Source organism: Streptomyces sp. IBSNAI002, assembly GCF_052244475.1.
GTDB lineage: Bacteria > Actinomycetota > Actinomycetes > Streptomycetales > Streptomycetaceae > Streptomyces.
In genome coordinates this window covers 6,734,408-6,789,787 of sequence record NZ_JBQPXG010000002.1, presented here as the reverse complement: position 1 = coordinate 6,789,787, position 55,380 = coordinate 6,734,408, and the positions used below count along the sequence as shown (strand labels likewise).

At 71.6% G+C, this 55,380-nt stretch carries 54 protein-coding genes (1 of these 54 running past the window's edge); 16 read left to right on the top strand and 38 right to left on the bottom strand.

Features of this window, described 5'->3' with window-relative positions; translation table 11 throughout:
* The 4 genes in view from ACTVZO_RS32055 to ACTVZO_RS32040 are tightly spaced (at most 40 nt apart) and all read right to left on the bottom strand, a layout consistent with a single transcriptional unit that may run on beyond the window.
* Positions 1-250: the 5' portion of an ATP-binding protein gene (locus ACTVZO_RS32055; RefSeq protein ID WP_443301645.1), read on the bottom strand. It extends 1,211 nt beyond the left edge of the window; the window shows 250 of its 1,461 coding nt (coding positions 1-250); it begins with the start codon at positions 248-250; its stop codon lies beyond the left edge, outside the window.
* A gap of 6 nt (positions 251-256) precedes the next feature.
* The gene (locus tag ACTVZO_RS32050) at positions 257-940 is read right to left on the bottom strand and encodes a response regulator (RefSeq protein ID WP_443301644.1); all 684 of its coding nucleotides are present in this window, start codon (positions 938-940) and stop codon (positions 257-259) included.
* Positions 941-980: 40 nt separating this feature from the next.
* Complete coding sequence (murJ, locus tag ACTVZO_RS32045; protein ID WP_443301643.1) at positions 981-2,636, bottom strand: murein biosynthesis integral membrane protein MurJ; 1,656 nt, start codon at positions 2,634-2,636, stop codon at positions 981-983.
* Positions 2,633-3,796, bottom strand: coding sequence for a lipid II:glycine glycyltransferase FemX (locus ACTVZO_RS32040; RefSeq protein ID WP_443301642.1), 1,164 nt, complete (start codon positions 3,794-3,796; stop codon positions 2,633-2,635). The genes murJ and ACTVZO_RS32040 overlap by 4 nt, the downstream gene beginning before the upstream one ends.
* Before the next feature lie 251 nt (positions 3,797-4,047).
* On the opposite strand from ACTVZO_RS32040, the gene ACTVZO_RS32035 reads away from it, so the two are divergent.
* Positions 4,048-5,217, top strand: a complete 1,170-nt coding sequence (locus ACTVZO_RS32035) for an Ig-like domain-containing protein (protein ID WP_443303333.1) — start codon at positions 4,048-4,050, stop codon at positions 5,215-5,217.
* A 146-nt stretch (positions 5,218-5,363) separates the two neighbouring features.
* A complete protein-coding gene (locus ACTVZO_RS32030) occupies positions 5,364-6,947 on the top strand; it encodes a CocE/NonD family hydrolase (RefSeq protein ID WP_443301641.1) in 1,584 nt (527 codons plus the stop codon).
* Between the two features lie 42 nt (positions 6,948-6,989).
* On the opposite strand, the gene ACTVZO_RS32025 is transcribed toward ACTVZO_RS32030, so the two are convergent.
* The 12 genes from ACTVZO_RS32025 to ACTVZO_RS31970 form a co-directional block, all read right to left on the bottom strand.
* Positions 6,990-7,868: an amino acid ABC transporter permease gene (locus ACTVZO_RS32025; RefSeq protein ID WP_443301640.1), complete on the bottom strand. Its 879-nt coding sequence runs from the start codon at positions 7,866-7,868 to the stop codon at positions 6,990-6,992.
* Positions 7,865-8,509, bottom strand: coding sequence for an amino acid ABC transporter permease (locus ACTVZO_RS32020; RefSeq protein WP_384230390.1), 645 nt, complete (start codon positions 8,507-8,509; stop codon positions 7,865-7,867). Before ACTVZO_RS32020 ends, ACTVZO_RS32025 begins: the two co-directional genes overlap by 4 nt.
* Before the next feature lie 16 nt (positions 8,510-8,525).
* Complete coding sequence (locus ACTVZO_RS32015) at positions 8,526-9,428, bottom strand: glutamate ABC transporter substrate-binding protein (RefSeq protein ID WP_443301639.1); 903 nt, start codon at positions 9,426-9,428, stop codon at positions 8,526-8,528.
* A 12-nt stretch (positions 9,429-9,440) separates the two neighbouring features.
* Complete coding sequence (locus tag ACTVZO_RS32010) at positions 9,441-10,184, bottom strand: amino acid ABC transporter ATP-binding protein (protein ID WP_443301638.1); 744 nt, start codon at positions 10,182-10,184, stop codon at positions 9,441-9,443.
* 118 nt (positions 10,185-10,302) lie between these two features.
* Positions 10,303-10,743: a DUF6278 family protein gene (locus ACTVZO_RS32005; protein WP_443301637.1), complete on the bottom strand. Its 441-nt coding sequence runs from the start codon at positions 10,741-10,743 to the stop codon at positions 10,303-10,305.
* 170 nt (positions 10,744-10,913) lie between these two features.
* On the bottom strand, positions 10,914-11,699 hold the full coding sequence (locus ACTVZO_RS32000) for an exodeoxyribonuclease III (RefSeq protein ID WP_443301636.1): 786 nt from the start codon (positions 11,697-11,699) through the stop codon (positions 10,914-10,916).
* Between the two features lie 30 nt (positions 11,700-11,729).
* Positions 11,730-12,362 (bottom strand): MBL fold metallo-hydrolase, encoded by a 633-nt coding sequence (locus ACTVZO_RS31995; protein WP_443301635.1) that lies wholly within the window; start codon positions 12,360-12,362, stop codon positions 11,730-11,732.
* 30 nt (positions 12,363-12,392) lie between these two features.
* Positions 12,393-12,980 (bottom strand): hypothetical protein, encoded by a 588-nt coding sequence (locus tag ACTVZO_RS31990; RefSeq protein ID WP_443301634.1) that lies wholly within the window; start codon positions 12,978-12,980, stop codon positions 12,393-12,395.
* Positions 12,977-14,194: an ROK family glucokinase gene (locus tag ACTVZO_RS31985; RefSeq protein ID WP_443301633.1), complete on the bottom strand. Its 1,218-nt coding sequence runs from the start codon at positions 14,192-14,194 to the stop codon at positions 12,977-12,979. Before ACTVZO_RS31985 ends, ACTVZO_RS31990 begins: the two co-directional genes overlap by 4 nt.
* 16 nt (positions 14,195-14,210) lie before the next feature.
* Complete coding sequence (locus ACTVZO_RS31980) at positions 14,211-15,089, bottom strand: ATP-binding cassette domain-containing protein (protein ID WP_443301632.1); 879 nt, start codon at positions 15,087-15,089, stop codon at positions 14,211-14,213.
* Positions 15,059-16,090, bottom strand: a complete 1,032-nt coding sequence (locus ACTVZO_RS31975) for an ABC transporter permease (protein ID WP_443301631.1) — start codon at positions 16,088-16,090, stop codon at positions 15,059-15,061. Before ACTVZO_RS31975 ends, ACTVZO_RS31980 begins: the two co-directional genes overlap by 31 nt.
* Positions 16,087-17,097 (bottom strand): sugar ABC transporter substrate-binding protein, encoded by a 1,011-nt coding sequence (locus tag ACTVZO_RS31970; RefSeq protein WP_443301630.1) that lies wholly within the window; start codon positions 17,095-17,097, stop codon positions 16,087-16,089. Before ACTVZO_RS31970 ends, ACTVZO_RS31975 begins: the two co-directional genes overlap by 4 nt.
* Positions 17,098-17,236: 139 nt before the next feature.
* Here ACTVZO_RS31970 and ACTVZO_RS31965 point away from each other — a divergent pair, with 139 nt between their 5' ends.
* Positions 17,237-18,241, top strand: coding sequence for a Gfo/Idh/MocA family protein (locus tag ACTVZO_RS31965; protein WP_443301629.1), 1,005 nt, complete (start codon positions 17,237-17,239; stop codon positions 18,239-18,241).
* Positions 18,242-18,305: 64 nt separating this feature from the next.
* Here the strand turns inward: ACTVZO_RS31965 and ACTVZO_RS31960 are convergent, their stop codons facing one another.
* Positions 18,306-19,160 carry a DMT family transporter gene (locus tag ACTVZO_RS31960; RefSeq protein WP_443303332.1) on the bottom strand — a complete coding sequence of 285 codons (855 nt, stop codon included), beginning with the start codon at positions 19,158-19,160 and terminating at the stop codon, positions 18,306-18,308.
* Positions 19,161-19,410: 250 nt separating this feature from the next.
* On the opposite strand from ACTVZO_RS31960, the gene ACTVZO_RS31955 reads away from it, so the two are divergent.
* The gene (locus tag ACTVZO_RS31955) at positions 19,411-19,779 is read left to right on the top strand and encodes a hypothetical protein (protein WP_443301628.1); all 369 of its coding nucleotides are present in this window, start codon (positions 19,411-19,413) and stop codon (positions 19,777-19,779) included.
* Between the two features lie 102 nt (positions 19,780-19,881).
* Here ACTVZO_RS31955 and ACTVZO_RS31950 read toward each other — a convergent pair whose 3' ends face one another.
* The gene (locus ACTVZO_RS31950; RefSeq protein WP_443301627.1) at positions 19,882-20,499 is read right to left on the bottom strand and encodes a dihydrofolate reductase family protein; all 618 of its coding nucleotides are present in this window, start codon (positions 20,497-20,499) and stop codon (positions 19,882-19,884) included.
* Between the two features lie 178 nt (positions 20,500-20,677).
* On the opposite strand from ACTVZO_RS31950, the gene ACTVZO_RS31945 reads away from it, so the two are divergent.
* Positions 20,678-21,436, top strand: a complete 759-nt coding sequence (locus ACTVZO_RS31945) for an SDR family NAD(P)-dependent oxidoreductase (protein WP_443301626.1) — start codon at positions 20,678-20,680, stop codon at positions 21,434-21,436.
* Between the two features lie 140 nt (positions 21,437-21,576).
* Here ACTVZO_RS31945 and alc read toward each other — a convergent pair whose 3' ends face one another.
* Complete coding sequence (gene alc / locus ACTVZO_RS31940) at positions 21,577-22,710, bottom strand: allantoicase (protein ID WP_443301625.1); 1,134 nt, start codon at positions 22,708-22,710, stop codon at positions 21,577-21,579.
* Positions 22,711-22,712: 2 nt separating this feature from the next.
* Positions 22,713-24,047 (bottom strand): allantoinase AllB, encoded by a 1,335-nt coding sequence (gene allB, locus ACTVZO_RS31935; protein ID WP_443303331.1) that lies wholly within the window; start codon positions 24,045-24,047, stop codon positions 22,713-22,715.
* A gap of 336 nt (positions 24,048-24,383) precedes the next feature.
* Between allB and ACTVZO_RS31930 the strand changes: the two genes are divergently transcribed.
* Both ACTVZO_RS31930 and ACTVZO_RS31925 read left to right on the top strand, forming a co-directional pair.
* The gene (locus ACTVZO_RS31930; protein ID WP_443301624.1) at positions 24,384-25,187 is read left to right on the top strand and encodes an IclR family transcriptional regulator; all 804 of its coding nucleotides are present in this window, start codon (positions 24,384-24,386) and stop codon (positions 25,185-25,187) included.
* 133 nt (positions 25,188-25,320) lie between these two features.
* On the top strand, positions 25,321-26,862 hold the full coding sequence (locus ACTVZO_RS31925) for a hypothetical protein (protein ID WP_443301623.1): 1,542 nt from the start codon (positions 25,321-25,323) through the stop codon (positions 26,860-26,862).
* On the opposite strand, the gene ACTVZO_RS31920 is transcribed toward ACTVZO_RS31925, so the two are convergent.
* On the bottom strand, positions 26,840-27,520 hold the full coding sequence (locus tag ACTVZO_RS31920) for an ABC transporter ATP-binding protein (protein WP_443301622.1): 681 nt from the start codon (positions 27,518-27,520) through the stop codon (positions 26,840-26,842). The genes ACTVZO_RS31925 and ACTVZO_RS31920 overlap by 23 nt on opposite strands.
* Positions 27,517-28,602 carry an ABC transporter permease gene (locus ACTVZO_RS31915; protein ID WP_443301621.1) on the bottom strand — a complete coding sequence of 362 codons (1,086 nt, stop codon included), beginning with the start codon at positions 28,600-28,602 and terminating at the stop codon, positions 27,517-27,519. The genes ACTVZO_RS31920 and ACTVZO_RS31915 overlap by 4 nt, the downstream gene beginning before the upstream one ends.
* 134 nt (positions 28,603-28,736) lie before the next feature.
* On the opposite strand from ACTVZO_RS31915, the gene ACTVZO_RS31910 reads away from it, so the two are divergent.
* Together ACTVZO_RS31910 and ACTVZO_RS31905 are read left to right on the top strand one after the other, a co-directional pair.
* Positions 28,737-30,029, top strand: a complete 1,293-nt coding sequence (locus ACTVZO_RS31910; RefSeq protein ID WP_443301620.1) for a sensor histidine kinase — start codon at positions 28,737-28,739, stop codon at positions 30,027-30,029.
* Positions 30,029-30,658: a response regulator gene (locus tag ACTVZO_RS31905; protein ID WP_443301619.1), complete on the top strand. Its 630-nt coding sequence runs from the start codon at positions 30,029-30,031 to the stop codon at positions 30,656-30,658. Before ACTVZO_RS31910 ends, ACTVZO_RS31905 begins: the two co-directional genes overlap by 1 nt.
* Positions 30,659-30,675: 17 nt before the next feature.
* Here ACTVZO_RS31905 and yczR read toward each other — a convergent pair whose 3' ends face one another.
* On the bottom strand, positions 30,676-32,166 hold the full coding sequence (gene yczR / locus ACTVZO_RS31900; protein ID WP_443301618.1) for a MocR-like transcription factor YczR: 1,491 nt from the start codon (positions 32,164-32,166) through the stop codon (positions 30,676-30,678).
* A 338-nt stretch (positions 32,167-32,504) separates the two neighbouring features.
* On the opposite strand from yczR, the gene ACTVZO_RS31895 reads away from it, so the two are divergent.
* The 3 genes from ACTVZO_RS31895 to ACTVZO_RS31885 all read left to right on the top strand — a co-directional run bounded on the left by ACTVZO_RS31895 (position 32,505) and on the right by ACTVZO_RS31885 (position 36,490).
* Entirely contained in the window at positions 32,505-33,092 is a 588-nt protein-coding gene (locus tag ACTVZO_RS31895) for a nucleotidyltransferase family protein (RefSeq protein ID WP_443303330.1), read from the top strand.
* Positions 33,093-33,362: 270 nt separating this feature from the next.
* Complete coding sequence (gene aceB / locus ACTVZO_RS31890) at positions 33,363-34,982, top strand: malate synthase A (protein WP_443301617.1); 1,620 nt, start codon at positions 33,363-33,365, stop codon at positions 34,980-34,982.
* Positions 34,983-35,299: 317 nt separating this feature from the next.
* Positions 35,300-36,490 carry a GDSL-type esterase/lipase family protein gene (locus tag ACTVZO_RS31885; RefSeq protein WP_443301616.1) on the top strand — a complete coding sequence of 397 codons (1,191 nt, stop codon included), beginning with the start codon at positions 35,300-35,302 and terminating at the stop codon, positions 36,488-36,490.
* Between the two features lie 97 nt (positions 36,491-36,587).
* Here the strand turns inward: ACTVZO_RS31885 and ACTVZO_RS31880 are convergent, their stop codons facing one another.
* Positions 36,588-36,974: a VOC family protein gene (locus tag ACTVZO_RS31880; protein ID WP_443301615.1), complete on the bottom strand. Its 387-nt coding sequence runs from the start codon at positions 36,972-36,974 to the stop codon at positions 36,588-36,590.
* 131 nt (positions 36,975-37,105) lie between these two features.
* Between ACTVZO_RS31880 and ACTVZO_RS31875 the strand changes: the two genes are divergently transcribed.
* Positions 37,106-38,086 carry an MTH938/NDUFAF3 family protein gene (locus ACTVZO_RS31875; RefSeq protein ID WP_443301614.1) on the top strand — a complete coding sequence of 327 codons (981 nt, stop codon included), beginning with the start codon at positions 37,106-37,108 and terminating at the stop codon, positions 38,084-38,086.
* Positions 38,087-38,177: 91 nt separating this feature from the next.
* Here ACTVZO_RS31875 and ACTVZO_RS31870 read toward each other — a convergent pair whose 3' ends face one another.
* The 7 genes from ACTVZO_RS31870 to ACTVZO_RS31840 all read right to left on the bottom strand — a co-directional run bounded on the left by ACTVZO_RS31870 (position 38,178) and on the right by ACTVZO_RS31840 (position 44,153).
* Positions 38,178-39,578 (bottom strand): nucleobase:cation symporter-2 family protein, encoded by a 1,401-nt coding sequence (locus ACTVZO_RS31870; RefSeq protein WP_443301613.1) that lies wholly within the window; start codon positions 39,576-39,578, stop codon positions 38,178-38,180.
* A 335-nt stretch (positions 39,579-39,913) separates the two neighbouring features.
* Complete coding sequence (locus tag ACTVZO_RS31865) at positions 39,914-41,317, bottom strand: 8-oxoguanine deaminase (RefSeq protein ID WP_443301612.1); 1,404 nt, start codon at positions 41,315-41,317, stop codon at positions 39,914-39,916.
* Between the two features lie 190 nt (positions 41,318-41,507).
* Entirely contained in the window at positions 41,508-42,431 is a 924-nt protein-coding gene (gene pucL / locus ACTVZO_RS31860) for a factor-independent urate hydroxylase (RefSeq protein WP_443301611.1), read from the bottom strand.
* Position 42,432: 1 nt separating this feature from the next.
* Positions 42,433-42,834 carry a hydroxyisourate hydrolase gene (uraH, locus tag ACTVZO_RS31855; RefSeq protein ID WP_443301610.1) on the bottom strand — a complete coding sequence of 134 codons (402 nt, stop codon included), beginning with the start codon at positions 42,832-42,834 and terminating at the stop codon, positions 42,433-42,435.
* Between the two features lie 2 nt (positions 42,835-42,836).
* Entirely contained in the window at positions 42,837-43,355 is a 519-nt protein-coding gene (uraD, locus tag ACTVZO_RS31850) for a 2-oxo-4-hydroxy-4-carboxy-5-ureidoimidazoline decarboxylase (RefSeq protein WP_443301609.1), read from the bottom strand.
* A 166-nt stretch (positions 43,356-43,521) separates the two neighbouring features.
* Entirely contained in the window at positions 43,522-43,905 is a 384-nt protein-coding gene (locus ACTVZO_RS31845; RefSeq protein WP_443301608.1) for a helix-turn-helix domain-containing protein, read from the bottom strand.
* The gene (locus tag ACTVZO_RS31840) at positions 43,902-44,153 is read right to left on the bottom strand and encodes a thiamine-binding protein (RefSeq protein WP_443301607.1); all 252 of its coding nucleotides are present in this window, start codon (positions 44,151-44,153) and stop codon (positions 43,902-43,904) included. The genes ACTVZO_RS31845 and ACTVZO_RS31840 overlap by 4 nt, the downstream gene beginning before the upstream one ends.
* A gap of 126 nt (positions 44,154-44,279) precedes the next feature.
* On the opposite strand from ACTVZO_RS31840, the gene ACTVZO_RS31835 reads away from it, so the two are divergent.
* The 3 genes from ACTVZO_RS31835 to ACTVZO_RS31825 all read left to right on the top strand — a co-directional run bounded on the left by ACTVZO_RS31835 (position 44,280) and on the right by ACTVZO_RS31825 (position 47,751).
* The gene (locus ACTVZO_RS31835) at positions 44,280-45,113 is read left to right on the top strand and encodes a TIM barrel protein (protein ID WP_443301606.1); all 834 of its coding nucleotides are present in this window, start codon (positions 44,280-44,282) and stop codon (positions 45,111-45,113) included.
* 75 nt (positions 45,114-45,188) lie between these two features.
* On the top strand, positions 45,189-46,079 hold the full coding sequence (locus ACTVZO_RS31830; protein WP_443301605.1) for a 2-hydroxy-3-oxopropionate reductase: 891 nt from the start codon (positions 45,189-45,191) through the stop codon (positions 46,077-46,079).
* A 214-nt stretch (positions 46,080-46,293) separates the two neighbouring features.
* Positions 46,294-47,751 carry a catalase gene (locus tag ACTVZO_RS31825; RefSeq protein WP_443303329.1) on the top strand — a complete coding sequence of 486 codons (1,458 nt, stop codon included), beginning with the start codon at positions 46,294-46,296 and terminating at the stop codon, positions 47,749-47,751.
* Positions 47,752-48,191: 440 nt separating this feature from the next.
* Here ACTVZO_RS31825 and ACTVZO_RS31820 read toward each other — a convergent pair whose 3' ends face one another.
* Genes ACTVZO_RS31820 through ACTVZO_RS31790 form a run of 7 tightly spaced genes read right to left on the bottom strand, consistent with a single transcriptional unit; the run spans position 48,192 to position 55,344 of the window.
* A complete protein-coding gene (locus ACTVZO_RS31820) occupies positions 48,192-48,947 on the bottom strand; it encodes an ABC transporter ATP-binding protein (protein ID WP_443301604.1) in 756 nt (251 codons plus the stop codon).
* A complete protein-coding gene (locus tag ACTVZO_RS31815; protein WP_443301603.1) occupies positions 48,944-49,918 on the bottom strand; it encodes an ABC transporter ATP-binding protein in 975 nt (324 codons plus the stop codon). The genes ACTVZO_RS31820 and ACTVZO_RS31815 overlap by 4 nt, the downstream gene beginning before the upstream one ends.
* On the bottom strand, positions 49,915-50,775 hold the full coding sequence (locus ACTVZO_RS31810) for an ABC transporter permease (protein ID WP_443301602.1): 861 nt from the start codon (positions 50,773-50,775) through the stop codon (positions 49,915-49,917). The genes ACTVZO_RS31815 and ACTVZO_RS31810 overlap by 4 nt, the downstream gene beginning before the upstream one ends.
* Positions 50,772-51,749, bottom strand: a complete 978-nt coding sequence (locus tag ACTVZO_RS31805) for an ABC transporter permease (protein WP_443301601.1) — start codon at positions 51,747-51,749, stop codon at positions 50,772-50,774. Before ACTVZO_RS31805 ends, ACTVZO_RS31810 begins: the two co-directional genes overlap by 4 nt.
* Entirely contained in the window at positions 51,746-53,377 is a 1,632-nt protein-coding gene (locus ACTVZO_RS31800) for an ABC transporter substrate-binding protein (protein ID WP_443301600.1), read from the bottom strand. Before ACTVZO_RS31800 ends, ACTVZO_RS31805 begins: the two co-directional genes overlap by 4 nt.
* A 9-nt stretch (positions 53,378-53,386) precedes the next feature.
* Positions 53,387-54,325: a nitrilase-related carbon-nitrogen hydrolase gene (locus ACTVZO_RS31795; protein WP_443301599.1), complete on the bottom strand. Its 939-nt coding sequence runs from the start codon at positions 54,323-54,325 to the stop codon at positions 53,387-53,389.
* Positions 54,322-55,344 (bottom strand): agmatine deiminase family protein, encoded by a 1,023-nt coding sequence (locus ACTVZO_RS31790; protein WP_443301598.1) that lies wholly within the window; start codon positions 55,342-55,344, stop codon positions 54,322-54,324. Before ACTVZO_RS31790 ends, ACTVZO_RS31795 begins: the two co-directional genes overlap by 4 nt.
* Between the last annotated feature and the right edge of the window lie 36 nt (positions 55,345-55,380).

The window sequence follows — 55,380 nt, the reverse complement described above, 5'->3', positions numbered from 1 at the left end:
GTTTGCCGCGCTTGGCGATGTCGCTGACGCTCAGCTGCAGCTGCTGCTGGTCCACGGGCAGCTCCAGCGGCTGCTGCTGCTCGATCTGGTCGCGCAGGGTGGCGACGGCCGTGTCCTGGGTCTGGGTGAGGATCGCGTTGCGCGCCTTCTGGTAGGTGAGGGCGGCCGTGGTGCCCGCGCAGATCGCCGCGACCAGCAGGAAGGCTGCGATCAGCCGGGTGCGGAGCCCGAGCGGCGCCGTGCGTCTCACGATCGCCTACAGGGGACCGAAGCGGTAGCCGAAGCCGCGCACGGTCTGGATGTAGCGGGGGCCGTGGTCCGGGTCCTCGACCTTGTGGCGCAGGCGGCGTACGCAGGCGTCCACCAGCCGGGCGTCGGCGTGGTAGCTGTGGTCCCAGACGAACTCGAGGAGCTGCTGGCGGGAGAAGACCTGCTCGGGCGAGGCCGACAGGTGCAGCAGGAGCTTGAGCTCGCTGGGGGCGAGGGGGACGCGCTCGCCGTTCTTGGCGACGGTGAGCCCGGCGCGGTCGACGGAGAGCTCACCGTGCTGCTCGACCTCGGTGCGGCTGCCCGCCGGACTGCTGAGCCGGCGCAGTACGGCCTTCACCCGGGCCTCTATGACCTCGGTGCGGGCGGGTTTGACGATGTAGTCGTCGGCGCCGGCCTCCAGACCGATGACTATGTCGAAGTCGTCGCCGCGCGCGGTGAGCATGATGATCGGCACCTGGCTGGTCTCGCGGATCCGGCGGCAGACCTGCACGCCGTTGATCCCGGGCAGCATCAGGTCGAGCAGCACCAGCTCGGGGCGGAAGCTCGCCATGAGCTCGAGCCCGGCCTCCCCGGTCTCGGCGGCGCTCACCTCGTGGCCGCGCCGGCGCAGGCCGAGGCCCACGCCCTCCCGGATGGATGGGTCGTCCTCGATCAGCAGTACGCGTGGCATCCGGTCAGTATCCCAAGCTGGTTCGGCGGCTTGCCTCCGGCTATCGGCCGATCCTGCGCCGCAGGGAGCCGAGCTGGTCGGTGATCTCCGTCAGGCGCAGCGGCCCGGCGAGGAGGACGACGACGAGCAGCAGGGCGACGGTTCCCGCCCCGACCGCGGCGAAGTCGCCGAACGGGCCGGCGGCGCGGGCGGCCGCGTACCCGGCGGCGGCGGCCGGGGCGCAGGCGGCCAGCAGCCGCAGGTGCGTGCGTACGGCGGTGGCGCGCAGCTCGCTGCGGGTGCCGGTGCGCGGGCCGAGCCGCCGGGAGAGGGCGTACGCGGTGACGGCGGCGCCCGCGGTGAAGGCGACCGAGGACGCTCCCGCCATGCCGGTGACGGCCCAGCGCAGGGGCAGCAGGAGGTAGGCGGCGTACGACAGCCCGGCGTTCAGCGCGACGATCACCAGGTTCAGGAAGAACGGGGTGCGGGTGTCGGAGAGGGCGTAGAAGCCGCGCGAGAGCACGTACTGCGCGGAGTAGGCGACGAGGCCTGGGGCGAAGGCGATCAGCATGCCCGCCATGGCCTCGATGTCGGCGGGGCCGGTGCGGCCGTACCCGTAGACGGCGCCGATCACCCAGGGGGCCAGGGCGGCGAAGATCACGGCGGCGGGGACGACGAGCGCGGCGCTGGAGCGCAGCGCGTAGGAGACGTCCTTGCGGACGCCTGCGAGGTCGCCGTCGGTCGCGGCGGAACTCATCCGGGGCATCAGGGCGGTGACGAGGGAGACGGTGATGATGCCCTGGGGGACGACCCACAGCTGGTAGGCGTTGGTGTAGGCGGCGTAGCCGGCGCTGCCGGCGAGGTCTCCGACGGTGGTGGAGAGGCGGGTCACCACCCAGTAGGCGATCTGGTTGGTGAACACGAGCAGGACCAGCCAGCCGGCGTTGCGCAGCGGGCGGGTGAGGCCGCTGCCGCGCCAGTCGAAGCGGGGGCGCCAGCGGAAGCGGGCGGCGCGCAGCGAGGGGACCAGGGCGAGGGCCTGGATGACGATGCCGGCGGTGGTGCCGATGCCCAGCAACCGGGTCTCGGAAGCGGTGAGGCCGTCCGCGGAGCCGTGGGAGACGTACAGGAACAGCCCGAAGACGCCGATGACCACGAAGTTGTTGAGGACCGGGGTCCACATCATCGCGCCGAACCGGCCGCGGGCGTTCAGCACCTGCCCGAGCAGGGTGAAGAGCCCGTAGAACAGGATCTGCGGGAGGCAGAAGCGGGCCAGGGCCACGGTGGTGCTCTGCTGGGCGCCGGTGTACGAGGGGGTGTACGCGCCGACGATCACAGGGGTGGCGAGCACGGCGGCGGCGGTGAGGACCACGAGCGCCACCGTGCAGGCGGTCAGCAGCCGGTCGGTGTAGGCGGCGCCGCCGTCCCGGTGCTCCTTGGCGGCGCGGACCAGCTCGGGGACGAAGACGGCGTTGAGGGCGCCGCCGATGAGCAGCATGTACAGGATGTTGGGGACGGTGTTGGCGACGGCGTAGCTGTCGCCGAGCAGTCCGGCGCCCAGCGCGGCGACGACGACGGCGGAGCGGACGAAGCCGGTGGCGCGGGAGACGACCGAGCCGGCCGCCATGAGGGCGCCGCTGCGCAGCACCGAGGCGCTGCCGCGCGCCGCGCCGCTGCCGGTGTCCTCGGCGGCCGGTCTGGTGTCGGTGGCCGTCACCGGCGGGCCATGTAGGCCTGGAACGCCTTGTAGAGCGCCGTGTTGGCATATCCGTCCATCGGGGTCTCCCATTCGCCCAGCGTCTCGACGACCTGCCCGCCGGTGCCGAGCTTCCAGCGCAGCAGTCCGAAAGAGCGTTCGTCGGGGTCGAGGGTGGAGGGTACCCCGCGCATGTCGTATTCGTCCGCTCCGAGGGTGTGGGCGTCGCGCATCATGCGCCACTGAAGGGCGTTGCTGGGCCGTACTTCGCGCCGGTGGTCGGCGGAGGCGCCGGTCTGGTACCAGACCCGGCTCCCCGCGACGATCATCGTGTGCGCGGCGAGTATCTCGCCCTGGTGGATGCCCAGGTAGAGCCGCATGCGGCCGGGCTGCTCGGCGTTGAGGACCTCGTACTGCCGCTGGTAGTACGCCAGGGAGCGGCCCAGCCGGAAGCCGTCGCGCTCCTCGGTGATCCGCAGCAGCCGGTAGAACTCGGGCAGGTCGGCGGCGCTGCCGAGGACGGTCTCCACTCCGGCCTTCTCCGCCTTGCGCACGTTGCGGCGCCACTCCTGGTTGAGGCCGGACCACAGGTCGTCGAGGGTGCGGCCGGCGAGGGGGACCCTGAAGACGTGGCGGGGCTGGGCGTCCCCGTCGTCCTCGCCGCCGCAGCGCTTCCAGCCGCGGGTGCGCAGCCGGTCGGCGAGGGCGGTGCCGACCGGGTCCACCTCGGTGGCGAGGACGTCGGAGATCTGCCGGCCGGTCCCGGTGGCGGACTTGACGGTGGCCGCGTCCCAGCGCCGGTAGGCGGGGGTGGGGCCGATGCGGACGGCGAAGGCCCCGGCCGCCTTGAGGTGGCGCATGAGGGGGTTCAGCCAGCGGTCGACGTGCGGGTCGGCCCAGTCGGCGACGGGCCCCTCGGGGAGGTAGGCGAAGTATTTCCGGGTGCCGGGGAATTGGCGGTAGAGAACGAGTCCGGCACCGGCGATTTCACCGTCGGGACAGTGCCATCCGACCCTTTCCGAGCGCCAAAGGTCCTTTACCTCGGCCCACGAGGGGTACTGAAGAAAGCTGGCCCGGCCGTGCCGGGAAAGGAACCGCCGGTACTCGGGGACGGACAGGGCGCGCACCCGGAGCTCCTGGTCCTGGTCCTGCTGGGCGGGGGTCACGAGCAGTGCACACACGGCTGACGGCCTTCCTCTACGTCCGGCGGGCGGGGGTGCACAGCACTCTCACAGTTGTCCATGACCGAAGTGCGCGGCGATTGTGACCGGACGATGACCGTTTCGCTGCGGTCCATGTCACAACCGAAAGCACGATCTTTTCGGCGGTTTTCGCAACCTAGAGTCGTTCCGTTCGCATCTACGTTTGCGAACGATCACTCTTTCCCGCTACTCGAAGGGACCCTTCGTTGAGCCGCATACGCCGTACCGCCATGGCGAGCACCGCACTCCTGGCCGCCGCGCTGACCGCCTGCTCGGGCGGGAGCGGGAACGGGGACGGCGCGGCCGGCAAGGCCGACATGAAGCCGAAGCCCGACATGGCGGTCTCGGTGAACCTCACGGGCGATCAGGTGAAGGCGGGTCAGCCCGTCACGGTGACCATCGCCGAGGGCAAGCTCTCCCAGGTGACGGTCACCGACGCCAAGCAGGCGGAGCTGCCGGGGAAGATATCCGACGACGGCAGGACCTGGACCTCGGAGCGCAACGCCGCACCCGATTCCGAGTACAAGGTCGAGGCACGGAACATCGAGAGCCAGAGCGCCACGGCCCAGTTCAAGACCTCCGCCGCGGACAAGGTGAACAAGGTCTCGATCAACATCCCCAAGGGCAGCACGATGGGCGTGGCGATGCCCGTCTCGATCGTGTTCGACAACCCGGTGACGAACAAGGCCGAGGTGGAGAAGCAGCTCAAGGTGACGTCCTCGAACAACACCGAGGGCTCCTGGGGCTGGTTCAAGGACTACTCCGGCAAGGACCGGGTCGACTGGCGGCCCAAGGAGTACTGGAAGTCCGGCACGGACGTGAAGGTCGAGATGAAGCTGAACGGCGTGGACTCCGGCAAGGGCGGCGGCCTCTTCGCCAAGGACTACAACACCGAGTTCAAGATCGGCAAGGACCGCCGGATGGAGGTCAGCCTCGACACCAGGAAGATGAAGGTGACCGAGGACGGCCAGGTGGTCGAGACGATCCCGATCTCGGCCGGCACTCCGGGCGGCAAGAAGGCCTCCTGGTCCGGGAAGATGGTGCTGATGTCGAAGGAGGGCACCATCCGGATGGACTCCCAGACGGTGGGCCTGGGCGACGCCTACGACAAGATGGTCGACTACTCGATGCGGCTGACCTGGTCCGGCATGTACGCGCACGCCGCGCCGTGGAACGACTCCAACTTCGGCCGGGCCAACACCAGCTCCGGCTGCGTCGGGATGAGTGACGCCAACGCCAAGGACTTCTACGAGAAGGTCCAGGTCGGCGACCCGTTCGAGGTGGTCGGCGAGGGCTCCAAGGGCAACGCCGACATCGGCAACGGCTACGGCGAGTGGAACCTGTCCTGGGACCAGTGGAAGGGCAAGAGCGCGCTGAGCGGCACCCCGCAGAACGGCTGACCGGCCGGTCCGCCGGCCGGCGCAGCCCCCGGCCGGTCCGCAGCGATCGTTACCACCGCGTAACTTACTGACGGGTTACCTTCGGTAATCCCCTCCCGTTACCGTCGGGTCACTTTGACAACCCCGGCGCACGCGAGGAGCGATCGATGCAACGCACCACTACCGCCGCAGCCGTGGCAGCCCTGCTGGCGGCAGCCGCCCTGGGCCTGGCCCCCCACCAGGCCCAGGCGGCTCCCGCCGCCACCGCGGCGAGCGCCGCCGCCTCCTCGGAACTGCGCTTCCACGACATCCCCGGCTCCGGCGGCATCACCCTCAAGGGCAACGTCTTCGCCCCCTCGGCCGCCGTGGCCGGCCGCACGTACCCGCTGATCGTGCTGCCGACCAGCTGGGGAGTACCGCAGATCGAATACATCGCACAGGCGAAGAAACTCGCCGACTCCGGCTACGTCGTGGTCAGTTACACCTCCCGCGGCTTCTGGCTCTCGGGCGGGCAGATCGAGGTGGCCGGCCCCGCGGACGTCGCCGACGTCTCGGCCGTCATCGACTGGGCGCTGGCCAACACCGCCGCCGACGCGGACCGCATCGGCCTCGGCGGCGTCTCGTACGGAGCGGGCATCAGCCTGCTGGCCTCCGCGAACGACCCCCGCGTCAAGGCCGTGGTCTCGATGAGCGGCTGGGCCGACCTCATCGACTCGATCTACTCGGGGCGCACCCAGCACCTGCAGGCCGCAGCCGTGCTCGGCGCCGCCGGCTCCCTCACCGGCCGCCCGGGGCCCGAACTCCGGCAGATCCTCGGCGACTTCCTCGGCTCCCGCCTGGACAAGGAGGAGCAGATGATCGAGTGGGGGAAGAAGCGCTCGGTCGCCTATCAGGTGGACCGGATCAACGCCAACGGCACGGCCGTCTTCCTCGGCAACGCCTGGGGCGACACCCTCTTCCCGCCGAACCAGTACACGAGGTTCTTCGAGCGGCTGACCGGGCCCAAGCGCCTGGAACTGCGGCCCGGCGACCACGCCACCGCCGAGGGGACCGGGCTGCTCGGCCTGCCCAACGACACCTGGACCAATGCCCGCCGCTGGTTCGACCGCCATCTCAAGGGCGAGCTCAACGGCGTGGACGGCGAGGCCCCGGTCCAGCTGAAGTCCCGCAGCAACGACGGGTACGAGGGCTACGCCGACTGGAAGTCCGTCGGCTCCGGCGGCAGCGAGAGGCTCGCCCTGGGCGACAGCGAGCACCTCTTCGCCAACGTCGACTCCGGCGCCAACGGCGGCGTCCTGCTGCTGTCCAACCTCCTGGACCAGATCGCCAGGACCCCGCCGATGGCCTCGATCCCGCTGCTCCCCCGCTCGTTCGCCGCCGTCTGGCAGTCCGGGCGCTACGCCGAGGAGCGCCGCATCCGGGGCGCCGTGAAACTGCACACCACCGTCACGCCCACCAAGGGCGACGGCACCTTCGTCGCCTACCTCTACGACGTCGGCCCGCTCGGCATCGGCAAACTCGTCAGCAACGCCCCGTACACCTTCCACGGCAAGGCCCCCGGGCAGGCCTTCGGGGTGGATCTGGAGCTGTTCTCCACCGCCTACGACGTGCCCGAGGGCCACCGGCTCGCCCTTGTCATCGACACGGTCGACCCGCTCTACATCGAGCACAACCCCACCGGCGCACAGCTGACCTTCTCCTCGCCCGCCACCGATCCCAGTTACGTCTCGGTGCCGCTGCGCGAGCAGTGATCCACGGCTGCTGCCGGGCGGGAGGCTCCCCCTCCGGGGCTGTTACCGGCCCGGCAGCACCACTCCCGGCTCGGGCGGGCCCAGGTCCACGGCCCTGGTCTTGACGTTGCGCCGCTCCCGCCGGGCCACCCAGGTGGCGAACCACGAGAGCAGCATGCACATCCCGATGTAGATCGGCGAGATGATCATCACGACGGGGATGAACGGCAGGTCGTAGTCGAGGTTCGCGGCGATCAGCTTGCCCGCGTGCAGGAACTCCTCGTAGGTGATCAGGTATCCCAGCGAGGTGTCCTTCAGCGCCACCACCAGCTGGCTGATGATGGTGGGCAGCATGGCCCGGACCGCCTGCGGGGCGAGGACGTAGGTCATCACCTGTGTCTTGCGCATGCCCAGCGCGTACGCCGCTTCGCGCTGCCCCCTCTCCACCGCGTTGACGCCCGTCCGGAAGACCTCGGCGAGCACCGAGCCGTTGTACAGGGTCAGGCCCGCCACCAGCGCCGGCAGCGGCTGGACCTTGAGTGCCACGAAGATGAAGAAGATCATCACCAGCACCGGCATGGCCCGGAAGAACTCCACGCACAGGGTCGACAGCCAGCGCACCGGCCGGTGCACCGACAGCCTGCCGGTGGCGAGCACCGCACCGAGCGCCAGGGAGAGCACCGAGGCGTACGCGAAGGCCTTGAGGGTGTTCCACAGCCCCTTGAGCAGGAGCTCCTGGATGCCCTGGTAGGTGAACGGGGACCATTTGGCGGCGGTGAACTGGTGGGTGTCGAAGAGCAGGTAGACGATCCAGCCTGCCAGGGCGACGATCAGCACCGTCGAGAGGATCCCGTAGAGGAAGTGCCGGCGCTGGGCCAGCGGTCCGGGGATGTCGTAGAGGGCGGTGGACTCGGTGTCCCCGTGCAGCGCGTGCGCGGTCATCGGGCGACTCCGTAGCGCTTCTCGAGCACGTTGAAGAGCGCGCTGATGGACAGGGTGATGATCAGATAGCCGACGGCGATCCAGACGAAGGTCCAGATGATGCTGTAGCCCAGTTCGTTGAGGGTCTTGTACGTACCCAGCAGCTCGGTGACGCTGAACGCGCCGGCGATGGCGGAGTTCTTGGCGAGCGCGATCAGCGTGGAGCCGATGGGCGGGATCACCGAGCGGAAGGCCTGGGGCAGCACCACGGAGCCCAGGGTCTGGCCGAAGGTCATGCCGAGGCTGCGGGACGCCTCCCCCTGGCCCTTGGGCACGGTGTTGATGCCCGAGCGCAGCACCTCGCAGATGAAGGCGGAGGTGTAGCAGCCCAGGGCCAGGACGGCGAACAGCTGGAAGGGCAGCACGATTCCGAAGCGGGGCAGGCCCAGCAGCACGGCGAAGAAGAGCAGGGTGAGCGGGGTGTTGCGCAGCACCGTGACCCAGACCGTCCCGAAGACCCGGAAGGAGCCGACGGGGGCGACCCGGAACGAAGCCATCACGAAGCCCAGGACGAGGGCGAGCAGGGAGGCGTAGACGGTCAGCTCGACGGTTCCGAGGAAACCCTTTCCGTAGAGCGAGAAGTTCTCGGTGAGTACGTCCATGGCGGTGCCCTCTCCTTCAGCTCGCCGGGTAGCGGTCGATGGGGGGCGGCGTCGGGGCCGGCACGCCGGACAGGCCGAGCGTGGCCTCGTAGGCCTTCTTCCAGTTGCCGTTCTTCTCCTGGGCCTCCAGGGCGTCGTCGAGGGCGAAGCGCAGGGCGTTGTCGCTGCGGGGGACGCCGATGCCGTAGGGCTCCTTGGAGAACGGCTCGCCGACCACCTTGAGCTCTTCGGGGACCTTGGCCGCGTAGCCGAGGAGGATGGAGTCGTCGGTGGAGACGGCGTCGACCTGGTAGGTGAGCAGGTTGTCCACGCAGACCGAGTAGGTGTCGTAGGCGACGAGGACCGCCTTCGGGAACTCCTTCAGGAGCCGCTGGTACGGGGTGGAGCCGGCGGCCGAGCAGACCTTCTTGCCCGCGAGGTCCTGGGGGCCGTTGATGTCCTTCTCGTCCCTGCGGACCAGCAGGGACTGCCCGGCCATGAAGTAGGGGCCGGCGAAGCCGACCTGCTTCTTGCGGTTGTCGTTGATCGTGTAGGTGCCGACGTAGTAGTCGATCTGGCCGTTCTGGAGGGCCGTCTCGCGGTTGGCGGAGGCGATCGTCCTGAACTCGATGGTCTTGGGGTCGAAGCCGAGCGAGGCCGACATCATCTTGGCGATCTCGACGTCGAAGCCGGAGTAGCGGCCGCTGGCCGGGTCCTTCTCCCCCAGGTACGGCTGGTCCTCCTTGACGCCGACCACCAGGTGGCCGCGGCGCTTGGCCTTCTCCCAGGTGCGCGAGTCGGGCAGCTGGAATCCGGTGTCGACCTGGTAGACGGGCAGGTCCTCGGGCTGCGGCCCCTTGACCGGCGGGCTGCCGGACTTGCCGCAGCCGGCGGCGGCCACGGCGACGAGGAGGACGGCGAGGGCGCGGAGCGCGATCATCGGCCGGCCCCCTCAGTGCTTCAGGATCTTGGAGAGGAAGTCCTTCGCCCGGGCGCTCTCGGGGGCGGTGAAGAACTCCTCCGGGGTCCGGTTCTCGATGATCCTGCCGTCGGCCATGAACACGACGCTGTTGGCGGCGGAGCGGGCGAAGCCCATCTCGTGGGTGACCACGACCATGGTCATGCCCTCCGCGGCGAGCTGCTGCATGACCTCCAGCACCTCGTTGATCATCTCCGGGTCGAGCGCGGAGGTGGGCTCGTCGAAGAGCAGGGCCTTGGGGTTCATGGCCAGGGCGCGGGCGATGGCCACGCGCTGCTGCTGCCCGCCGGAGAGCTGGGCGGGGAACTTGGCGGCCTGGTCGGCGAGCCCGACGCGCTCCAGCAGCTCCCGGGAGCGCTTGTCCGCCTCATCCCGCTTGCGGCCGCGGACCTTCATCTGGGCGAGCGAGACGTTCGCGAGGACGGTCTTGTGCGCGAAGAGGTTGAAGGACTGGAAGACCATTCCGACCTCGGCCCGCAGCCGGGCCAGCTCCTTGCCCTCGGCGGGCAGGGGCTGCCCGCCGATCAGGATCGTGCCCGATTCGATGGTCTCCAGCCGGTTGATCGCCCGGCACAGGGTCGATTTCCCTGAGCCGGAGGGGCCGATGATCACCACCACCTCCCCGCGGCCGACGGTGAGGTTGATGTCCTGCAGGACGTGGAGCGTCCCGTAGTGCTTGTTGACGTCCCGCAGCTCGATCAACGGATCGACGGCCATGCGCTGCCCTGCCCACTTGTCGGTGTCGAGGTCTGGGCAAACTATCCAGCCCGGGAAGGGCACTTCGCCTCGACACGCCTAAAGGGGCATAAACGTCGCATAAACCTCCACCTCGGGGTCAGCCTTCGGAGGCCTCCGCGTAGGCCTGGCTGAGCTCGGGGGAACCGGTCATCGCCCAGGACACCCCGGACTCGATCACGTTGAGCTCCCGGCCCGAGGCCAGCCGGATCACCGGCTGGCCGTTGGGCCAGACCTGCCAGCCCGCGCCCGGGATGGTGCGGATGATCACGGTCCCGAGGTAGAAGCCCGCGTCGTTGCCGAGCCACGGCACGACCTCGGGGTCCCGCCGCCAGCGGGGCATCAGCTGGTCGAGCTGCTCCAACGAGGCCTGGCTCTCGTCGAGTTCGAGCCCGGCCGCCCTGGCCTGGACGCGCAGCATCTCGCACTCCGAGAACAACTCCGCGATGCCCTCGGGATCATCGGCCAGGGCGGTGGCCAGGCCTGCCGTCCGTTCCGTTTCGTGCCGGTTCAGCCAGTTGTCCAGGAAAGGGATGTTCATACCGCCCAGCGTCGCACCAGGATCCACCGCTGGCCACAGGGCGCGCCTGGATCCGCGGGCCCGGATCGGGTCCCGCGGTCCGCCGCTCCCCACCGGCCCCACCGGCCCTACCGGCCCCACCGGCCCCACCGGCCCTACCGGCCCTACCGGCCCTACCGGCCCTACCGGCCCTACCGGTCGAGGTTCAGGTCGACGACGACCGGCGCGTGGTCGGACGCCCCCTTGCCCTTGCGCTCCTCGCGGTCGACGTAGGCGTCGGTGACGGCCTTGCCGAAGGACTCGTTCCCGTACACCAGGTCGATGCGCATGCCGCGGTTCTTGGGGAAGGCCAGCTGGCGGTAGTCCCAGTACGTGTAGGGCCGGTCGTACTTGAGGGGGCGCGGGAGCACGTCGGAGAGCCCGGCCTCGCGCAGCGCGTCCAGGGCGGCCCGCGCGGCCGGGGTGACGTGGGTGAGGCCCTCGAAGACCGCCGGGTCGTACACGTCCTCGTCGGTCGGGGCCACGTTGAAGTCGCCGAGCACCGCGAAGGGGCGGGGGCCGGCCGCGTCCCCGGCGACGGCGGCGGTGAGGGAGCGGAACCAGCTCAGCTTGTAACCGTAGTGGTCGTGCTCGACCTCGCGGCCGTTGGGCACGTACACCGACCAGAGGCGGACCCCGCCACAGGTGGCCGAGATCGCGCGGGGCTCCTGGACCCCCTCGTAGTCGGGGCCGCCGGGCAGGCCGACGACCACGTCGTCCAGGCCGACCTTGGAGAGCAGGGCGACGCCGTTCCACCGGCCGGTGGCGTTGACGGCCGACGCGTAGCCGAGCTCGCGCAGCGCTTCGTGCGGGAACTGCTCCGCCGAGCACTTGGTCTCCTGGACGCACAGGACGTCCGTGCCGGACTTCTCCAGCCAGGCCAGCAGCCGCGGCAGCCGGGCGGTGATGGAGTTGACGTTGAACGTGGCGATACGCATGCGTCCCAACCTACCGCCCGGCACCGACAGTCACAGGTCGGCGGCGTCCCCGGCGGAGAGCCGGCCGTGATCGGTGCCGCCCAGGGAGCCCAGGGCCATGTCGTAGACGGGCCGGGCGATGTCGGAGAGGTAGGCGTCGTGAATGTCGATGGCCCGCCGCGGCTTGACCTCGCGGAGGTAGTCGATCACCTCGGCGACCTTGTTCCAGGGGGCGTGCACCGGCACCATCAGCGTGTCCACGGGCGCCTCGGGCACGGTCAGCGCGTCCCCGGGGTGGAACAGCGAACCGTCGACGAGGAAACCCACGTTGGTGATCCGCGGGATGTCCGGGTGGATCACGGCGTGCAGCTCGCCGTGCACCTGGACGTCGAATCCGGCGGCGCTGAAGGTGTCCCCGTGGCCCACGGTGTGCACCCGGCCCGGGTAGGCGGGGGCGAGCCGGCCGGCGACGCTGCGCAGGGTCCACAGCGCGGCGGCCGGATTGGCGTCGAGGGCGGCGCGCAGCCGGCCCTCGTCGAAGTGGTCGGGGTGCTCGTGCGTGACCAGCAGGGCTTCGGCCCCGAGGCCCGCGTCCGGTTCGCTGAAGGCGCCCGGGTCGATGACGAGCGTGCGCCCGTCCTTCTCCAGCTGGACGCAGGAGTGCAGCCGCTTGATGAGCTTCATGATCCCAGGCTAACCGGGGACCGGGCCCGGTCAGGGGGTGGTCGTGGAGACCACGTAGACCTTGGAGACCTTGGGGTCGCCGAGGTCGACCGTGATGTCGCGGGTGGGCCGCGGGTCGCCCTGTTCGAGGGTGGTGCCGACCCAGTCGGTGCTCTCCGTCCAGTCCCAGCCCGCGACCGAGGTGTCGTGGGCCGAGATGGACACCCCGGGCTTCAGCTCCTCGCGGCTGGTGCCGACGGAGGCCAGGAACGCGTCCAGCTCGGGCGGGGTCACGGCGAACTGTGTGAACAGCCGGCTCGTGCGCCAGTTGTTGGTCTCCAGGAATCCGACCCGCCAGGCCTTGGGCGGGATGGGCACCTCGTAGATGCTGCGCTGCACCCGGGAGGGCCAGCCCGGGCGCACCGTGGACGCGCCGACCTTCGCCGCCTTGTCGCGGCCGCTCTCGCGGCTCTGCTGGGTGGAGATCGCCAGGTAGCCCGCGGGTACGCCGACCAGCAGCAGGATGATGATCGCGGTGATCCAGCGGCGCTTGACGACGTGCCTGCGGTCCTCGGCGGTGGGCGGCGGGCCGCCCTCCTCGGGGGACGGGGCCTGGCGGGGCAGGGAGGGCGGGGTCACGGCTGCTCGGTGTCCTTGGGGGCCTTGGTGTCCTCGGGGGCCTTGGGGGCCTTGGCGTCCGCGGGGCCGCCGGTGTCGCGCCGGCCCAGCTGCTGCGCGTAGCGCTCGTACCGTTCGTAGCGCTCGACGCGGCGGCGGGTGGCGCGCCGGAAGCGGCGGGCGACGAGCCGGGCCAGGTCGGCCGCACCGACCATACCGGCCTCGGGGCCGAGCTGGGCCTTGGCGATCCGCGCCTCGGGGCGGTAGCCGCGGCCGGTGAGGTGGCGGCGGAAGGCGTCCCGCGCGGGGCCGATCAGCAGGTCGTCGGCCGCGCTGACGCCGCCGCCGATCACGAAGCAGGAGGGGTCGAGGGCGGCGGCCAGGTTGGCGATGCCGACGCCGAGCCACTGGCCGATGTCCTGGAGGAGCTCGACGCACATCGCGTCGCCCTCGCGGGCCAGCTCGGTGATGAGCGGACCGGTGATCTCGGCTACGTTCCCGCCGACCCTGGCGATGATGTTGTGGGCGACCGGCGAGTCGGCGGCGGCCAGCTCGCGGGCCTCGCGGACCAGGGCGTTGCCGGAGCTGTACTGCTCCCAGCAGCCGCGGTTGCCGCAGGGGCAGCGGTGCCCGCCGGGGACGACCTGCATATGGCCGAACTCGCCGGCGACCCCGTACCGGCCGCGCTTGACCTGGCCGCCCTCGAGGATGGCCCCGCCGATGCCGGTGCCGAGGGTGATCATGACGAGGTGGTCCTCGCCGCGGCCGGCTCCGAAGCGCCATTCGGCCCAGGCGGCGGTGTTGGCATCGTTGTCGACCATGACCGGGACCACGAGCCGGGACTGGAGCGCGTCGCGCAGCGGCTCGTCGCGCCAGGCCAGGTGGGGTGCGAACAGCACGCGGGAGCGGTCGGCGTCGACCCAGCCGGCCGCCCCGATGCCGACCGCGTGCACGTCGTGCCGGTCGGAGAGGTCCAGCACCAGTTCGACGATGGTGTCCTCGACGACCTTGGGGCTCTTGGACTTGTCCGGGGTCTCGGTGCGGATCTTCTCCAGGATGACGCCGTCGGCGTCGACCACCCCGGCCATCACCTTGGTGCCGCCGATGTCGATGCCGACGGTCGGGACCCGCGGGGCGGTCAGGTGCGACCGGCGCTCACGGGTCCCGATGGTCCGCAGGACGGTGCCTCGCGCCGACCCCCGGTGGGCGAGCGTGAAGTCCCGGTACGTGCTCATCGAGTCGTGTCGTCCCTCAGGGTGCGGTGGTGCCGGATGCGGTGTCTGCTGCTCCGGACGGCTGGTCCGGTCCCGATTCTGCCACTCGCTCCAGTTCGTGGCTCAGTTCGTCGAGCTCGGAGCCGCCCGCCATCTGCCGGGTGAGCTCGTCCAGGGTGATCGAGTCGCGGGTGTGGCTGCCCGCCATGGTGCCGCGCTTGAGCAGCACGAAGCGGTCGCCGACCAGGTAGGCGTGGTGCGGGTTGTGGGTGATCAGGACCACACCGAGGCCCGCGTCACGGGCCGCGGCGACGTACTTGAGGACCACGCCGGACTGCTTCACGCCGAGCGCGGCGGTGGGCTCGTCCAGGACGAGGACCTTGGCCCCGAAGTGGACGGCCCGGGCGATGGCCACGCACTGCCGCTCGCCGCCCGACAGGGTGCCGATCGGCTGGTCCACGTCGCGCAGGTCGATGCCCATGCGCAGCAGCTCGGCGCGGGTGGTCTCCCGCATGAGCTCCACGTCGAGGCGGCGGAAGGGCCCGCGCCCCTTGGTGGGCTCGGAGCCGAGGAAGAAGTTCCGCCAGACGGGCATGAGCGGGACGACGGCCAGGTCCTGGTAGACCGTGGCGATGCCGTGGTCGAGGGCGGCGCGCGGGTTGGCGAGCACGGTCTCCTCGCCCTCGATCTCGAAGCTGCCGGCGTCGTGCCGGTGCAGACCCGCGATGATCTTGATGAGGGTGGATTTGCCGGCGCCGTTGTCGCCGAGGACACAGGTGATCTCGCCGGCGTGCACCTCCAGGGAGACCCCCTGGAGCGCGCGGATGTTGCCGTAGAACTTGCTGACGCCGGTCAGCTTCACGAGCGCGGGGGTGTCGGTCACGGTCACTTCGCCTCCGCCCGCTTGCGGACCCATGCGTTGAGCAGCGTCGCGAGCAGCAGCATCGCGCCGAGGAAGAATTTGAACCAGTCCGGGTTCCACTGGGCGTAGACGATGCCGTTGCTGGTCATGCCGAAGATGAAGGCGCCGACCGCCGAACCGATGGCGGAACCGTAACCGCCGGTCATCAGGCAGCCGCCGATGACGGCCGCGATGATGTAGAGGAACTCGTTGCCGACGCCCTCGCCCGACTGGACCACGTCGAACGAGAACAGGATGTGCTGCCCGGAGATCCAGGCGCACAGGGCGACGCCCATGTAGAGGCCGATCCGGGTCTTCACGACGGGGACGCCGGTGGCGCGGGCCGCGTCGGCCCCGCCGCCCACCGCGAAGATCCAGTTGCCGGCGCGGGTGCGCAGCAGGATCCAGGTGGCGACGGCGACCAGGGCCAGCCACCACAGGATGGTGACCTTCAGGGTGACCGAGCCGATGTTCCACTGCGAGGCGAACAGGGCGCGCGCTGAGGAGAAGCCCTCCATGTCGGCGATGCTCTTGGTGGAGACCGAACCGCTGATCAGCTTGGTGAAGCCGAGGTTCAGGCCGGTCAGCATCAGGAAGGTGCCGAGCGTGATGATGAAGCTGGGCAGTTTGGTACGGGTCAGCATGAAGCCGTTGAAGAAGCCGACGGCCAGGGTGACCAGCAGCGACACCAGGACGCCGACCCAGACGTTGGCGGTCATCTGGTAGCTGAACATCGAGCTCAGCAGCGCCGAGGTGGTGACCATGACACCGGCGGAGAGGTCGAACTCGCCGCCGATCATCAGCAGCGCCACCGGGACGGCCATGATCCCGATGGTGGAGGCGGAGTACAGGACCGTGCTGAGGCTGGACGCCCGCAGGAAGCTGTCGGCGGCGAAGGAGAAGAAGACGAAGACGGCGGCGGCGCCGACGACGGCGCCGAGCTCCGGGCGGCCCAGCAGCCTGCGGACCAGGGAGGTGGGCGCGAGCCGCTCGTCCACGGTGGCGGACGCGCTCATCGGCTGCCCCGCTTGATGAACTCCTCCAGCTTGGCGGCCTCGGCGCCGGTGACGATCTGCGGTCCGGTGAGCACCGGGCGGCCGCCGCCGAGCGTGTCCGCGTTGTAGCGGTAGAGCCAGAGCAGGTCGACCGCCTCGTAGCCCTGGAGGTAGGGCTGCTGGTCGACGGCGAAGCCGAGGGCGCCGGACTTCAGGTCGCGGGCGACGGCCTCGTTGAGGTCGAAGGTGTCCACCTCGGCCTTGCTGGCGGCCCCCTCCTTGGCCTTGACCGCGGTGGGGGCGAAGGGGGCGCCGAGGGTGAGGATCGCGTCGACGGACGGGTCCGCCTGGAGCTTCGCCTGGATGGACGCCTGGACGGAGGGCATGTTGGTGCCTTCGACGTACAGGTTCTCCATGGTGCCGGAGAAGGTCTTCTTCGCCCCGGCGCAGCGCTGCTCGTGGCCCACGTTGCCCTGCTCGTGCAGGACGCAGACGGCCTTCTTGCGGCCGCGCTTGGTCAGCTCGGTGCCGACCGCCTCGCCGGCGATCTCCTCGTCCTGGCCGATGTGGGTGAGCGCCCCGTACTCGGCGGACTGGGCGGATCCGGAGTTGACCGTGACCACCGGGATGCCGGCCTTGACGGCCTTTGCGATGACGTCCTTGAGCGCCTCCGGCTTGGCCAGGCTCACGATGATCCCGTCGACCTTCTGGTCGATGGCGTTCTGCACGAACTGTGCCTGCTGCTGTGCCTGGTCGTCGTGGGCGTAGACGAAGTTGATGTTGTCCTTCGCCGCGGCCTCCTTGGCGCCCTTCTGGACGATGTCCCAGAAGGTGTCGCCGTCGCCCGCGTGCGTGACCATCGCGAAGGTCCAGCGCGGGGTGGAGACGGCCGGCCGGCCCGCCTCGGCGGCCTTCGCCCGCTCCTCGGCGCGCTTGCCGCCCGTACTGCTGCAGCCCGCGAGCGAGGCTCCCAGTACCGCCGCGAGCACGGCGCCCACGACGCGTACCCCTGTCCGAACCCTAGCCACGTCGCCGCGCCCTTCCCTCGTCACCAATTCGGTCATTCCGGTTCCAGCCGCTCAGTATCCGCCACAGTGGACCATGCAGGCTCATCGGGGCAGGCCCGGGCAGATTGACAGGTCCCCCGTACGGGGTCAGGTTGAGTGCATGCGCATCGGGCTCATCGGGACGGGCCGGATCGGGTCCTTCCACGCGGCGGCGCTCGCCCGCCACCCGGAGGCGGGCTCGCTCCTGCTCGCCGACGCCGATCCCGCGCGGGCGGCGCGGCTGGCCGACCGGCTCGGGGCCACCGCCGCGCCCTCCGTGGAGCAGGTCTTCACCTGGGGCGTGGACGCGGTGGTCGTGGCCTGCGCCACCGAGGGACACGCGGAGCTGGCCGTACGGGCGGTGCGCGGCGGGCTGCCGGTCTTCTGCGAGAAGCCGCTCGCCCCCGACCTGGCCCGGACCCTGGCCGTGCTGCGCGAGGTGGACGCGGCCGGCGGAGTGCTCCAGGTGGGTTTCATGCGCCGCTTCGACGCGGGCTACCGCACGGCCCGGGAGCTGGTCCGCACGGGCGCCCTGGGCCGGCTGCACACCGTACGGACGACGACGGGCGATCCGGCTCCGCCGCCGGCCGCGTACCTGCAGGCCTCGGGCGGGCTGTACCGGGACTGCCTGGTGCACGATTTCGACATGGTCCGCTGGGTCACCGGGCACGAGGTGACCGAGGTGTACGCGACCGGGTCGGACGCGGGACCGGCCCGGTTCCGGGAGGCCGGTGACATCGACACCGCGGCGGCCGTGCTCACCCTGGACGACGGGACCCTGGTCACGGCGACCGGCACGCGGTGCAACGGCGCCGGGTACGACGTGCGGATGGAGCTGGCCGGGGAGCTGGACCAGGTCTCCGTCGGGCTGGACGACCGTACGCCGATCGCCTCGACCGAGCCGCAGGGCCCGCCGCCGGCGAGCAAGCCGTGGCCGGGGTTCCTGGAGCGGTTCGCCCCCGCGTACGAGGCGGAGCTGACGGCCTTCGTGCGCCTGGTGCGCGGCGAGGGCGCCAACCCGTGCGACGGCCGGGAGGCGCTCGCCGCGTTCCGGGTCGCGGAGGCGTGCGTGCTCTCGCGCCGTGAAGGGCGCCGGGTCCGGCTGGCGGAGCTGCCGGATCTGTGAGCGGGTGGCCATCGGGCCACCTTAGGGCCGCTGTTCACCCCGGACGGGGAGCGGATCCGGACAATCAGCCGACGGCGCGACGGCCCCATGCCGTCCCGGCGAGCACGAGGGCGGCGCCCGCGAGACCGAGGGGGCCGAGGTGCTCGCCGCCGATGGCGATGCCGGCGGCGGCCGCCCACAGCGGTTCGGTGCCGAGCAGCAGGCTGACGCGGGAGGGCGAGGTGCGGCGGACGGCCCACATCTGCACGAAGAAGGCGAAGAGCGTGCACAGGACGGAGAGGAAGACCAGCCCGGCCCACTCGGCGGGGCCGAAGGCGGCGGCCACGGCCCAGGGGCTGTCCCCGGTGCCGGGCAGCCCGGCCAGGACCGCGAAGACGAGGACCGCGCCGCCGAGCTGGACGGTGGTCAGGGAGAGCGCGTCGGCCTCCTGGACGGCCTTGATGCGGGCCGTCAGCAGCACGTTCAGGGTCCGGGCGAGGGCGGCGGCGAGCATCAGCAGGTCGCCGAGGCTGGGTGCGGTGAACCCGCCGCCCTGGGTGAGCAGGACCACGCCCGCGACGGAGACCGCGGCGGCGGCGAGGAACGCGCCCGAGGGCATCCGCCTGCGCACGGCCGCCTCGGCGAGCGGCGTGAAGATCATGGTCAGGCTGATGATCAGCCCGGCGTTGGTGGCGGAGGTGTGCACGACCCCGTAGGTCTCCAGCAGGAAGATCCCGCCGAGTACGAGGCCCAGCAGCCCGGCGCCGCGCAGCTGGGCGGGGGTCAGCGCGCGCAGCCGCCGCCACCCGGCGACGACCAGCACGGGCAGGACGAGGCCGAAGCGCAGGACGAGCACGCCGATCACGGTCTGCGTGGTGGTGATGCCCTTGGCCGCGAGGTAGCTGCCGCCCCAGACGACGGCGACGGCCAGGACCGGCAGGTCGGCGAGCCAGGCGGCGCCGCCGGGAGGTCTGCCGGGAGCTCTGCCGGACGTGGGGCGGGGGGCGTCGCCGACAGCGGCGGGTGTGGCTTCGGGGGCGGGCGAGGTCGCGGTCACCGGTGGTCTCCAACGGTCCGGAAGGAGTGGAGACTTCGGCGGCTCTCACGCGTGCGGGCCCACCGTACCGGAGCCGATCATGCCGGTCGAGCCATTTGCGGGCCTGTCAGACCTGCCCCGTAGCATCGGGGACATGGCTGATCTCTACGCCCTGGACCTGGCCTTCAACCTCGTCGAGACCACCCCGGAGGCGCCGCTCGCGGAGCTCCGGCGGCAGCTGGAGCCGGACGGACTCCTCGGCACCCGGGGCCCGGCGTGGCGCGTCGGGGGCATGCTCGTCGGCGACTTCGGGCCGGACGAGCGCGGCGGCTGGGCCCTGACCAGCCGCCAGGAGATCCACGCCGAGCAGCTCCCGGACCTCGAGGACCTCCTGCTGCTCCTGGCACCCCACATCCGCCCGCCCGGCCCGGTCGGCCGGATCCGCCACTACGAGCACGAGTCCCCGGACCTGCTCGTCCTGCGCGAGGGCCGGGTGGTCCAACTGGCCCTGGACCCGCGCTAGGTGTATTGATCTGGACGTACTTTGCTTTCGCCCGGTGCGGCGAGAGCGGGTGCCAGGCGTCGCGGGGCAGACGGGAGTTAGACGACAGGCCCCAGGGGGCGTCTATGCGCCGAAGGTGCCGAAGGCCGCGCGGCCCCTGGTCCGGTACGTGTGGACGGCGATGCCGGTGGACGTCGTACGGGAGCCCGTCAGGTCGAAGGCCGTCGGCAGCCCGCCGGTGGGGAACAGCCGCCGCCCCGCGCCCAGGAACACCGGGAAGACCAGCAGGTTCAGCTCGTCCACGAGGTCCCGCGCCAGGAGCCACTGCGCGAGCTGCCCGCTGCCGTGCACCTGGAGTTCGCCCTCCAGCGCGTCCTTGGCGCGGACGACCTCGCTCTGCAGCTGCTCCCCGTCGATCACGGTGACCGGCCCCCAGGACGGCTCCTCGAGGGTCGTCGAGGCCACGTACTTCGGCAGTCTGTTCAGGTTGGCCGCGACCGGGTCGGCGGGGTCGTCGTGCCGCGGCCAGTACGAGGCGAAGATCTCGTACGTCCTGCGCCCGAGCAGGAAGGCCCCGGCCCGGTCGAAGACCTCGGTGACGAACTCCCCCATCCCCTCGTCGGCGTAGGGCACCACCCAGCCGCCGTACTCGAACCCGCCGCTGGTGTCCTCCTCCGGGCCGCCGGGCGCCTGCATCACGCCGTCGACGGACAGGAAGGTGGTGAGGGTCAGCTTTCCCATGGCTCTGCTCTCCCGGCTCGATCGTCCTTACGCGGACTCAGACTCCCGGGACGGCCGGAACTCATCGGTGCGGCGCGCGCGGAACGCCACGTCCGATTCCCGCCAGCGGACGGCCGCCGACCGCCATTTCATTGAAGTCGCAACCAATTGGGTGCGGACGGCGACGGAGGAGGACGGCATGAACCGCATGAACCGCATGAACGGCATGAACGGCTCGGTGGCACTGGTGACCGGGGGCGGCCGCGGGATCGGGGCGGCGACCGCGCTGCGGCTCGCGGAGGACGGGTTCGACGTCGTGGTCACGTACGTCGCCGACGCGGCGGCGGCCACGGAGGTGGTCGGCAAGGTCGAGGCGCTCGGCCGGCGCGGGCTGGCCGTACGGGCCGACGCGGGCGCGGCGGACGGGGGCGCGGCGGCGGTGGAGGAGGCCGTACGGGCCTTCGGGCGGCTCGACGTCCTGGTCGGCAACGCGGGGGTGGGCGTGCTCGGGCCCCTGGAGGAGCTGGCCCCGGCCGATGTGGACCGGGTGCTCGCGGTCAACGTACGGGGCGTGTTCCTGACGGCGCGGGCGGCGGCCGGGCAGATGGGTCCGGGCGGCCGGATCATCACCATCGGCAGCTGCATGGCCCAGCGGGTCCCCGGCCCGGGCGGCACGCTGTACGCGATGAGCAAGTCGGCGCTGACCGGGCTGACGAAGGCGCTGGCGCGGGAGCTCGGCGGGCGCGGCATCACCGCGAACCTCGTGCATCCGGGGCCGGTGGACACGGACATGAATCCGGCCGACGGGCCGTACGCCGGGCCGCAGGCCGCGCTGACGGCACTCGGCCGGTTCGGCGCCCCGCACGAGGTGGCCGGCCTGGTGTCCTTCCTCGCGGGGCCGGACGCCTCGTACGTGACGGGCGCCGAGTACGCCGTGGACGGCGGCCACGCTGCATGACCCTCACCCCGGGCCCGGAACCCGGGCACGGGCGGTGAACGCGCGTAGGGGCGCACCGGGCAGTGGTGCGCCCCTACGGGGCGTGCGCGGCCCGGGGGTGTCGGCCCCCGGGCCGCGCACGGCGGTGCGGCGGGACGGGACTACGCGCCGAGCTCCTGGGCACGGGCGGCAAGGGCGGCGCCGCCGGACTCCGTCAGGGAGCCGTGCAGGCGCAGGCGGGAGAAGCCGCCGTCCGGGAAGATGTCGATCCGGACGTGCGTGCCGACCGCCGGGGCGTCCAGCACGAAGCGGTGGTTGGTGTCGGGCTGCAGGCGGGTGCGCGGCAGGAACTCCACCCACTCGCCCTCCTCACCGGTCTTGACGGAGAGGGAGGCCCAGCCCGCGGAGTTGCCCTTCAGGTACGCCGTGTCGATCTCCACGGCGCGGATCTCGGACTCGGCGACGAGCTGGTAGCGGATCCAGTCGTTGCCGTCGTCACGGCGGCGGGCGGTCTCCCAGCCGTCGTCCATCTTGCGGGAGCGGCCCGGGTTGATGGTGTTGGTCGGCGGGGAGTAGAAGCGGTTGGACGCGTCCTGGACCGAGCCGCCGTTCTCGAGGGCGACGACGTCGAAGGTGCCGAGCGTGGCCAGCCACGCCGGGTCGGGGAGGACCTCGCCGTACACGCGCAGGCGGGCGATGCCGCCGTCCGGGTGCTGGTTGACGCGCAGGTGCGTGAAGCGCTGCTCCGCGGTCACCTCGAAGCCGTTGGCGGCGTGGCCGCCGACCGGGGTGCGCGGGACGAGCACGGTCCACTTCACGTCGTCGGCGAGGAGCTCCTCCGGGGTCGGCGCGAGCGCGCCGTCCCAGTTGGTGCCCTCGATGGAGACGGCCTGCGGCATGTTGCCGCGGAAGTGGGCGGTGTCGACGACGATGCCGCGGATGACACCGGGGGCGCCCAGGCGGACGAGCGCCCAGTCGTGGTCCTCGGGGGTCGGCCAGGGCTGGGTGGCGGAGACGCCGCGGCGGCGGCGGGTCTCCCAGCCGTCCATGATCTTGCCCTTGTGGCCGAAGTGCTCGGGGTCGAAGTGCGCGGCCTCGGCGATGAGCAGGTTCTCGCGCTGGGCGAAGAACTCGTCGTTGGCGGCGATGACACCGGCACCCAGCTCACGGGCTGCGAGGTTCGCGTACTGGGTGAACGGGAAGTCCGCGGTGCGGTAGTCCGCGTACGGGTCGCCGCCTCCGTACGGGTTCGCGTTACCAGTGAAGGAAGCCAGTCCAGTTGAACGCTGTGCCACTGTCAGTTCTGCCTTTCGAGGAGGAGGCCCGTGGGCTCGGTCGGGGTGCCGTGGTCGGCGATCTGCGTACCGCGCAGCCAGGTGGACTTCACGACGCCGTGCAGGGTCTTGCCCGCGTACGCCGTGATCCGGTTGCGGTGGTGCAGTTCGGCCGGGTCCACAGTGAACGTTTCTTCAGGGGCGACGACGGCGAAGTCGGCGTCGCGGCCCACCTCGATCGCGCCCTTCTGCGCCAGCCCCGCGAGGGCGGCCGGGGCGGTGGACATCCACCGCACGACGTCCTCCAGGCTGCGGCCGCGGCGGCGCGCCTCGGTCCAGATGGCCGGCAGGCCCAGCTGGAGGGAGGAGATGCCGCCCCAGGCGGTCGCGAAGTCGCCGGTCTTGAGGTCCGCCGTGGAGGGCGAGTGGTCCGAGACGATGCAGTCGATGGTGCCGTCGGCTAGCGCGTCCCACAGGAGGTCCTGGTTCACGGCCTCGCGGATCGGCGGGCAGCACTTGAACTCGGTCGCGCCGTCCGGGACTTCCTCGGCGGTGAGGGTGAGGAAGTGCGGGCAGGACTCGACGGTGATCCGGACGCCCTCGGCCTTGGCGGCGGCGATCAGCGGCAGCGCGTCGGAGGAGGACAGGTGCAGGACGTGCACGCGGGCTCCCAGCCGCTTCGCCTGGGCGATCAGGTTCGCGATCGCGGTGTTCTCGGCGTCGCGCGGGCGGGAGGCCAGGAAGTCGGCGTATTTGGGGCCCGGGTTCTGCGGCGCGGAGTCCAGGTGGTGCGGGTCCTCGGCGTGCACGATCATCAGGCCGCCGAAGCCGGTGATCTCGGCGAGGGAGGCGGCGAGCTGCTCCTGGTCGAGCTCGGGGAACTCCTCGACGCCCGAGGGCGACAGGAAGCACTTGAAGCCGTAGACGCCGGCGTCGTGCAGCGGGCGCAGGTCCTTGACGTTGTCCGGCAGGGCGCCGCCCCAGAAGCCGACGTCCACGTGCGCCTTGGCCCGGGCGACCTCCTGCTTGACGCGCAGGTTGCCGGCGGTGGTGGTCGGCGGCAGGGAGTTCAGGGGCATGTCGAGGATCGTGGTGATGCCACCGGCCGCCGCGGCGCGGGTCGCGGTCCAGAAGCCTTCCCACTCGGTGCGGCCCGGGTCGTTGACGTGGACGTGGGTGTCGACCAGACCGGGAAGCAGGACGTCGTCGCCGAAGTCCTCCAGCCGGGCTCCGGCCGGTACCTCGGCCTCGTGCGCCAGCACGGCCGTGATCTTCCCGCCGGCGACGGCCACCGAGGCGGCGCGCGTCCCCTCGGGGGTGATGACGCGCGTCGAGCGCAGTACCAGTTCCACAGCCACGTCGGACACCGGAACCTCCCCATCTACTTCCACAGAGCGAAATTCAACGTTCTGTTGACGGAGTCTTCACGGCGATCGAGAAGCAGTCAAGAGTGCCCGGACGGACCGCCGACACGCCCTCATCGCAATTGGATGTTTCCACAGGATGGAATTAAGATTTCGCTATACAGAATGTAGCTACCACCACCGGGGGGCGGGAAGGTAACTTCCCGAGGACGTCCGCCACCCGGACAAACCACCTCTGACCGGCGGGGACGGCATCGCCCCTGCTCTAGGGCCGACGCCGACCGACCGGTAGGCTGCTTCCTTGCCTGCCAGCACCGAAAGGACCGCGCCGTGCCGACGTCCAGCGCCAGCACCACCGACGCTTCCGCCAAGCCCACCGCCGCGGGCGGTGGCGTCCAGTCCCTTGAGCGCGCCTTCGATCTGCTCGAACGCATGGCCGACGCCGGGGGTGAGGTCGGCCTCAGCGAGCTCTCCGCGGCCAGTGGACTGCCGCTGCCCACGATCCACCGTCTCATGCGCACCCTCGTCGCATGCGGCTACGTCCGCCAGCAGCCCAACCGACGGTACTCCCTCGGACCCCGGCTGATCCGCCTCGGCGAGTCCGCGTCGCGGCTGCTGGGCACCTGGGCCCGCCCCTACCTCGCCCGCCTGGTCGAGGAGACCGGGGAGACGGCGAACATGGCCCTGCTCGACGGGGACGAGATCGTCTACGTCGCCCAGGTGCCCTCCAAGCACTCCATGCGCATGTTCACCGAGGTCGGCCGCCGGGTGCTCCCGCACTCCACCGGCGTGGGCAAGGCGCTCCTCGCCTACACCCCCGCCGACGAGGTACGGGCCCTGCTGGCGCGGACCGGCATGCCCGCGGCGACCGAGAAGACCATCACCACGCCCGAGGGCTTCCTCGACGCGCTGGAGAAGGTCCGCAAGTCGGGCTACGCGGTCGACGACAACGAGCAGGAGATAGGAGTCCGCTGCCTCGCCGTGTCCGTGCCGAACTCGCCGACCGCCGCCGCGATCTCCATCTCGGGCCCGGCCGGCCGCGTCACCGAGGCCGTGGCCGAGTCCTTCGTGCCGATCCTGCAGGGTGTCGCCGCCGAGCTCTCGGTGGCCCTGTCCAACCAGACCCCCGCCTGAGCAGCACGGACACGGGCGGGCACGGCCGTGCCGGCCCGGCACTGGGCCGACTGCCGCCCGTCGATGGCGGGGCGCGCGCCGGCAGGGCAGCGTGGTGGGCAACTGACCCGCCTCCCCGCCCCGAGGTCCGCCCATGGCCCCGCCCCCCCTCACGGCGCCGAGCCCGACCGATGCCCCGCCCGGGTCCGCCGCCGGCGCGGGGCGGCGGCGGGCTCTCGTCCTGCTGACCCCCGTCGCCGCCGCGTACGCCGTCGCCCAGCTGCTCCTCGTCGTGCCGGGCACCGGACTCGGCTGGGACGAGACCGTATACGTCAGCCAGGTCGCGCGCGACGCTCCCGCCGCGTTCTTCAGCGCCCCGCGCGCCCGCGGAATCACCCTCCTCGTCGCCCCCGTCACGCTCGTCACCCCGTCCGTCACGGCCCTGCGGATCTACCTGGCGCTGCTATCGGCGGCGGCGCTCCTGCTCTCCCTCTGGGTGTGGCGGCGGCTGTTCCCCGCGCCCGTGCTCGCCCTGGCCGGTGCCCTCCTCGCCGGCCTGTGGCCGACTCTGTTCTACGGTCCGCAGGCCATGCCCAATCTCTGGGTGGCCTTCGGGGCGCTCCTCGCCGTCGGCTGCTTCCTCCGGGCCGCCCGCGATCCGGGCGACCGCCTCGCGCTCGCCGGGGTCGTCGCCGGGATCGCCCTCGCCGCGCTCATGCGCCCCTCCGACGCGGTCTGGCTCGTCCTGCCGCTAGCGTGCGTCGTGCCGGCCGTGCGCGGCGGGCGGCGGCCCGCGCTGATCGCGGCGCTCGGGGCAGGGGCGCTGCTCGGAGGCGCCGAGTGGGTCATCGAGGCCGAGCTCCGCTACGGCGGCCTCCTCACCCGGCTGCACCGCGCCGGCGAGATCCAGGGCGGCCTCGGCTGGCACCCGGCGTTCGGCCACCACCTGCGCGCCCTCGCCGGCCGTACGCTCTGCCGCCCGTGCGACGTGCCCTGGTCCCAGCCCGTCACCGCGCTCTGGTGGTTCGCGCTGCCGCTGCTGACCGCCGGCGGGCTCGTCACCGCGTACCGGGCCGGGCGGCTGCGCCTGGTCCTCGTACCCACGGCGGCCGCGCTGTCCCTGGCGGCGCCCTACCTGCTGCTGGTCGGATACGCGGCACCCCGCTTCCTGCTGCCCGCGTACGCCCTGCTGGCCCTCCCCGTCGCCCTGTGCCTCACCCGAGTGTTCACCCGGGCCCGTACCCGCCCACTCGCCCTGGGAGTGCTCTGCCTGGCGCTGGCCGCGCATCTCGCGCTCCAGCTCGCGGTCACCGCCACGCTGGGAGCACGCGGCAGGGCCAACCGGACGGCGTTCACCGCCGTGGTCGCCGAACTGCACCGCCAGGGGGTACGGCCGCCCTGCGTGGTCAGCGGCGAGGAGGCCGTCCGGGTGGCCTTCCGCGCCGGATGCGCCTCTCGCCAGGTCTACGGCGGCCACGACGGCAGCATCACCGCGGACGGGCTCGCCGTCCTGGCCCGCACCCGGCCCACGGCCGTGCTGGTGCCGGCCGGGGCGCCACCGCCTCCCTGGGCGCGGGGCTGGCGGCCGCTCCCGCTGCCGGACTTCCCCGGCGTGGGCGGCCGCCTCGCCTACCTGGCGCCTTCGGCACGCCCCGAGGGCGCTTGGGCGTCGCTCAGGCGGGGACCGACACGGTGAGGCGGCCGTCGGCCATCGTCGCCGTACGGTCCATCCGCTCCAGGTGGGCGTGGTCGTGGGTGACCAGGACCGTGGCCGTGGAGCGCTCGCGGGTCAGCGTGACCAGCAGGTCGAGCACGGCCGCGCCGCGCTCGTGGTCGAGGGCGCTGGTCGGCTCGTCCACCAGCAGCACGGCGGGTTCGTTCATCAGGGCGCGGGCTATGTTGATCCGCTGGCGCTGGCCGCCGGACAGCTGGTGGGGCCGCTTGTCGGCCTTGTCCGCCAGCCCCACCGCGTCCAGCAGCTCCAGCGCGCGCCGGCGCAGCAGCCGCGAGGGGCGGCCCGAGAGGTGGGCCATGACCTGGAGCTGTTCGGCGGCGGTCAGCGAGGCCAGCAGGTTGGGCTGCTGGAAGACGATGCCGATCGTCTCCCGGCGCAGGGCGGACTTCTCGGCGGCGCTCAGCCCCGCCGTGTCCCGGCCGGCCACGACCACCCGGCCGGAGTCCGGGGTGACCAGGGTGGCGGCGACGGCGAGCAGGCTGGACTTGCCGGAACCGGAGGGTCCTATCACCGCGGTCAGGGTGCCCGCGGGCACCTCCAGCCCCACCGCGTCGAGGGCGGTCAGCCGGGAGTCTCCGTCGGGGTAGGTGAGCGTGACGTCGTGCACGAGCAGGGTCATCGGGCGCTCCCGAGGGCGGTCAGCGGGTCGACGGCGGTGATCCGCCGGATGGACAGGGCCGCGCCCAGCGCACCGAGCGCGATCATCACGGCGGCCGGTACGAGCACGGTGGCGGTGTCGAGCACGAAGGGCACGTCCCCGCCGCTGATCAGCGCCCCGAAGCCGGCGGCCAGCGCCGTGCCCAGCCCGGTGCCGATCGCGAGCATCACCACGGCCTGGCCGAGGGCGTCCTTGAGCAGGTACGGGGTGGAGGCGCCCAGCGCCTTCAGGACGGCGATGTCCCCGCTGCGCTGGATGGTCCACACCGTGAAGAAGGCGCCTGTCACCAGGGCCGAGATGGCGAAGAGGAAGCCGCGCATCAGCTGGAGCGAGCCGTTCTCGGCCTGGTAGGAGCCGATGGCGCCCAGGGCCTCGTCCACCGTCTGCGCCCTGGTGCCCGCGGCCTCGTCGGCCGCGGCCAGGTCGATGCCGTCACCGGAGACCGCGAGGACGGTGGCCAGGTTCTCCAGGGAGGTGCCCGGGTTGCCGATGCGCTGCCAGTCGTTCAGGTCCATCCACACCACCGGGGTGTGGCTGTAGGCGGCTGTGCCGGAGACCGCGGCCACCACCAGCTCCAGCGGGCCGATCTTGAGCCCGGCCCCCGCGGTGAGACCGCCCAGCTCCTTCGCGGCCTTCTCGGTGAGCACCACCCGGCCCTGGGTGAGGCCCGCGCCGCGCGGGGCCAGCCCCCCGGCCGGCTCCACGCCGAAGACGGACACCGCGGCGGTCCGCTCGCCCGAGGCGGCGTTGGTGGTACGGATCCCGAGCGGCTCGGCGGCGCGCACCCCGGGCCGCTCCCGCCAGGCCCGCCAGGCCTTCTCGGGCACCTGGGAGTTGGTGAAGGACACCTTCTGGTCACCCGCGGGCGCCGCGAACGCGAGGTGGGTGGCGGGCAGCCCGGTGACGGCCGAGACGTTCTCCCGGGCCAGGCCCGCGGTGAGTCCGGACAACAGGCCGACCAGCAGCGTGATCAGCAGGACCACCGAGCCCATGAGGGCGAACCGGCCCTTCGCGAACCGTAGATCTCTCCATGCGACGAACATGTCCCCCACCTTGGTCTTCCGCGTGGGCACAAGGCATCGCGCCACAGTAGTGATCCTCGTATCGAAGGGCCCACCCGGACATCAAACTTTCGGTTGACCGGGGGTGACCCGGGCCGACTTACGCTGGTCCGGCCATGACTGCTCCCGCTCCCGCCCTTCCCGCGGCTCCGTCCGCTCCCCCGGCCCCCGCCGCGTCCCGCCCGCTCACGCCCGTGTCCAGGGTGCTGCGGCTGTGCCTGCACGCCCTGCTGCTGGGGCTGCTCGTGCTGGCCGCCGGGCGGGCGCTGGCCGACGGCGCGCCCCGGGCCGGCTGGGTGGTCGCCGCCTGCGCGGGGCTCGCCGCCGTGTACGCGGCGGGCGCACGGGCCCCCGTGGTGCACCGCTCGCCGCGCGCCGGGGCGGTGTGGCTGGCGGCGCTGGGCGCGGCCTGGGCGGGCCTGCTGGCGATCTCCCCCGACGGGCTGTGGATCGCCTTTCCGCTGTACTTCCTCGAGCTGCACCTGCTGCGGCTGCGCTGGGGGGTCGCGGCCGTCGCGCTGACCGCCTGCGCGGCCATCGGCGGCTTCCTCGCGCACAGCAGCGCGGCGACTCCCGGCGCCTTCCTCGGGCCTCTGCTGGGCGGCGCCGTGGCGGTGGCGACCGTACTGGGCTACCAGGCGCTGTACCGCGAGAGCGAGCGCCGCCGCGAGCTGATCGAGGAGCTCATCGCCACCCGGGCGGAACTGGCCGCCGCCGAGCGGAGCGCCGGGATCCTCGCCGAACGGGAGCGGCTCGCCCGGGAGATCCACGACACCCTGGCCCAGGGACTGTCCTCCATCCAGCTCCTGCTGCGGGCCGCCGAGCGGACCCTCGCAGAGGGTCCGGCGGGCGCGGCGGGTGATGCCGGCACCGCCGGGGCGGGGTCCGCGGCCGGGGCTCACGCGGCGGCACTGGCGCACATCGCGCAGGCGCGCGAAGCCGCCCAGGAGAACCTCGCCGAGGCCCGCCGGTTCGTCCGCGCCCTGACACCGCCCGACCTGGAGCACGGCTCCCTGCCGGCGGCCCTGCGGCGGCTGTGCGCCGGGGCGCCCTGGCCGCGGGTGCGGTTCTCGCTGAGCGGCACCCCGCGGGTGCTGCCGACCCCGTACGAGGTGGCCCTGCTGCGGATCGCGCAGTCGGCGCTGGCCAACGTGGTGCGCCACGCGCGGGCGAAGCGCGCCGAGATCACGCTGACCTTCATGGACGCCTCGGTGACGCTGGACATCGTGGACGACGGGGTGGGCTTCGACCCCCGCTCCGCGGCCGCCGCCTCCGGGGACGGGGGCTTCGGGCTGCCCGCGATGCGCTCGCGCGCCGAGACCCTGGGCGGGCTGTTCACCGTGGAGTCCGACCCCGGTCAGGGCACCGCCGTGGCCGTGACCCTGCCGCTGCCCCTGGAGGCGTCCTGATGACCATCCGGCTGCTGCTCGCGGACGACCACCCGGTGGTCCGGGCGGGACTGCGCGCGGTGCTGGACACCGAACCGGACTTCGCGGTGGTGGCCGAGGCCGCGACCGCCGAGCGGGCGGTGGAGCTGGCCGCCGCCGAGCCGGTGGACGTGGTCCTGATGGACCTCCAGTTCGGGCCCGGCATGCACGGTTCTCAGGCCACGGCCCTGATCACGGCCCGGCCGGACGCGCCCCGGGTGCTGGTGCTGACCACGTACGACACGGACGCGGACATCCTGGCGGCGGTGGAGGCCGGCGCCTCGGGCTACCTGCTGAAGGACGCTCCGCCGGAGGAGCTGGCGGCGGCGGTGCGGACGGCCGCGGCGGGCCAGTCGGCTCTGGCCCCGGCGGTGGCGCTGCGGCTGATGGACCGGATGCGGACCCCGGCGGAGGCGCTGACGAAGCGGGAGCTGGAGGTGCTCCAGCTGGTCGCGGACGGCCTGTCGAACCAGCAGATCTCCAAGCGGCTCTTCCTCAGCCAGGCCACGGTCAAGTCCCACCTGGTGCACGTCTACGCGAAGCTCGGCGTCGACTCCCGCACCTCGGCGGTGGCCGCGGCCGCCACCCGCCGCCTGATCCGTACACCCTAGGTCACCGTCCGTTCCGCCTACGCCACCCAGTAGGGCCGTTCCACCGCCGGGGCGAGCGGAACCCCGTCGTGGAAGGCCTGCGCGAGGAGCCGGACGCCCTCGTCCAGGCGGTCGGCGGGCAGGGTGTACGGGATCCGGAGCCGGTGCTCGAAGGTGCCCGGGTCCACTCCGAAGCGGGCGCCGCGGCCGATGTGCACCCCGGCCGCCGCGGCCCGTTCGGACAGCGCGGAGCTGACGGGCTCGCCGAGGTCGACCCAGAGCGAGAGCCCGCCCGGCGGGAGCTGCCAGGACCACTCCGGGGTGTGCCGCTCCAGGGAGCGGACCAGGGCCTCGCGCTGGATCCGCAGCTGCGCGAGGCGCGCGGGCAGCGAGCGCTCCAGGCCCTCCGTCAGCGGGAGCGCCACCAGCTGGTCGAGCACCGAGCCGGTCATGTCGGCCGAGACCCGTACCGAGGTCAGCTCGGTGATCATCTTCGCGGTGGCGCGGATCCAGCCCACCCGCAGGCCGCCCCAGTGCGTCTTGCTGAGCGAACCGATGGTGATCACGTGCTCGGCGCCGCCGCGCGGGGCGAGCGAGGCCAGCGGCGGGGGCGCGGGCACGTCCAGCGCGATGTCGGCGATGGTCTCGTCGACCACCAGCCAGGTCCCGGTGGCCCGGGTGGCCGCGAGCAGCCGCAGCCGCTGCTCCGGCGGCATCAGCGCGCCGGTCGGGTTGTGGAAGTCGGGGATCGTGTACGCCAGCCGGGGCACGGTCTGGCGCAGCGTGGACTCGGCGATCTCCATGTCCCAGCCCGCGTCGGAGACGGCCACCGACCCGGTGCGCAGCCGGGCGTGGCGCAGGGCGTCGAGGGCGTTGGCGTAGGTCGGGTTCTCGGTGACGACCCGGTCCCCGGGCCGGCAGAGCAGGCTGACGACGAGCGCGAAGGCCTGCTGGGCCCCGGCCGTGACCAGGATCTGCTCGGGGCGGGTGGGCAGCCCGCGCCGGGTGAACCGCTCGGCGACGGCCGTGCGCAGGTCGGGCAGGCCGAAGGGGTGGTAGCCCGGGTGCCGGGCGAGGCCGGGCAGCCGGGCCGCGGCCCAGGCGAAGGCCTCGGTGAGGCTGCCCTCCGGGGCGCCCATGGCGGCGATGGCGAGGTCGATCCCGGGGTCGCCGTCGGGCCGGCCTCCGGTGCCGCCGCCGAGGATGCGCGAGGAGCCGACCGGCAGGTGCCCGTCGGGGAGTTCGGTCCAGGTGCCGGAGCCGCGGCGGCTGCGGACGTAGCCGCTCTCGCGCAGCAGGTCGTAGGCGCCGGTGACGGTGGCCCGGCTGGCGCCGACCGCCTCGGCGAGCTCGCGTTCGGCGGGCAGCCGTACGTGCAGGGCGATGCGGCCGTCGAGGATCAGCGTGCGCACGGCGTCGGCGAGCGCCCGGTAGCCGGGGCGGGCCAGCACCTCGGCGGGGAGCAGGGCCGCGAGCTGGCGGCTGCCGATCGTTCTGTCCGCAGTCCGGACCACTCGCCCGTTCGCCATGCCAACCTCCCCTGATTGGCTCTGACGGTCAGGCCAATCGAGGACCAGACTCGCCGTATTGGCCCCCGATTGGCAAGGAGAAGCGTGATGCTGACCGACCGCGACGAACGGGCCCTGCTGGCCGCCGCCGAGAACCGGATCGCCGAGCCGCTGCGGATGGGGGCCGCGCTGGCCGCCGTACGTCGCTCCCTGAGGCGGCGTGCCGCGCAGTCCGCGCGGGAGCGAGAATCGGTGGCATGCCAGCCGATTCCCACGCCGCAGCCCACCCCGCGTCCCACGCCGGTTCGCGCGCCGCAGCCCGTGTCACCGCCCCTTCCGGCCCCGGCTCCGGCCCCCCGCTGATCGCGGGCCTGCTGCTGGCGGCGGGCGGTGGCCGCCGCCTGGGCGGGCGGCCCAAGGCCCTGCTGCCCTACCGCGGCCGCCCGCTGGTGGAGAACGCCGTACGGGTGCTGCGCGAGGCGGGCTGCGGTCCCGTGCACGTGGTGCTGGGCGCCTCGGCGGCCGAGGTCCGCGAGCGCGCGGACCTGGCGGGCTGCGTGGTCGTGGACAACCCCGACTGGGCACAGGGGATGGGCTCCTCGCTGCGGGCCGGCCTCGCCTCCCTGGCCGGTACCGGCGCCCGCGCGGCCCTGGTCTCGCTGGTGGACCAGCCGGGCATCGGCCCGGCCGCCGTGGCCCGGGTGCGCGAGGCCTACCGCTCCCCCGCGAGCCTGGTGGCCGCGGCGTACGACGGGGAGCGCGGCCATCCGGTGCTGTTCGGCGCGGACCGGTGGGCGGACATCGCGGAAACGGCCACTGATGACAAAGGTGCGCGTGTCCACCTGACACAGCACGCCGCGGAGCTCACTCTGGTGGAGTGCGCGGATGTGGCCGAACCCTTCGACATCGACGTGCCCGCCGATCTGGCGCGGCTCGAGCGGGAATAGAGTGCGTTCGGGCAGCGCAGGGCGTGACCACTGTGGCACTGAGCGCCATCTCGCGGGCAAAATCTGTCGACCAAGAGAATCTCGACATCAACAAACCATTGAACTTCCACCATGAGGAAATTACTATCCACTGGTCAGAAGCGCCCTGAACCCCCAGACGGCGCCCGCGACCGTATTTGGAACTCTCCACACTCGACGGCACTCCGTGCCGTCCGCGCGCGAGCATTCCCCCGCGGCCGCCAGGCACCGCCGCTGCAAGGAGTGACAGATATGTCCGCACCAGCGCCGTCATCGCTGGCCATCGTCGATGCCGAACCCCTGCCCCGACAGGACGAGGTCCTCACGGAAGCGGCGCTGGCCTTCGTCGCCGAGCTCCACGCGCGGTTCGCCCCGCGCCGGGCCGAGCTCCTCGCCCGCCGCGGCGAGCGGCGCGCCGAGATCGCCCGCACCTCCACGCTCGACTTCCTCCCGGAGACCGCACAGATCCGCGAGGGCGACTGGAAGGTCGCGCCGGCCCCGGCCGCGCTGAACGACCGCCGCGTGGAGATCACCGGTCCGACCGACCGGAAGATGACCATCAACGCCCTGAACTCGGGCGCCCGGGTCTGGCTCGCCGACTTCGAGGACGCTTCGGCCCCCACGTGGGAGAACGTCGTCCTCGGCCAGCTCAACCTGATCGACGCCTACGAGCGCCGCATCGACTTCACCGACGCCCGCACCGGCAAGGCGTACGCGCTGAAGCCCGCCGAGCAGCTCGCCACCGTCGTGATGCGGCCGCGCGGCTGGCACCTCGAAGAGCGCCACCTCGAGTTCGAGGGCGGCCCGGCCTCCGGCTCGCTCGTCGACTTCGGCCTGTACTTCTTCCACAACGCGAAGCGGCTGATCGACCTCGGCAAGGGCCCGTACTTCTACCTGCCTAAGACGGAGTCGCACCTGGAGGCGCGCCTCTGGAACGAGATCTTCGTCTTCGCCCAGGACTACGTCGGCATCCCGCAGGGCACCGTCCGCGCGACCGTCCTGATCGAGACGATCACCGCCGCGTACGAGATGGAAGAGATCCTCTTCGAGCTCAAGGACCACGCCGCGGGCCTGAACGCCGGCCGCTGGGACTACCTCTTCTCCATCGTCAAGAACTTCCGTGACGGCGGCGAGAAGTTCGTCCTGCCGGACCGCAACGCGGTGACGATGACCGCCCCGTTCATGCGGGCGTACACCGAACTCCTGGTCCGCACCTGCCACAAGCGCGGCGCGCACGCCATCGGCGGCATGGCCGCCTTCATCCCGTCCCGCAAGGACGCCGAGGCCAACAAGATCGCCTTCGAGAAGGTCAAGGCCGACAAGGACCGCGAGGCCGGCGACGGCTTCGACGGCTCCTGGGTCGCCCACCCCGACCTGGTCCCGATCGCGATGGCCTCCTTCGACGCGGTGCTCGGCGACAAACCGAACCAGAAGGAGCGGCTGCGCGAGGACGTCTCGGTGGCCCCGGGCGAGCTCATCGCGATCGACTCGCTGGACGCCAGGCCCACCTACGACGGCCTGCGCAACGCCGTCCAGGTCGGCATCCGGTACATCGAGGCCTGGCTCCGCGGCCACGGCGCCGTCGGCATCTTCGGCCTGATGGAGGACGCGGCCACCGCCGAGATCTCGCGCTCGCAGATCTGGCAGTGGATCAACGCCGGCGTCGTCTTCGAGAACGGCCTGACGGCCACCGCCGAGCTGACCCGCACCATCGCGGCCGAGGAACTGACCGCGCTGCGCGCCGAGCTCGGCGACGAGGCCTTCGCGGCCGGGAAGTGGCAGCAGGCCCACGACCTCCTGCTCCAGGTCTCCCTGGACGCCGACTACGCGGACTTCCTCACCCTCCCCGCATACGACCAGCTGGTCGGCTGAACGACTGAATTCGGCTGAAACGCACAGCAGCCGAACGCAGCCGCCTCCGCCCCCGTCGCCTCCACGGCGCCGGGGGCGGAGGCGTTCTCCGGGGCGTTCTCCGGGGCGCTTTACGGGGCGCTTCACGGGGCGCCGTCCGGACCCCGGAGCCGAACGACCGGTCGGTCGTTACTCGTTCGTAACGTGACCGTACCTAGCGGTAACAAGTGGGGCCGTGTCACCTTTCCGATGCCACCGGCCGGCGGTAACCCCCACTTCCCCAGCCATGCGCCGGAGTTGTTCCCGGATCCCGCATGGCCGACCGCAGGAGTTCCGCAGTGATCGGATTCCGCACCGTCAGCAAGGACCGGGCCGGCAGTCGTGTGCGACGACTGGCCGGAGCCGGAATGGTTCTGCCGCTCGCCGTCGGCGCACTGATGGCCGCCGGAGCCGGCACCTCCGCCGCCAGCCCCGGCACCGGGCCCACCGCCGTCGTCTCCATGGGCGACAGCTACATCTCCGGGGAGGCCGGCCGCTGGAAGGGCAACAGCCTGACCAACAGCGGGAACCGGACCGGGACCGACCGGGGCTGGGTCAGCGGCAGCACCTACGATCCCGGCAAGGTCTACGGGACCACCGCGGGCGGCTGCCACCGCTCCGACTCCGCCGAGGTGCGCAGCGCCGGACCGATCGCGGACGTGGCGGTCAACCTGGCCTGCTCCGGGGCCACGTCGGCGAACGTGTTCCGCGCCTCCAACGGCGGGGTGGCCTTCAAGGGAGAGGCCCCGCAGGCCGATCAGCTCGCCGCGGTGGCCGCGAGCCACGACGTCAAGGTCATCGCCCTGTCCATCGGCGGCAACGACCTCGGCTTCGCCGACATCATCAAGGACTGCGCGTACGACTTCATCATCTGGAACTCGTACTGCTACGACGACCAGCAGTACGGCGTCGACCAGAAGATCGACGCCGTGATGGCCTCGGTCGGCAAGTCCGTGGACGAGATCCGGGCCGTGATGCGCGCCGCCGGGTACGCCGATTCCTCCTACCGGATCGTGCTGCAGTCCTACCCGTCGCCGATCCCGCGCGGCGCGGAGAACCGGTACACGCAGAGCGACTGGAGCCGCCTCAACACCGGCGGGTGCCCCTTCTGGAACCGGGACTCGGACTGGGCGCGGGACTCGCTCGTCCCGCAGATCGCGAACCGCATCAAGGGCGTCGCCGCCGCCAAGGGCGTGCAGTTCCTGGACCTGCGGGACATGCTCCAGGGGCGCGAGGTGTGTGCCAAGGCGAGCAAGCACGTGACCTCGTCCGCGCCCGCCTCGGCGAAGACGAGCGAGTGGGCGCGCTGGATCGACAACAACGAGTCGCAGGGCCTGATCCAGGAGTCCATGCACCCGAACTACTTCGGCCAGCTGGCCGCGGGGCGCTGCCTGGCCCTGGTCGTGGCGCAGCCCGCCACGTCCGGCTTCGGCTGCAAGAACACCGCGGGCGCCGACCAAACCGGCATGTTCCTGACGCCTGCGCCCTAGGACCGGAGCGTCTCCCGCGTACGGGGGGCGCGCCGGCGTACCCGGCCCTGCCGGCGGGCAGGGCCGGGTACGTGTACGTGTACGTGTTGTCTACGGGTCAGGGGCCGCCGCTCAGCACCGACAGGATGTTGCCCGCCGGGTCCCTGAACCACGCGATGGTGGGCATGCCCTCGTCGCCGTGCACGATGCCCTTGGCGTCCGCCTCGAAGCCTTCGTACCGCTCGAACGCGACGCCACGGGCGGTGAGCTCGTCGACGGCCCGTTCGACGTCGTCCACGGGGAAGTTCAAGATCGTGTACGTCGCGGGCCGGTGGTCCTCCTTCGGGTAGACCAGGACCGTCGCGCCACCCACGAGGTCCAGGCGGAGCAGGCCCATCGTGTCGTCCTGCGAGACGCTCAGTCCGAGGGTCGTGCCGTAGAACTCCTTGGCCCGCTCCAGGTCGTCGACCGCGAATCCGCTGAATGCCCTGTTGTTTTCGAACATGGCTGTTCCTTCGGTCCGGGGCACCCCGCTTCCCATGGTCCCCCCCAGGACGGCCGGGCGTCGATTCCAAGCGGCCCGGGCCCCGGGAAAACCTGGTGATCGCCGTGCGGGGTGGTGGCATCCTCGGGCACATGGCAGCCCGCACCGCACGTCCCAGCCTGTACATCTCCGTCGACATCGAGGCCGACGGACCCATTCCCGGCCCGTATTCGATGATCAGCTTCGGGGCCGCGGTCGCGGGCCGGCAGGACGGGGCTTCGTATACGGCCGCCGACCCCGAACAGCTCACCTTCTACCGGGAGTTGCGCCCGATCAGCGAGGAGTTCGTGCCCGGGGCGCTGGCCGTGAGCGGGCTGGACCGCGACCGGCTGGTGCGGGAGGGCGCCGATCCGGCGGTGGCCATGGCCGAGTTCCGGGCCTGGGTACGGGAGGTGTCCGCGGGGGCGCAGCCGGTGATGTGCGGCTATCCGGCGTCCTTCGACTGGACGTTCCTGTACTGGTACCTGATCCGCTTCGGCGCGGACAGCCCCTTCGGCCACTCCGGCTGCCTGGACATGAAGACGCTCTACGCGACGAAGGCGCGGGTGCCGCTGCGCGCCGCCGTGAAGGGCCGGATGCCGCGCGCCCTGCTGTCACGGCGCCCCCACACGCACCACGCCCTGGACGACGCGATCGAACAGGCCGAGCTGATGAGCAACCTGATGCTGTGGACTCCCCCGGCGCCCGTGCCGGTACCGGAGCCGGGCGCCGGGCGCTCGCCGCGCATCACGCACCTCTCGTGGGGCCGGATCGAGGCCGAAGGGCTCGCCCCCGGCAAGGACTTCAGGCTCCACCCGGGCGGTGGCCGCCCCTGGGACTGGTCCGAGCACGGCACGCGGCACGAGCCCGGCATCCGGCCGCAGGAGGTGGCCGGGTTCCTCGGCATGGGGGTGACGGCGGTGGTGCTGAGCCAGGGCATGGAGCAGCGCCTGGGGATCGCCCCGCAGACGCTGGAGGTGCTGCGGGAGGCCGGGGTCGAGGCGCACGTGGCGCCGACGCCCGAGGCCGTGGAGGTCTACAACCGGCTGGCCGCCACCGAGCGGGTCGCCGGTCTCTTCCACTCGACCTGCTGACCGGAGGGGACGCCAACGGCGGCGCGCACGCCACACCCGCAGTGGGTGGCGTGCGCGCCGCCGTGGCGCGTCCGGTCCGGGGGGCCGGGCGTCAGTGGGCCGGCACCGGGTCAGCCGCGGCCCCCGAGGCCGCGCCCTTCCTGGCGCCGAGGTGGTTGAAGGCCAGGTTGAGCAGGATCGCCACCACGCAGCCGGTGCTGATGCCGGAGTCGAGGACGACGAGCAGGTCCTTCGGGAAGGCGTGGTAGAACTGCGGCGCGGCGATCGGGATCAGGCCGATGCCGACCGAGGCGGCGACGATCAGGGCGTTCTCGCCCTTCTCCATGGCCGCCCCTGCCAGGGCCTGGATGCCGCTCGCCGCGACCGAGCCGAAGAGCACGATGCCGGCGCCGCCCAGGACCGGCAGCGGGACCACGCCGATGACGGAGGCGGCCATCGGGCACAGGCCGAGCAGGATCAGGATGCCGCCGCCCGCGGCGACCACGAACCGGCTGCGGACCTTGGTCATGGCGACCAGCCCGATGTTCTGGGCGAAGGCGCTGCACATGAAGCCGTTGAAGAGCGGGCTGATGGCGCTGCCCAGGGTGTCGGCGCGCAGGCCCCCCTCGATGGTCTTCGCGTCCGCCGGGCGGCCGACGATCTTGCCCAGGGCCAGGATGTCGGCGGTGGACTCGGTCATGCAGACGAGCATGACGATGCACATCGAGATGATCGCCGCGACCTGGAACTGCGGGGCACCGAAGTGGAACGGGGTGGGGAAGCCGATCAGCGAGGCGTTCTTGACGGCGTCGAAGCTGGTCATGCCGAGCGGCAGGGCGATCAGCGTGCCCGCGACCAGGCCCAGCAGGATGGATATCTGCTGGAGGAAGCCGCGCAGGAACTTGCGCATCAGCAGGACGATGACCAGGGTGGCGGCGGCCATGCCGATGTTCTTCATGGAGCCGTAGTCGGCGGCGGTGCTGTTCCCGCCCTGCGACCAGTTGAAGGCGACGGGCAGGAGCGAGACGCCGATCAGGGTGATGACCGTGCCCGTCACGACCGGCGGGAAGAAGCGGACGAGTTTGCCGAAGTAGGGGGCGGCGAAGAAGCCGATGGCTCCGGCGACGATGATCGCGCCGAAGATGACGGGGATGGCGTCGTCCCCCTCTCCCTTGCCGATCGCGATCATCGGCGTCACACCGGCGAAGGACACGCCGTTGACGAAGGGGAGTTTGGCGCCGATCTTCCAGAACCCGAGGGTCTGGAGGAGGGTCGCGAGGCCCGCCGTGAAGAGCGAGGCCCCCATCAGGAAGGCGGTCTCGGTGGCCGACAGGCCGACGGCCGGCCCGACGATCATGGGTGGGGCGACGACACCCGCGTACATGGCGGCCACGTGCTGGAGACCGCTGGTGAACATCTTCAGCGGTGGCAGGGTCTCGTCGACCGGGTGCTTCTCCCCGGAGACCTGCGGTACTGCGACTGCGTCTTTGCGAAACCTGGGCGACTGGGCCACGGCTTCCTCCGGTCGGGTAACACGTCGGCAGGGACGTGGGTGTCATGGAGGTGGTGCGAAAGCGGTGCGAGTCGAGCTGTATGGAGTTGTGGGTGCTGCGCGTACGTGTCCCAAGGGGTGCAGAAACGATTCGCCCAAACCGTTCCGCGATCGTCTTCGCGCATGGCGAAGCCAGTGGCACGAGTCACCGCCCCCGGGGGCGCCTTCGGATGTCCTCAGGCGCTTCCCGGGAACGGCTGCCGCGGACCCCGCTCGGGTCCGCGGCCCGCCGGCCGGGGGCCGTCCCCCCCGGCCGGACTCTTGCGGACACCCCCCAGCGCCGGCCGGGGGGAGGTTCAGGCCTGCGCGGAGATCCGCGCGAGGCGCTGGGCCTCTTCGCGCGTGGACACCGCGATGGCGTCCTCGTCGGCGAAGAGCAGTCGGTTGTTCTCGACGATCTGCTTGCCGTTGACGAACGAAGCCGTCACCGGGGCGGCCGCACCGAAGACCAGCGCGGTGACCGGGTCGGCGATCGAGGAGTGCAGGAACGTGCTCAGGTTCCACATCACGAAGTCGGCGCACTTGCCGGCCTCGAGCGAGCCGATGTTGTCGGCACGGCCGAGGACCTGGGCGCCACCGTACGTACCCAGGCGCAGGGCCTGGCGCGCGTTCAGGGCGCGCTCGCGGTGGACCGTGTTCAGGCGGTTGATCAGCAGCGCGTTGCGCAGCTCGGTGTGCAGCTCACCGGACTCGTTGGAGGCGGTGCCGTCCACGCCGAGGCCGACCGGGACACCGGCGGCGAGCATGTCCGGGACGCGGGCGATGCCGGCGGCCAGACGGGCGTTGGAGGACGGGCAGTGCGCGACACCGGTCTTGGTGCGGGCGAACGCGGCGATGTCGGAGTCGTTCATGTGGACGCTGTGCGCCATCCACACGTCCTCGCCGAGCCAGCCGGTCGACTCGAAGTAGTCGGTCGGGCCCATGCCGAACAGTTCCTTGCAGAACTGCTCTTCCTCGACGGTCTCGGAGCCGTGCGTGTGCATGCGCACACCCAGGCGGCGGGCCAGCTCGGCGCCCTGCTTCAGCAGCTCGGTGGAGACCGAGAAGGGGGAGCAGGGGGCGACGGCGACCTGCGTCATCGAGTCGAAGGAGGCGTCGTGGTGCTTCTTGACGGTCGCCTCGGTGTCGGCGAGCGCACCCTCGAGGGTCTCGACGGCGTGGTCCGGCGGCAGGCCGCCGTCCTTCTCGCTGCGGTCCATCGAGCCGCGGGCGAGGGTGAACCGTACGCCCATCTCGGAGGCGGCGCGGATGATCGAGCCGGAGAGGTCGCCGGAGCCCTTGGGGAAGACGTAGTGGTGGTCCATGGCGGTGGTGACGCCGCCCTTGGCCATCGCGGCGAGGGAGCCCTGCGCGGCCGTGTACGTCATCTGCTCGTCGATGCGCGCCCACGTCGGGTACAGCGCGACGAGCCAGTTGAAGAGGTTGTGGTCGGTGGCCAGACCACGCGTGATCCACTGGTAGAAGTGGTGGTGCGTGTTGACCAGGCCGGGGGTGACGAGGTGACCCGTGCCGTCGATGCGGCGGACCACGTTCTCGAGGTTCTCGGGGGCTTTGCCCGCACCGATCGACTCGATCTTGTTGCCGGCGACGACCACGTGGCCCGAGGCGTACTCGGTGTCGTTCGCGTCAACGGTCGCGATCGCACAGTTCTCGATGACGATGCGCTCGACCGCGCTGTCAAGGGCTGCCGATGCTGCCATGGGACTTCCTCGTGCTTTCAGTGGCGGTGCGGGCACGGCAAGGCCCAGGAGATTTGAGTGCCGGAGCCGGGGGCCTTGGACAGCTGACAGTACTGCCGCCCCGAGTGATGCGTCCGGGTGCCGATTCAGGAAGCTGAAGGTGTGTCGCGGTCCCGGGGCCACTGCGGAGCCCCGGGACGCGCGTGCCGCGTCAGAGGTTGGTCATGTCCACGGGGATACGGGCGTCAACGCCGTCCCGGAGAACAGTGGCCTCGATCAGACCGTACGGGCGGTCCGCGGCGAAGTAGACCTCGTTGTCGTTCTTGAGGCCGAACGGCTCAAGGTCGACGAGGAAGTGGTGCTTGTTCGGGAGCGAGAAGCGGACCTCGTCGATCTCCGAACGGTGGTTGATGATGCGCGAACCCATCTGGTACAGGGTCTGCTGCAGCGACAGGGAGTAGGTCTCCGCGAAGGCCTGGAGCATGTGCTTCCTGGTCTCGGCGTAGGACTTCTCCCAGTTGGGCATCCGCTGCTCGTCGTCCGACCAGTTGAAGCGCCAGCGAGCCGACACCTGGGTGGCCAGGATGCGGTCGTAGGCCTCCTTCAGCGTCGTGTACTTGTCCTTCACGTAACCCCAGAACTCGGAGTTCGTGGAGTTCATGACGACCAGGTCCTTGAGGCCGGAGATGACCTCCCAGTTCGTGCCGTCGTACGTGATCTGGGTGACGCGGGTCTCCATGCCCTGGCGGACGAAGGAGTGGTTCACCTCGTCGGAGCCGATGAACTTGGAGTTGGCGTCCGAGGTGGCGATCCGGTCCCAGGAGTACTCCTCGATCCGGATGCGCGCCTTCTGGATCGGCTCCTGGCTGTTCACGAACCAGCGCGCCAGGTGGATGCCGAACTGCTCGGCGGACTCGATGCCGTACTCCTTGGCGAACGCGTACACCGTGTTCTTGGTGGTGTCCGTCGGCAGGACGTTGGCGTTCGAGCCGGAGTAGTGGACGTCGTCCATGTCGCCGGAGAGGGCGACCGAGACGTTCAGGTCCTTGATGTGGTGGGTGTCGCCGTCCCGCGTGATCTTGACGACGCGGTTCTCTGCCTTGCCGTACTGGTTCTGGCCCAGAATCGTGGCCATGCTAGCTCCCTCGGTAAACGGAGTAGCCGAACGGGTTGAGCAGCAGCGGTACGTGGTAGTGCTCGCCCGGGTTCACCGCGAAGGTGATGGTGACCTCGGGGAAGAACGCACCGCTGTCCCTTACGCGGGGGGCGTCCTGCTGCGCCTCGGCTTGCTTCTTACTGAAGTACGTCTCGGTCTCGAAGTCGAGACGCACGTGGGTGGTGCCCTCCGGCAGCGCCGGCAGGTCCTTGCAACGCCCGTCGGCGTCGGTGGCGGAGCCGCCCAGGGCCGCCCACTCGCCGCCCGGCCCGGTACGGGCCGACAGGGAGATGGCGACGCCCTCGGCGGGCTTGCCGATGCTGGTGTCCAGGATGTGCGTGGACACGGAACTCATCGGCGATGCCGCGGTCTCGGTGCTCATGGTCACTCTCCTTCTTCTGCGAGTTCGGCGAGGCGGGTCAGCCGGATGTTGTTGATCTTGACGAGCTCACCGCGGGCGATCTCTCGCTCCTGCTCCGGCGAGTTGTCGATCCGGACCTTGACCGCGTCCCGCATGAACGCACCGGTCGCACCGGTGGCGCAGATGAGGAAGACATGGCCGAACTTCTCCTGGTACGCCAGGTTCAGTTCGAGGAGCTCGGTCTTGAGCTCCTCCGAGGCACCGGCCATGCCACGCTGCTCGCGGGCGGAGGTCGGGTCCCCCGGCTTCGGCCGGCCGATCGGCGCGTGGCCTCCCATCGCCTCGCCCAGGTCCGCCGCGGTGAGCTCCGCCATGGCGGAGGCGTTGGCGGCGAACAGGGAATCGGCGCTGGCGAAGGGGCGCTGGGCGAGCAGTTTGCCCACCCATGCCGAGCTGGCGCACACCTCGTGCAGCTCGGCCGCGGCCGCGCTGTCGTCCAAGGCGTTGAACCGGGTGAGACCCGGGGTCGGACTCGAAGTCACGGTAGGCCTCCGTGGCCTGTTGTTGCTTTGACGGGCTGCGCATAGCTAACGCCCTCGACAACACGGCGTCAACACTTTGTTGAAACTTCGCGTACACAAAAGCCGCCGCCCGGATGAATTGGGCGGCGGCTCGTCACTGTAGGTCAGACTGCGTTCACGCTTGGCTTCACTCTTGGGCTGTCTTGTTCGGATTTTCCCGGTTCAGATAGTTGTAAACCGTGAAGCGGCTTACGCCCAGGGCCGCCGCGACCGTTTCCACGCCGTGCCGCACGGAGAAGGCGCCGCGCGCCTCCAGTATCCGCACGACATCCTGCTTGGCCTTCCGGTCGAGCTGGGACAACGGTACGCCGTGCCGGCGCTCCAGCGCGGCCAGGATGTGGTCCAGCGAATCCGAGAGCTGGGGCAGGCGCACGGCCAGCAGGTCCCGCCCCTCCCAGCTGAGCACGACGTCGTCGGGCTGGGCCAGGGCCGGATCCATCAGCTCGCCGCCCATCGCGTCCACCAGCGGCTTGACCGCGGTGACGAACGGGTGGTCGCGGGGCTCGGTCATGGCGTGTCCTCCCCGAGCACATTGACCTGGAGCGAGACCCGCGTCGCTCCGGCCTCCAGGGAATCGCGCAGCAGCGCGCCCACCGCGTCCAGCACCCGGTCGGCCTCGCCTTCCGCGGTATTGCCGAAGGGGCCGACGTCCACCGCGTCCAGCCGGGCCTTCTGGATGACCTCGCGAGCGGCCACGGCATGGGCAGGGGCCTCTTCGAGATCGAAGGGCTCGGTCGTGAACTCCACTCTCAATCGCACGCTCGCCAAGCTACCTGGCACTCGGGACTTTTCGGGAGCCCGTACTTGACAGCCGCGCGAACCTCCATGCAGTCTTCCATCAAGCAGAAACTAACTTCCGCAATACGGAAGGAGCGCACACCCCTCATGGGATACACGGACCAGCGCTTCGATGTAAACCTGTCGATCCTCTTCACGGAACTCCCGCTTCTGGAGCGTCCCGCGGCTGCCGCCGCGGCGGGCTTCACGGCGGTCGAGCTGTGGTGGCCCTGGATCGAGACCCCCACCCCCGCACAGGCGGAGCTCGACGCCCTCAAGAAGGCTCTTGAGGACGCCGGTACCCAGCTGGTGGGCCTGAACTTCTACGCCGGCCAGCTGCCGGGCCCGGACCGCGGTGCGGTATCGGTGCCCGGTGAGGAGTCGGAGCGCTTCAACGCCAACATCAACGTGGCCGCCGACTTCGCGGCCTCGGTCGGCTGCAAGGCGCTGAACGCCCTCTACGGCAACCGCGTCGAAGGCGTGGACCCGGCCGTACAGGACGAGCTCGCGCTGAAGAACCTGGCCGTGGCGGCCCAGGCCGCCGACCGCGTCGGCGCGATCCTCCTGATCGAGACCCTCAACAAGCCCGAGTCGCCGCTCTACCCCCTGGTGAGCGCCCCGGCCGGCATCGAGGTGGTGGACAAGGTCAACGAGGCCACCGGCCTCGGGAACGCCAAGTTCCTTCTCGACCTGTACCACCTGGCGATGAACGACGAGGACCTCTCCGAGGTCATCGAAAAGTACGCCGCCAAGACCGGGCACGTCCAGATCGCCGACAAGCCCGGCCGGGGTGCCCCCGGCACCGGTGAGCTGCCCCTCGAGGAGCTGCTCGACCAGCTGAAGAAGGCCGGATACGAGGGCTACGTAGGCCTGGAGTACAAGGCCGCCGACGCCGCCGCCTCCTTCGCGTGGCTGCCCGCCGAGGCCCGCGCCGCCCAGTAGGCGGACAAAGTCCGGGCGATCAGCCAGGCACCACACGCACTTTTCGTACAAAGCATTAAGAGAAGGATCCTCGTCATGAGCAACCTCCCCAAGATTGCCTGGATCGGCCTCGGAATCATGGGCTCCCCCATGGCCGAGAACCTCCTGAAGGCCGGCTACCCGGTCACCGGTTTCACCCTGGAGCAGGACAAGCTGGACCGTCTGGCCGCCGCCGGCGGTGCCGCGGCCGGCTCGATCGCCGAGGCCGTCAAGGACGCCGACGTCATCATCACGATGGTGCCCGCCTCCCCGCAGGTCGAGGCCATCTCCTACGGTGAGAACGGCATCCTCGAGAACGCGAAGTCCGGCGCGCTGATCATCGACATGTCGTCGATCACCCCGCAGACCTCGATCGACCTCGCGAAGAACGCCGCCGAGAAGGGCATCCGCGTCATCGACGCCCCGGTGTCCGGCGGCGAGGCCGGCGCCATCGAGGCCGTCCTGTCGATCATGGTGGGTGGCGAGCAGGCCGACTTCGACGAGGCGCTGCCGATCCTCGAAGCCCTCGGCAAGGTCATCGTCCTGTGCGGTCCGCACGGCTCCGGCCAGACGGTGAAGGCCGCCAACCAGCTCATCGTCGCGGTGAACATCCAGGCGTGCGCCGAGGCCGTCGTCTTCCTCGAGAAGTCCGGCGTGAACCTCCAGGCCGCCCTGGACGTCCTCAACGGCGGTCTGGCCGGCTCCACGGTCCTGACCCGCAAGAAGGACAACTTCCTGAACCGCGACTTCAAGCCCGGCTTCCGGATCGACCTGCACCACAAGGACATGGGCATCGTCACCGACGCCGCCCGCAACGTCGGTGCCGCCCTTCCGGTCGGCGCGGTCGTCGCCCAGCTGGTCGCCTCGCTGCGCGCCCAGGGCGACGGCGGCCTGGACCACTCGGCCCTGCTCCGCGCCGTCGAGCGTCTCTCCGGCGCCGAGATCTAAGCGGCCGAGCACCCTCCCCCTCACCGGGGGCCTGAGTTTCCGGATGGCGCCGGTGCTGACACCTGTCCTGTCGCGCCCAAGTGCCGGCGCCGTCCGGATCACCTCTCTTCAACTTCGTTCAACAAACTGTTGACGTTTAGTTCTCGCCGAAATTAGGCTGTTCCGCATGACGGAAGACGCTTTCCGTCAGCAGTTACCCGTACGGAAGGTCACCATGTCGAAGCGCACGCTGACGACCGAGTCCGGCGCCCCGGTCGCCGACAATCAGAACTCCGCCACCGCCGGCGTCGGTGGCCCGCTCCTGGTCCAGGACCAGCAGCTGCTCGAGAAGCTTGCCCGCTTCAACCGGGAGCGCATCCCGGAGCGCGTGGTGCACGCCCGCGGCTCGGCCGCGTACGGCTACTTCGAGGTGACCGACGACGTCACCGCGTACACCAGCGCCGCGTTCCTGAACACGGTCGGCAAGAAGACCGAGACCTTCCTGCGGTTCTCCACCGTCGCCGACTCGCTGGGCGGCGCGGACGCGGTCCGCGACCCGCGCGGCTTCGCGCTGAAGTTCTACACCGAAGAGGGCAACTACGACCTCGTCGGCAACAACACCCCGGTGTTCTTCATCAAGGACCCGATCAAGTTCCCCGACTTCATCCACTCCCAGAAGCGCGACCCCTTCACGGGCAAGCAGGAGCCGGACAACGTCTGGGACTTCTGGGCGCACGCCCCCGAGGCGACGCACCAGATCACCTGGCTGATGGGCGACCGCGGCATCCCCGCGTCGTACCGCCACATGAACGGCTACGGCTCCCACACGTACCAGTGGACCAACGCCCAGGGCGAGGCCTTCTTCGTCAAGTACCACTTCAAGACGAACCAGGGCATCCGCTGCCTGTCGGGCGAGCAGGCCGCCGAGATCGTCGGTTCGGACGCGAACTCGCACCAGACCGACCTGCTCCAGGCCATCGAGCGCGGTGTGAACCCCTCGTGGACCCTGCACGTGCAGATCATGCCCGCCGCCGAGGCCGCGGACTACCGCTTCAACCCGTTCGACCTCACCAAGGTGTGGCCGCACAGCGACTACCCGCTGCAGCGCGTGGGCCGTCTGGTCCTCGACCGCAACCCGGACAACGTCTTCGCCGAGGTCGAGCAGTCCGCCTTCTCCCCGAACAACTTCGTCCCGGGCATCACCGCCTCGCCGGACAAGATGCTCCAGGGCCGTCTCTTCGCGTACGCCGACGCCCAGCGCTACCGCCTCGGTGTGAACCACACCCTGCTGCCGGTCAACGCCCCCAAGGCGACGACGGCGCAGAACTACGGCCGGGACGGCGTCATGGCGCTGCGCAACGGCTCGCGCCACGACAAGAACTACGAGCCCAACTCGTACCAGGGTCCGGCCGAGACCGGTCTGGCGCTCGGCGCCCCGAAGGCCGTCTCCGGCTACACGGGCACCCACGAGGCCCCGGCCCACACCAAGGACGACGACTTCTTCCAGGCCGGTGAGCTCTACCGCCTGATGTCGGAGGCCGAGAAGCAGCGTCTGGTGGCGAACATCGCCGGCGGCCTGTCTCAGGTCACCCTCGAGGACGTCATCGAGAAGAACCTGGCTCACTTCCACGCCGCCGACGCCGACTACGGCAAGCGCGTCGAGGAAGCCGTCCGCGCCCTGCGCGACGCCTGAGCCACACAGTTGTACCGGGGGCCTGACGGGAGGTCAGGCCCCGGGTGCTGGCCCGGACCGCGGACCCGGATGAGGGGTGGTACGCGGCGAGGGCAGGACGAGGACCGTGGCGAGCGTGCGAGCCAGTGCGGTGGTAATGGGTTCCGAGGCCCGTCTCTTGACCTGAGGGAGACGACGCCGGAGTTCTCGTCGCCCGCACGCCACGGTCCCAGCCACTCCTCCCCTCCTTTCCCTCGCAGGGGCTGCGCACAGAGCACCCTGCACGGAAGGAACGGGGAGCCTCCTACTCCGCCCGGCGGTGCGAACGTCCTGTCGCGCCAGCCTCGCTCCGTCGGGCGGTAACCACCAGAGCGCCGAGTCACGGACGGTCCCGTGACTCGGCGCTTTGCCTTTCCCGCGGCGCCGCCGTTCCCGCGGCCCGCGGTTGCGCGCGCCGCGGCTCACCGCCTGCGCGGTACGGAGTCCAGCAGCAGGCGGGTGTACGCGTGCCGCGGATCCGCCAGGACCGAGCCGGTCGGGCCCGTCTCCACGACGCGGCCCGCCCGCATCACGACGAGTTCGTCCGTCACCGCCCGTACGACGCCCAGGTCGTGGGTGATGAAGAGGTACGCCACGTCCGTGGCCGCCCTGATCTCGGCCAGCAGGTTGAGGATCTGCGCCTGCACCGAGACGTCCAGGGCCGCCACCGCCTCGTCCAGCACCAAGACCGACGGCTCCACGGCCAGGGCCCGGGCGATGGCCACGCGCTGGCGCTGCCCGCCGGAGAGCTCGCGCGGCCGGGCCGCCGCCTCCCGCTCCCCCAGGCCCACCCGGTCCAGCAGTTCGCGGACCCGCGGGCGCGGATCCCGGCCGGGGAAGTGCAGCCGCAGGGTCTCCCGGAGCACCTCGCCCGCCGGGACCCTGGGGTCCAGCGAGAGCAGCGGGTCCTGGAAGACCAGCTGGACCTCCCGGGCCCGGCGCAGGCGCGCCGCCCGCCCCTTCGCCGCCGGCTCGCGCAGCCGGCCCCGTACGAGGACCTCGCCCGCGTCGGCGCGTTCCAGGCCCGTCACGATCCGGGCCGTGGTGGTCTTGCCGGAGCCGGACCCGCCGACGATGCCCAGCGCCCCGCCCGCCGGGACGCTGAAGGACACGTCGTCCACCGCGCTCAGTTGCGCGTAGGCACGGCGCAGTCCGCGGACTTCCAGTACGGCGGTCATGACGGCAGCTCCGCGTGGTGACAGGCCACGCCCGCGCGCGGAGCCGGGGTCTCCCGGTCGCACAGGTCGGTGGCGCGGGGGCATCGGGGGGCGAACGCGCAGCCGGTGACGGCGGTGCGCAGGTCCGGGGGGCGGCCCGGGAGGGCGGGCAGCGGGCCGGGCGGGGAGTCGAGGCGGGGGGTCGCTGCGAGCAGCGCCCGCGTATAGGGGTGCCGGGGGTTCTCGAAGAGGGCGGCGGCCGGGCCGGTTTCGACGATCCGGCCCGCGTACATGACGTACACCCGGTCGCTGATGGCGGCGGCGAGTTCCAGGTCGTGGGTGACGAAGAGCAGCCCGCAGCCTTCGCGTGCGCGCAGGCGGGCGAGCAGGGTCACGATCTCGGCCTGGGTGACGGTGTCGAGGGCGGTGGTGGGTTCGTCGGCGAGCAGGAGCCGGGGGCCCGGCAGCAGGGCGGCGGCGATCATGACGCGTTGCAGCATGCCTCCGGAGAGCTCGTGGGGGTACTGGCGCAGGACGCGGGCCGGCAGGCCCACCGCGTCGAGGAGTCCGGGCAGTGCGTCGGCGCGCGCGGTGCCGCGTACGGTCTCGGTGAGGAAGTCGCCGAGCCTGCGCAGGGGGTTCATCGCCGACCGGGGGTCCTGGAAGATCATCGAGACGGTGCCGGAGCGGAGCGCGCGCAGCCGGTCGGGGTGCAGGGCCAGGACGTCCTGGCCGGTCACCCGGATCTCGCCGGTCACGTCCGCACCGGCGGGCAGCAGGCCGAGCGCCGCCCGGGCGGTGAGGGACTTGCCGGAGCCCGACTCGCCGACGAGGGCGACGGTCTCGCCTGACCGGACCGTCAGGTTCACTCCGGCGAGGACGGGCCGGGCGTGGCCGGGCAGGGAGAGCCGGAGGTCCACCGCCTCCAGTACGGGATCGGCTGCGGGCCCGGCCACGGGAGCCTTCGCCTGGTCGTTCACCGGGGCGTTCACGTGGTTCTCCCTGCGACCCGGTCGGCGAGGCGCTCGCCGACGACGTTGAAGGCGACGACGGTGAGGATCACCGCGAGGCAGGGGGCGAGCGCGGAGAGCGGGGCCCCTTCGAGGATGGCGGCCTGGCCGTCGTTGATCATGGCTCCCCAGTCGGGGGTGAGGGGCGGGACGCCGAGGCCCAGGAAGGACAGGGCGGCCAGGTCGAGCAGGGCGTAGCCGAAGGTGACGGTGGCCTGCGCGAGGACCACGGGCGCGATGTTCGGGACCAGGTGGCGCACGCAGATCCACGGGCCGGAGAAGCCCTGCACCCGGTAGGCGGCCAGGTACGGCTTGCCCGTCTCGGCCAGGGCGAGGGTGCGGGCGAGCCGGCTGACGAAGGGGGTGTAGGCGAGGGAGAGCGCGATCACGGGGGCGATCAGCCCGCGGCCGTAGAGGGAGACGAGCAGCATCGCGAGGAGCAGGCCGGGGAAGGCGAGCAGGAGTTCGCTGCTGCGGGAGAGCAGGGTGTCGAGCGCGCCGCCGCGCCAGGCCGCGGCCACCCCGATCACCACGCCGAGCACGGTGGACAGGGCGACGACGCACAGCGGTCCGAGGAGTGCGGTGCGGGCTCCGGCGATCAGCCGCGAGAGGGTGTCGCGGCCTCCGATGTCCCCGCCGAGGAGCAGGTCGGGCGAAGGGTTCGCCAACGAGGTCCCGAAGTCGACGGCGTTGGGGTCGTGCGGGGTCAGCCAGGGTGCGAGGAGGGCGACCAGGACGACGAGGGCGGCGAAGGCGAGGCTCGCACGGTGCAGCCAGGAGCCCTGGGTGCGCGGTCTCTTGCGGGCCTCGGCGGCCGGCCGGAGCAGGAGGGCGGTCATGTGGTGCTCCTCGCGCCGAGGCGGACCCGGGGGTCGATGAGGGGGTGGACCAGGTCGACGGCGAGGTTGACCAGGACGAAGAGGGCGATGGTCAGCAGGGAAATGGCCTGGACGACGGGGAAGTCCTTCACGGTCACCGACTTCGCGAGGAACTCGCCAAGCCCGCCGAGGCCGAAGGCGGACTCCACGAGGATGGTGCAGACCATCAGCCCGGACAGCGTGAGCCCGGCCTGGGTGAGGACGGGGCCGAGCGCGCCGCGCAGCACGTGGCGGCGTACGAGGGTGCGTTCGGCGACGCCCCGGCTGCGGGCGACGGTCACGTGGTCGAGGGCGAACTGCTCCAGCAGCGCCGCTCTGGTCACCCGGGCGAGGACGCCGACGAAGGGCAGCGCGAGCGCGACGGAGGGCAGGGCGAGGTGGTGGAGGGTGTCGAGGAAGCCGTCGCCGCTGCCGAGTACGGGGAACCAGCCGAGCCCTACCGAGAAGAGCGACAGCAGCAGGATCGCGGCGATGAAGGACGGGGTGGCGACAGCGGCCGAGGTGGCGACGAGGACGGCCTGGTCGGTGCGGCCGCCGCGGACGGCGCCCAGCAGGCCGAGCAGCAGTCCGCCGGCGAGCACCAGGACGGCTGATATTCCGATCAGGGCGAGGGTGACGGGGACGCGCGCGGCCACCAGGTCCAGGACGTCGCTGCGGTACTGGACGGAGGTGCCGAGGTCGCCGGTGACGGCTCCGGCCAGCCACTTGCCGTACTGGACGAGGAAGGGGTCGTCGAGGTGGTACTGCTCGCGGATCGCGGCCAGCGCCTGGGGGTTGGCCCCGCGCCCGCCGAGCAGGAAGGTCTCGGGGCGGCCGGGGGCGAGGCGGATGGAGGCGTACACGAGGAAGGAGGCGGCGAGCAGGGTGGCGAGGAGTTCGCCGAACCGTCTGAGCAGGAAGCGGATCACGCCGGAGGCTCCGCCGGTGCCGGTCACGGTGCCCCCACTTCGGCCGCCCAGGGGGCGTACATGTACGAGATCGTCGTCGGGGCCCCGGTGATCCGCCGGCCCAGGTAGACGCTGCCGGGGTATTCGGCGACCGGCAGGCACAGGGCCTCGTCCGCGGCCAGCCGGGCGAGCCCGGCGGTGAGCACGCCGCGCTTGGCCGGGTCGTACTCGGCGCTCGCCTCGTCGGCGAGTGCGTCGTAGGCGGGCGAGCTGTAGCCCGCGTAGTTCTCGAACTGGCCGGTGCGGAAGTTGGCGTACATGCTCAGCGGGTCGGTGACCGAGAGGTAGTAGGTGTAGGGGAAGAGGTCGAAGCCCTTGCGGGCCTCGGGGTCGGAGAAGAGGGCGGTGAAGCCGTCGGGGGCCACCGTGCGGACCTCGACGTCGAGGCCGATGCGGCGGCCGGCGTCCTGCACGGCCGTGGCGAGGAGGGCGACGTCGGGGCCGAGCGGGCTGGAGGCGACGGTGACCTTGCGGCCGCGGGCGCCCGCTTCGTCGATCAGGCGTCTGGCCTGGTCCAGGTCCCGCTGTACGGGGGGCAGCGCGGCGAGCCGGTCGGACACCTGCTCCGGCGGGACGCCGCGCCAGGTCTCCTTGACGACGAGTGAGCTGGTGGGGGTGGCGGCGCCGCGCATGGCTCCCTTGGCGAAGCCCTCGCGGTCGAGGGCGAGCATCAGGGCGCGGCGTACGCGGACGTCGGCGAGGGTGCCGCCGAGGTCGGCGACGGCGAGGTTGACGGTGGTGAGGCTCTCGCCGGAGTAGAGGCGGCCGGTGTCGGCGGCGCGCAGGCGGGACATGGACTCCGGCGGGACCGCGAAGGATCCGTCGACCTCTCCGGTGAGCAGGGCGTTGGTGCGGGCCGCGGAGTCGGGGAGGAAGGCGAAGGTGACGTGGCCTGCCTTGGCGCGCTTGCCCCAGTAGCCGTCGAAGCGGTCCAGGCGCAGGGAGGCGCCCTGTTCCCACTCCCCCAGCCGGAAGGGGCCGGTGCAGTCGAGGCCGCCGTCGGCGGTGCCGAAGGCCTTGCCCTGCTCCTCCATGGTGACGGCCCGGGCCACGGTGCCCGCCGAGTTGGCCATCGCCTGGGGGAAGAGCGCGTCGGGGGTGGTGAGGCGGACGGTGATCTGGAGCGGGCCGGTCTTCTCCACGGCCGCGACGTTGCGGAAGTCCTCGACCCAGTACGAACCGAGCTCGGGGTCGAGGTGGCGGTTCAGGCTGGCGACGGCGTCGTCGGCGGTCAGCGTGGCGCCGCTGTGGAAGCGCACGCCCGGGCGCAGGTCGTAGACCCAGGTGGTGGGGTCGGTCTGGGTGGCCTTCTCGGCGAGCCCTGGTTCGAGGGTGAGCTGCGGGGTCCACCGCATCAGGGATTCGCAGACGTTGGAGAGGACGGTGTTCTGCGGGTAGTCGAAGGCGTAGAGGTAGTCGAGGACGGGCGGTTCGGCGTAAAGGGCCCAGGTGAACCCGTCGATGTCACCGCGGGCGGGGGGTGTCGCGGCGGAGAGGTGGAGGGCGGCGGGGCCGGCGCCGCCGGCCGGCGCCGCGCAGCCCGCGCCCGTGAGCATCAGGGCGAGGGCCGCGGCGGCCGGGCCGGCCAGGCGGCGGCTGCGGGAGGGAATCGGCATGCACGCTCCCTACGGGGTGAGGGGTTCGGTGAGCTGCCCGTACAGCTCGGGGCGACGGGTCTGCATGAGGCCGAACTCCAGCCAGTCGCGGCGCTGGTCGAGGTCGAGGTCGGCGACGAGGACGGCGGGCCGGTCGCGGGGGCCCCGGAGCATGACCCGCCCGTAGGGGTCGGAGATGAAGGAGGAGCCGTAGAAGGTGGAGCCGCCCTCGGTGCCGACGCGGTTGGGCACGATCATGAAGAGCGCGTTGGCGAGGCCGTTGGCGGAGATGGCGTGCTCCCACATGGGGCGGGTGTCGAAGTCCGGCAGGTCCACCTCGGAGCCGATGGCGGTGGGGTGGACGAGGATCTCGGCGCCGTGCAGGCCGTAGGCGCGGGCGAGTTCGGGGAACCACTCGTCCCAGCAGGTGGGGAAGCCGAAGTGGGCGCCCTGGTGGGCGACGACCGGGAATCCGCTGTCGCCGGGCCGGAAGCACAGGTCCTCGCGGTAGCCCGGGAAGGCGGGGATGTGGTTCTTGCGGGTGCGGGCGATCAGCTTGCCGTCGGGGTCCACGCAGACGGCCGTGTTGTAGCCGAGGCCGCCGTCGTCGGCGCGCTCGTAGAGCGAGGCGTGCACGGTGATGCCGAGGCCGGTGGCGAGCTCGGCGGCCAGCCAGACGGTGGGGCCGTCCTCCAGGTCCTCGAGGTGGCGGGCGGCTCCCTGCGCCATGGGGTCGTCGGTGGTGCAGAAGTACGGGCTGCGGGTCAGCTCGGGCAGGCAGACCATCGTGGCGCCCTCCCCGGCGGCGATCGCGACGCCCTCGCGCAGCCGGTCGTCGTGCTCGGTCTCGTCGGCGTACCAGCGCATCTGGACCAGCCCGACGCGCAGCGGGGGCCGTTCGGCGGGCTCGGTGCGGGCCGGGGAGCCGAGCGGGGAGCCGTAGGAGGTGAGGAGTTCGTACGAGGTCATGTGCGGGCCGCCTTCGGAAGCTGCTGGGTGATGCAGTGGATCCCGCCTCCGCCGTACGCGAGGACCGGGGTGGGTACGCCGACGACCTTGCGGCCGGGGAGGGCGGCGGCGAGGACGGCGAGGGCCTCGGCGTCGCTCGTGGAATCGGGGTCGCCGCCGACGGGGACGACGCAACCGCCGTTGGGGAGGTAGAAGTTGAGGTAGCCGACCTCGACGGGGGTGCCCGCGACCTCGCCGTGGGTGGTCTGCGGGAGCGCGACGATCTCCAGGGCGCGGCCCTTGGCGTCGGTGGAGGCCTCCAGGACGGCGAGGTTGGCGCGCATCCGGGCGTGGTCGGGGTGGGCCGGGTCCTCGGGGAGGGAGACGACGACCTTGGCGGGGCCGACGTAGGCGGCGACGCCGTCCACGTGGCCGTCGGTCTCGGTGTCCTCCAGGCCGCCGTAGGGCAGCCAGATGATCTTCTCGACGCCGAGGCGGCGCTTCAGTTCGTCCTCGATCCCGGCGCGGTCCATGCGCGGGTTGCGGTTGGGGTGCAGCAGGCACTGCTCGGTGGTGATGAGGGTGCCTTCGCCGTCGACGGTGATCGCGCCGCCTTCGAGGATCATCGAGGAGTGGACCCGGGGGGTGCCGAGCCGGTCCAGGATGAGCGCGGCGAGCTTGTCGTCGGCGGTCCAGGGGTAGTGCTTCTCGCCCCAGGCGTTGAAGCGGAAGTCGACGCCGACGCGGTCGCCGTTCTCGTCGTGGGCGAAGATCGGGCCCGAGTCGCGCAGCCAGGAGTCGTCGGCGGGCAGCTCGATGACCTCGATGCCGGTGCCGGCTCCGCAGGCCTCGGCGGCCTCCGCAGCGAGACCGGGCGCGGCGATCATGATGACGGGCTCGAAGCCGGCGATGGCGCGGGCGACGGCCGCGTACTCGCGTTTGGCCGCTTCGAAGGCCGGCCCCCACAGTTCGGCGCGGGTCGGCCAGACCATCAGACAGGCGTCGTGTTCGGCCCACTCGGCGGGCATGATCGGACTCACGTGGTGCTCCCTTGGTGCGGGCAATCCTGACTGAAA

Bases quoted from the DNA above. Each gene is read 5' to 3' on its own strand.
- ACTVZO_RS31915 (WP_443301621.1), bottom strand. From the start codon at position 28,602: ATGTTCGTCGCATGGAGAGATCTACGGTTCGCGAAGGGCCGGTTCGCC.
- ACTVZO_RS32015 (WP_443301639.1), bottom strand. From the start codon at position 9,428: ATGATCGCGCTCCGCGCCCTCGCCGTCCTCCTCGTCGCCGTGGCCGCC.
- ACTVZO_RS32005 (WP_443301637.1), bottom strand. From the start codon at position 10,743: ATGAACATCCCTTTCCTGGACAACTGGCTGAACCGGCACGAAACGGAA.
- ACTVZO_RS32020 (WP_384230390.1), bottom strand. From the start codon at position 8,509: ATGGACGTACTCACCGAGAACTTCTCGCTCTACGGAAAGGGTTTCCTC.
- ACTVZO_RS31825 (WP_443303329.1), top strand. From the start codon at position 46,294: ATGTCGAAGCGCACGCTGACGACCGAGTCCGGCGCCCCGGTCGCCGAC.
- aceB (WP_443301617.1), top strand. From the start codon at position 33,363: ATGTCCGCACCAGCGCCGTCATCGCTGGCCATCGTCGATGCCGAACCC.
- ACTVZO_RS31830 (WP_443301605.1), top strand. From the start codon at position 45,189: ATGAGCAACCTCCCCAAGATTGCCTGGATCGGCCTCGGAATCATGGGC.
- ACTVZO_RS31800 (WP_443301600.1), bottom strand. From the start codon at position 53,377: ATGCCGATTCCCTCCCGCAGCCGCCGCCTGGCCGGCCCGGCCGCCGCG.
- ACTVZO_RS31795 (WP_443301599.1), bottom strand. From the start codon at position 54,325: ATGACCTCGTACGAACTCCTCACCTCCTACGGCTCCCCGCTCGGCTCC.
- ACTVZO_RS31955 (WP_443301628.1), top strand. From the start codon at position 19,411: ATGGCTGATCTCTACGCCCTGGACCTGGCCTTCAACCTCGTCGAGACC.
- ACTVZO_RS31865 (WP_443301612.1), bottom strand. From the start codon at position 41,317: ATGGCAGCATCGGCAGCCCTTGACAGCGCGGTCGAGCGCATCGTCATC.
- pucL (WP_443301611.1), bottom strand. From the start codon at position 42,431: ATGGCCACGATTCTGGGCCAGAACCAGTACGGCAAGGCAGAGAACCGC.
- ACTVZO_RS31980 (WP_443301632.1), bottom strand. From the start codon at position 15,089: ATGGGTCCGCAAGCGGGCGGAGGCGAAGTGACCGTGACCGACACCCCC.
- ACTVZO_RS31910 (WP_443301620.1), top strand. From the start codon at position 28,737: ATGACTGCTCCCGCTCCCGCCCTTCCCGCGGCTCCGTCCGCTCCCCCG.
- ACTVZO_RS32050 (WP_443301644.1), bottom strand. From the start codon at position 940: ATGCCACGCGTACTGCTGATCGAGGACGACCCATCCATCCGGGAGGGC.
- ACTVZO_RS31965 (WP_443301629.1), top strand. From the start codon at position 17,237: ATGCGCATCGGGCTCATCGGGACGGGCCGGATCGGGTCCTTCCACGCG.
- ACTVZO_RS31875 (WP_443301614.1), top strand. From the start codon at position 37,106: ATGGCAGCCCGCACCGCACGTCCCAGCCTGTACATCTCCGTCGACATC.
- ACTVZO_RS31820 (WP_443301604.1), bottom strand. From the start codon at position 48,947: ATGACCGCCGTACTGGAAGTCCGCGGACTGCGCCGTGCCTACGCGCAA.
- ACTVZO_RS32035 (WP_443303333.1), top strand. From the start codon at position 4,048: ATGGCGAGCACCGCACTCCTGGCCGCCGCGCTGACCGCCTGCTCGGGC.
- ACTVZO_RS31845 (WP_443301608.1), bottom strand. From the start codon at position 43,905: ATGACCGAGCCCCGCGACCACCCGTTCGTCACCGCGGTCAAGCCGCTG.
- ACTVZO_RS32030 (WP_443301641.1), top strand. From the start codon at position 5,364: ATGCAACGCACCACTACCGCCGCAGCCGTGGCAGCCCTGCTGGCGGCA.
- ACTVZO_RS31975 (WP_443301631.1), bottom strand. From the start codon at position 16,090: ATGAGCGCGTCCGCCACCGTGGACGAGCGGCTCGCGCCCACCTCCCTG.
- ACTVZO_RS32000 (WP_443301636.1), bottom strand. From the start codon at position 11,699: ATGCGTATCGCCACGTTCAACGTCAACTCCATCACCGCCCGGCTGCCG.
- ACTVZO_RS31880 (WP_443301615.1), bottom strand. From the start codon at position 36,974: ATGTTCGAAAACAACAGGGCATTCAGCGGATTCGCGGTCGACGACCTG.
- ACTVZO_RS31810 (WP_443301602.1), bottom strand. From the start codon at position 50,775: ATGACCGCCCTCCTGCTCCGGCCGGCCGCCGAGGCCCGCAAGAGACCG.
- ACTVZO_RS31950 (WP_443301627.1), bottom strand. From the start codon at position 20,499: ATGGGAAAGCTGACCCTCACCACCTTCCTGTCCGTCGACGGCGTGATG.
- ACTVZO_RS32010 (WP_443301638.1), bottom strand. From the start codon at position 10,184: ATGGCCGTCGATCCGTTGATCGAGCTGCGGGACGTCAACAAGCACTAC.
- uraH (WP_443301610.1), bottom strand. From the start codon at position 42,834: ATGAGCACCGAGACCGCGGCATCGCCGATGAGTTCCGTGTCCACGCAC.
- ACTVZO_RS32025 (WP_443301640.1), bottom strand. From the start codon at position 7,868: ATGACCGCGCACGCGCTGCACGGGGACACCGAGTCCACCGCCCTCTAC.
- ACTVZO_RS31920 (WP_443301622.1), bottom strand. From the start codon at position 27,520: ATGACCCTGCTCGTGCACGACGTCACGCTCACCTACCCCGACGGAGAC.
- ACTVZO_RS31925 (WP_443301623.1), top strand. From the start codon at position 25,321: ATGGCCCCGCCCCCCCTCACGGCGCCGAGCCCGACCGATGCCCCGCCC.
- ACTVZO_RS31945 (WP_443301626.1), top strand. From the start codon at position 20,678: ATGAACCGCATGAACCGCATGAACGGCATGAACGGCTCGGTGGCACTG.
- ACTVZO_RS31985 (WP_443301633.1), bottom strand. From the start codon at position 14,194: ATGAGCACGTACCGGGACTTCACGCTCGCCCACCGGGGGTCGGCGCGA.
- ACTVZO_RS31835 (WP_443301606.1), top strand. From the start codon at position 44,280: ATGGGATACACGGACCAGCGCTTCGATGTAAACCTGTCGATCCTCTTC.
- yczR (WP_443301618.1), bottom strand. From the start codon at position 32,166: ATGGCGAACGGGCGAGTGGTCCGGACTGCGGACAGAACGATCGGCAGC.
- ACTVZO_RS31905 (WP_443301619.1), top strand. From the start codon at position 30,029: ATGACCATCCGGCTGCTGCTCGCGGACGACCACCCGGTGGTCCGGGCG.
- ACTVZO_RS31995 (WP_443301635.1), bottom strand. From the start codon at position 12,362: ATGAAGCTCATCAAGCGGCTGCACTCCTGCGTCCAGCTGGAGAAGGAC.